This is a genomic window from Blattabacterium cuenoti, from assembly GCF_014252335.1.
Taxonomy (GTDB): Bacteria; Bacteroidota; Bacteroidia; order Flavobacteriales; family Blattabacteriaceae; genus Blattabacterium; species Blattabacterium cuenoti_AL.
Map to the genome: position 1 here is coordinate 1 of NZ_CP059218.1, position 57671 is coordinate 57671.

Genomic DNA, 57671 nt, shown 5'->3' on the forward strand with positions numbered 1-57671 from the left:
ATGAATAATGAAGCTTTAATAGACTCTTTTTCAAATTTTAAGTACGAAAAAAAAATAGATCAAGTAAGTTTAATTGCAATTATAGAAGAATCTATAAGAAGTGTTTTGAAAAAAAAATATGATTCATCTAAAAATTATGATATTATAGTTAATCCAGAACAAGGTGATTTAGAAATATGGAGAAATAGAAAAGTAGTGAAAGATGGAGAATTAAAAAATATTAATAAAGAAATAGAGTTGTCTAAAGCTAGAAAAATAGAAACAGATTTTGAAGTTGGAGAAGAAGTATCAGAAAAAGTGGAACTACAATCTTTAGGACGACGATCCATTCTTACATTAAAACAAAATTTATTATCAAAAATTAATGAATATGATAACACTAATACTTATAATAAATTCCAAAAAAAAATAGGCGAAATTATCAATGCCGAAGTTTATCATGTTTTACCTAAACAAATTATCATGAAAGATGAAGAACAAAACGAATTAGTTCTTCCTAAACAGGAACAAATTCCAACAGATTTTTTTAGAAAAGGAGATCCTATTCGAGGATTATTGAAAAAAGTAGAATGGAAAGATAGTAAACCATTTGCTATTATGACTAGAAAAGATGAAAAATTTTTAGAAGAACTTTTCAAGTTGGAAATACCTGAAGTATCTGATGGATTAATTACAATAAAAAAAATCGCACGTATTCCTGGAGAAAAAGCCAAAATAGCTGTAGAATCTTACGATCATCGTGTAGATCCCGTAGGTGCTTGTGTAGGGATGAAAGGTTCTAGAATTCATCCAATTGTTAGAGAATTAAAAAATGAAAACATAGATGTAATTAATTATACATCTAATATTCAATTATATATAACAAGATCATTAAATCCTGCTAAAGTATCTATGATGGATATTAATGAAGATAAAAAATATGTTAATGTATATGTAAAATTAGAAGAAATATCTAAAGCTATTGGTAAAGGTGGGCAAAATATTAGATTAGCCAGTCAATTGACTGGATATAAAATTAATATATTCAGAGAATCATCTTATGATGATGATGTAGAATTAACAGAATTTTCTGATGAAATAGAACCACAAATTATCAATAAATTTTCTTTAGCAGGATTAAATACAGCAAAAGCCATATTACATAGTAATAAACATGATCTTATGATACAAACTAAATTAAAAGAAGAAATTATTACTAATGTAGTTAATATATTGAAAAAAGAATTTGAAGAAGAAAATAACAAAAATATATATAAATAAATTTTAACTCACTGATTAATTTTTTTTTTACTATGACTGATAAAATACGATTAAAAACAGTATTAACTAAATTAAATGTCTCTTTACAAAGAGTTATTGATTTTTTACAAAAAAAAGGAATTAAAATAGAAAATAATCCTAATTCCAAAATAGAAGATAAAATATACAGAATTTTAGTCAACAAATTTAAATCTCAAAAACATCTTCGAGATAACTATGAAAAACTTTTTTTTAAAAAAAAACTAGCAAATACAAAAATTAAAAAAACATTATCAAAATCTCAGCCTAAAATTATTCGTGCTAAAATAAATCATTTTATAAAATTTAAAAGATTAGGTAAAATAGATATTAATCAATATGACAAAGTAAAAAAAGAAAAACATAACAATAAAGATATTCCTCAAATAGAAATACATACAAATAATACTAAAAATAAACACTTAAAACATCATATTATAGAAAAAAAACAGAAAAAAAAACCAGAACATATAGACACAGTTTATCAAAAATTAGATGGTGTTATGTTAACTGGAGATAGAATTGATTTATCTCAATTTGAAAAGAAAAAAACTACAACAAAAATCAAACGAAAAAGAATAAAAAAAGGAATTTTACTTGAAAATATTAAACAATTAAATAATAAAAAAAATTATTCATCCAAATTAGATAAAAATAGAATAAAAAATCATAAAATAAAAATTGAAATTACTGATAAAGTAGTCAAAAGACAAATTAAAGAAACCTTAGAAAAATTATCATCAAGAAATATTAAATCAAAATCATCAAAAATAAAAAAAGAAAAAAGATTACAAAAAAAAGAAAAAGAAACTAATTTATTAAAAGATAATAATACAGTAAAATCTATAAAATTAGCTGAATTTACGACGGTTAATGAATTAGCATCTATGATGAATATTAATCCTGCCGATGTAATTGTTGTTTGTATGTCTTTAGGTATTATGGTAACCATGAATCAAAGATTAGATGCTGAAATTATTACTTTAGTTGCAGATGAATTTGGATATAATGTAAAATTTGTAGGAATAGATTTAGAAGAATCTATACCAGAAGATAAAGACACAGAAAAAGATTTAATAACAAGACCTCCTATTATTACTGTCATGGGTCACGTAGATCATGGAAAAACATCGTTATTAGATTATATAAGAAAAACTAATGTAATTGCAGGAGAATATGGAGGTATTACTCAACATATATCAGCTTATAATGTAAAATACAAAAATGATTATAGTATTACTTTTTTAGATACACCTGGGCATGAAGCATTTACTGCCATGAGAGCAAGAGGAGCACAAATTACAGATATTGCAATTATTATGATTGCATCTGATGATCAAGTTATGTTACAAACAAAAGAAGCAATTAGTCATGCTCAAGCTGCAAATGTACCTATTATATTTGCATTCAATAAAATTGATAAATCAGAATCTAATCCAAATAAAATACGAGAACAATTAGCTAATCTAAATTTTTTAGTAGAAGAATGGGGTGGTAAATATCCTACACAAGAAATATCTGCGAAATTAGGCGATGGAATTGATCAATTATTAGAAAAAGTATTATTAATAGCTGAACTTTTAGAATTAAAAGCTAATCCTAACAGAATGGCAACAGGTACAATTATAGAAGCTTCTTTAGATAAAGGTAGAGGTTATGTAACAACTATTTTAGTGCAAAATGGAACTTTAAAAATAGGAGATTATGTATTAGCTGGATTTCATCATGGAAAAGTCAAAAATATTTTAGATGAACGTGGAAAAAGTATTTTATCTGCAGGACCATCTCAACCAGTTACTATATTAGGATTAAACGGTACTCCTTCATCTGGAGATAAATTTAAAGTATTTATAGATGAAAAATTTGTAAAACAATTAGCTTCTAGAAGAGAACAATTACAAAGAGAACAAAATATAAGAGCTCAAAAACATTTAACATTAGATGATATAGGTAGAAGAATTGCATTAGGAAATTTTAAAGAATTAAAAATTTTACTTAAAGGAGATGTCGATGGATCTGTAGAAGCACTTTCTGATTCATTAGAAAAATTGTCGACTAAAAATATAATGATTAATATCATTCATAAAGGTGTAGGTTCAATTACAGAATCTGATGTATTGTTAGCAAGTGCCTCAGATGCAATACTAATTGGGTTTAATGTACGTCCTAATCATGGAATACATAATATAATAAAAAAAGAAAATATAGAAATACGAATTTATTCTATTATATATGATGTAATTAATGATTTTCAAGAAGCTATAAAAGGTATGTTATCCACGGAAGTAAAAGAAACAATTTTAGGCAATGCAGAAGTTAGAGATATGTTTAATATACCTAAAATAGGAATGATCGCAGGATGTATCGTGACAGAAGGAAAATTAATACGTACATCAACAATTAGATTAATTAGAAATGGTATTGTTATTCATACTGGAGAATTAATTTCATTAAAACGATTTAAAAAAGATGTTAAAGAGGTATCAAAAGGATATGAATGTGGTGTTATAATTAAAGATTATCATGATATACAACATGGAGATATTATTGAAGTATATCAAAAATACTCTAAATAGTTAATTATTTATGATTTATAGAACACATAACTGTGAAGAATTGAGAATCAAGGATATAGGTAAAATAGTTATTTTATCTGGATGGATACAAAAATTACGAAATTTAGGATCATTAATATTTATAGATTTGAGAGATTATTATGGTATAATCCAATTAAATTTATTAAAAAATAAATTCAAACATATAATTTCTAATCTAGAAAAAGAATTTTTAATAAGGGTGCATGGAGAAGTAAAACAAAGAAAATCTATCAATTATAATTTATCTACTGGAAAAATAGAAATTGTAATATATAAATTAGAAATATTAAATCCTTCTGCTCAACTACCTTTTACAATAGAAAATAAAACGGATGGAAATGAAGAAAATAGAATGAAATATAGATATTTAGATATTAGAAGAGCACCTATTAAGAATAATTTAATATTTAGACATCAAATTGCTTTAGAAATAAGAAATTTTCTATCTAAAAACAATTTTTTGGAAATAGAAACCCCAATTTTGATGAATTCAACATCTGAAGGTGCAAGAAATTTTGTAGTTCCTTCTAGAATATTACCTAAAAAATTTTATCATCTTCCTCAATCTCCTCAATTATTTAAACAATTATTAATGATTGGTGGAATCGATAAATATTTTCAAATTGTAAAATGTTTTCGTGATGAAGATCCACGTTCAGATAGACAGATAGAATTTACTCAAATAGATTGTGAAATGTCTTTTATCGAATTTAATGATATTTTATTTTTCTTTGAAAATTTTATCAAACATTTATTTAAAAAAATGAAAAATATTGAATTAAATACATTTCAAAAAATGACATATTATGATGTTTTGAAAATATATGGGACAAATAATCCCGATCTTAGAATAACTACTAAATTATTACAACCGCATATTAATTGTTTAAAAAAAGAATTTATAATAGGAATTCATATACCAAATTTGCTTAATATTAATAATAGTCAAATTAAAAATATTATACAATATATTAAAAATTATAATAATGTTTTTTGGATAAAATATATTAAAAATCAAACTTTTTTATTTTCAGAAAAAAAATGGAGTATAATATTGCATAAAAACATTTTAATACAACTTATTAAATATTTTGGATTAAAAACTGGAGATTTATTGTTTATTATTTGTGGTAAAGAATGTAAAATAATGCAAATATTACCATTAATTAAAAAAAAAATATATCATATTATAGATATTAATAAATTTAATATTTTTCAACCATTATGGATTATAGATTATCCACTTTTTACATGGAATCACAAAGAAAATAAGTATAAATCATTTCATCATCCTTTTACAAGCCCAAAAATAGAAGATATTGCTGTATTATTAAATAATAATAAAAAAAATCATTTAAAAAATTTTCGCTCTCAATCTTATGATTTAGTGATTAATGGAATTGAAGTTGGTAGTGGATCTATTAGAATTCATAATCAAAAATTACAACAAAAAATTTTTCAATATTTAGGTTTATCAAATACAGATATTGAATCGGAATTTGGATTTTTTATTAAATCATTTCAATATGGAACTCCACCACATGGTGGAATTGCATTTGGATTAGATAGATTGATAGCGGTTATGTTAGGTCAAATAGATAATATTAAAAATGTTATACCATTTCCAAAAAATAATTATGGACAAGATATAATGACTAATTCTCCTTCTTTTTTAAAAGCAGAACAAATACAAGAATTACATTTATTATAATCATGTATTTTTATTATATCTAATAATAGCTTCTTTATAAATTTTAATAGCAATTTCTTTAGATTTCCAATCACCTATTATTACTTTTTTATATTCTAAATCTTTATAAACTGAAAAAAAATGTTCAATTTCCTTTTTATCATGACTAGATATATCATCAATATCTTGAATTGTATTATAATGTGGATCTGAAATAGGAACACAAATAATTTTTTCATCATCTCCCTTTTCATCTTTCATGAAAAAAATTCCTATTGGTTTAACTTTAATTAAACATCCTGGAATAGTAGGCTCAGTTAAAAAGACTAATACATCTAATGGATCTCCATCTTTTGCAAGAGTATTTGGAATAAAGCCATAATCTCTAGGATAAAATATAGAAGAATGTAATATTCTATCTAATCGAATTTTATTATTGATTTTATCAAATTCATATTTATTTCTACTACCTTTAGGTATTTCTATTAATACATCAAAATCTATCATATTATTTTAGTATAACAATTAAATTTTTCTAAATAAATAGCTACTGTTTTAAGAAATCCACCACCTAATACTCCATCTATAACACGATGATCATAAGAATGAGATAAATAAAGTTTATGTCTTATTCCAATAAAATCGCCATTAGGAGTTTCTATTATGGATAATTTTTTTTGTATCAATCCAATTGCTATAATAGCAACTTGAGGTTGATGAATAATAGGGGTACCAAATAAATTTCCAAAACTACCAATATTACTTATTGTATATGTACCTCCTTGTATTTCTTCTGGTTTCAATTGATGAGATCTTGCTCGTCTTATTAAATCATTAATAATTTTGATTAACCCCCCTAAATTATAAGAATCTGCATATTTAATGACAGGAACAATAAGTGTTCCATTTGGCAATGCCGTAGCTAATCCTATATGGATATGTTTTTTTTTTATTATTTTACTTCCATTCACAGAAATATTAATCATTGGATAGTCTTTAATAGCTTTAATTACACATTCTACAAAAATTGACATTAAAGTGAATTTTTCTCCAGTTTCTTTTTGAAAAGAATCTTTAATTTTATTTCTCCAGTGAACTATATTAGTGACGTCAGCTTCTATAAAAGAAGTAACATGAGCAGATATTTTTTTACTTTCAATCATATTGATTGAAGTAAGTTTACGAATTCTATCCATTTCAATAATTGTTTCATTTCTTTCTTGATTATCTTCTATCATAGAATTCAAATTTGATATTGAATAAGAAATTAAATTATGTTTTTTTGATTGAATATATTGTATTATATCCCTTTTAGTTAAACGATTATTTTCTCCTGTTCCAGGAATAGAATTTAATTCAGAAATGCTTATTCCTGTTTTATGAGCAATAAACCTAACAAATGGTGAATAAAAACGATTCATATATAATATACTATTCTTATTGTGTGTAGATTCTTTATCTTCAAATAATTTTAATTTATTTTTAAGTTCAATTTCTAAAATTGCTATAGAAGATCCAACTTTTGCTACTTTATTAGAAGTAATTAATATTTTTTTTAATTTTCCATTAATAGGAGAATATATTTCTGAATCTATTTTATCTGTAGCGATTTCTACTAACAAATCTTCTTTTTTAATAATATCTCCTTCATTTTTTAACCAACGAATGATAGTAGCCTCAGCTATACTTTCACCCATAGCTGGAAGGGTCAAATTATACTCGGCCATCTAAATTTGTTATTTTACTTTATTTTTTTCATCTTGTGTAAGATAAAAATAATAAATTCATTATAAAAACATGAAAATTCTTTCTTCATATCAAATTAAAAAATTAGAGCAAGATTGTATTGATCACGAACATATTTCTTCTATTGATTTAATAGAAAAAGCCGCAACATCATGTTTTAATTGGATTATTCATCATAAATACTTATTAACAAAAACACTAAAAAATATTATACTATTAGTAGGTACAGGTAAAAATGGTGGAGATGGGATTACTTTAGCTAAAAAATTATATTTGTATGGATATAATATTACTACTATATACATCGTGAATATTGCTAATCATGAATCTAATGAATTTGTAATTCAAAAAAATAATATTATAAAATATGGTATAAATATAGAATATATATATGAAAATCAAACATTTCCATTATTTAACAATCCATATAATACTTTATTAATTGATGCAATTTTTGGTATTGGATTTAATAGACCAATAACAAGTATATATTGGATATCTTTTTTTAATTATATTAATAATCAAAACTTTTCAAATGTCATTTCTATTGATATTCCATCTGGATTGTTAATGGAAGAAGAAAAGAGTAATATGGCTATTATTAAAGCTACTTATACATTAAGTTTTCATTTTCCAAAAATATCATTTTTTTTACCTGACTATGCAGATTATATTGGAAAATGGTATTTATTAAATATAGGATGGAAAGAAAATTATGTAAATAATATAATTACAAAATATTTTTTTATTGATAAATACATGATTTCTAAAATATATATTAAAAAAAAACGACACAAATTTACACACAAAGGTACTTATGGACATGGACTACTGATTGGAGGATCATATGGCATGATCGGATCTATTGCACTTGCATCAAAGGCCAGTTTAAAAACTGGAATTGGAAAATTAAGTGTATATATTCCACGTTGTGGATATACAATTTTACAACAATTTATTCCAGAAGCAATAGTACAAACAGATAATCATGATTTTTTTATCCAAAAAATTCCATTATCTTTCAAAGTAAATTCAATAGGAATAGGAATGGGTATGGGTGATAAAAATGAAAAAACATCTAATGCAGTTAAAACTTTTTTATTATATCAAAAAAAATATGAAAATATTCCTATAGTTATTGATGCTGATGCTATTAATATATTATCTAAAACATTAAATTTTGTAAATTATCTTCCATATAATACAATTCTTACTCCACATCCAAAAGAATTTTATAAATTATGTGGATCATGGAAAAATGATTATCATAAATTAGAAAAATTAAAAACTTTTTCTCAAAAAAATAACATTTTTTGTGTTTTAAAAGGAGCATATTCTATAATATCTACTCCTGATGGATATTTATATTTTAATAGTACTGGAAATCCAGGGATGGCTACAGCAGGATCTGGAGATGTTTTAAGTGGTATTATTACGTCATTATTATCTCAAGGATATTCTCAAAAAGAAGCATGTATATTTGGAGTCTATATTCATGGATTATCAGGTGATATAGCAGCAGAACAAAAAAGTGAAGAATCTATAATAGCAGAAGATATTATTAATTATATGGATCAATCTTATCAAAAGATAAATAACTATTAATAATTATTAAATATATTTTATTATAAAATATTTAAAAATAATAGAATAAACTATAATCATAATAAACGTAAGTAAACTTATTGTAGCAATAAAATCACCATGTTTTATATAAAAAGTTTTTTGATTATTAATTTTAATTTTATTTAATAATGCACCTTGTTTACCATATGGTAAACAATCAATAATATCTCCTCTCTCATTAATTAAACAAGACACTCCAGTATTTGCAGATCTTGCTATAAATTTTCTATTTTCAATGGCTCTAAGTCTTGCATAAGATAAATGTTGTTTATATCCTTGTGAATATCCCCACCATCCATCGTTAGTAATAATCACCATGAAATTTGCATTTTGTGTTTTAAAAAATTTAGATACATATTCACCAAAAACAGATTCATAACAAATAATAGATGCTATTTTTATTCCACATTGTTTATCAACAAAAATAATTGGATTCTTTTCTACACTATGTTCTAAAACAGTTCCACCAAAATTGAGTAATATTTTTCCTAATATTGGAAATAAAAATTTTTTATACGGAAATGTTTCTACAGCAGGAACTAATTTGGATTTATGATGAATTTGAATTTTATTTAAATTTGAAGGTATATAAATGGCAGAATTAAAAATATCTATCCATTTTATTTTATTATGGTTGTTAGCCAATATAATTGGATTAGAAGTATTATAATGTTTATTAGCAGATATGGAATATAATTCAATTCCTGTAATAAATGATGCATATGAATATTTATGTAATAATTGTCGTAAAGAATAAAGAATTTTATTATTTTCTATATTTTCAATAGAAATTTTCGTTTCATGTCCAGGAAATGTGGTTTCAGGTGCAATAATATAAATATTTTTTGTACAATTATTATTTGTATTATGATAATTAATTAATTGTTGATTAATTAATTTTTTTAAGTTATAAATTAATGTTTTTGTTGAAATATTATATTTTTGATGATATGGATCAATATTCGGCTGTAATATTAATACATTAGTAAATTTATTTTGTGGTTTATGTATTTTATAATAATTATAATACATAAAATTTGATATTATAATAACAAATATAATTATAGATATATTATAACATATTTTTTTGTAAAAACATAATTTATTTCGATAACATAAAAATTCTATAATAGAATTGAATAATCCTATATTTACAATCCATATCCATACTGTTCCGCCTAAAATACCAGTATATTCATACCATTGAATACATTTTATATAATTAGCAAATCCATTGCCTAAATTTAACCATGGCCAAGATACATCCCATTCTAAATGCATTTTTTCAAACAGTATCCATAAACAAACTAATAATACTTGACATATTCTTTCATTATTAAAATATTTTTTTATATATGAATACAATAATAACACAGAAGACATCAATATAGAATTCAAAATAATTGGAATTAAATATGTCATTATCCATGCTGATTCTCCATTAGGTTTTTGTGTATTAGATAACCAACTAGTAGAAATAGCATTCCAAATGAAAAAAGTAATAAAATAAAAAACAAAAACTTGACTATAATAATAATTAGAATAATGAAATAAATAGTGTTCTACATATAATATAGGTATCAATCCTATAAATAAATAAAATGGATTTCCATCGGTAGGCCAACCTAATCCTAATAAAATTCCTGATAAACAACTGCAAAAAACAATTTGATAATTATATAAAAAATATGGATTTATATTCAAATACTATTTACAATCATTTAATTAGTTAATTAGTAGTAGTGGAACTGGCGGGATTCGAACCCGCGTCCAAAAAGAATTAAAAAAAGAGTTCTACATATTTATCCAAAATAAAATTTTTCATAATTAATATTGATTTTTGGATATCAAAATTAATATTAGATTCCTAAATAGAAAGAATAATATAAGAATCATTTATTATCTTTCTCCTTATTATATTACTGTATCTTATTTATAGAAATATAAGGAATAATCTATTAAAGATATTTTGCTTCTGTTAAATTTAACAGATATTGCTATAATATTATATCAAATATCAAGCAGCAAAAGCGTATTGTTTTTCGCCATTTATATATTGTAACGTTGTTTTTACGTGTCAAACCTTACGTCACACGATATGCTTTTCTTTAATTAACCATCTTTATGTCTAATCCAAAAAAATCAGTCCCATGTTATTTTTTTATAATTATAATTTACAACAAAAATTAAAATAAATAAAACATTTAAATTAAATATGTTTTATCACTAGCATCTAAACGTATAAAAATAAACAATAAAATAGTAAATGACCAAAATGAAGATCCTCCATAACTAAAAAATGGTAGTACAATTCCTATTGTTGGAAATATTCCCATTACCATAGCAATATTAATGACAAAATGTATAAGAAAAATATTTCCCATAGAATATCCAAGAATTCTTATAAATACAGATTTTTGTATTTCTGATAAAAAATATATTCTACTAATGAATAATAAATACAATAATATTAATATTACACTTCCTACAAATCCCCATTCTTCTCCAACAGTACAAAAAATATAATCTGTATCTTGTTCTGGTACAAATTTTCCTTTTGTAATTATTCCTTTTTTATATCCTTTTCCAAATAATTTTCCTGAACCTATAGAAGTTTTTGAATAAAGTAAATTATATCCTACATTTTCTCTATATTGTTTATCAAATTCATTTTGAAACAAAATATTAATTCGATCTTTATGATGTTGTTTTAAAATATTTTTATAAAAAAATGGAAATATGAAGATACAAATAGAAAAAGTAATAATACAAAAAATATAAATTAATAAATTTTTTAATACATATTTTTTCATTATTAATAATATAATAATAAATATTAATAATAAAAATAGAAGGATTATATAAGAAGAAACATTGAATGATAACGCAAATATAATAATCATTAATATTAATAAATATATTATAAATAATATAGATAAACCCTCTCTATATAAAGTCAGAATAAAAGAAATAAAAACTATAGCAGTACCTGGATCAGGTTGAATAAAAATTAATATAGTAGGAATTAATATTATTAATGATATATATATCCATATTTTTTTATTATTATGTACTTGAATATTATATTTACACAATAAATAAGCTATTATTAATGATGTAGATATTTTAGCAAATTCTGCAGGTTGAACATTAATATAACCTATAACATACCAAGATTTAGATCCGTTTATATTTTTTCCAAAAAATAATACTCCAATCAATAAAATTATTGTAAATAAAAAAAAATATGGAGAAAAAGTTTGATAATATATTGGTTTAATAAAAAAAATTATTAGTATACATATAAAACTAATACAAATCCATATTAATTGTTTTTCAGCTTTTTCAATAGAGACAGAATAAAGATTGATATATCCAAAAGATATTATAATAAAATAAATTAAAATAATGAATGTATCTACATTACCAAAAAATTTTTTATTTCTTATTATCAATTGGATTATTAGTAATGTTTTTAAGTGTTGCTATATTATCATATATTTTTTGTAATCCAGAATGTAACATTTTATTTTCCAGTCTTTTTCTAGTTACATATTTATTAATATATTTTTCTGCCACTAAACTAGCTATTGGGCCAGCCCATTTAGCTCCATAACCACCATTTTCTATAATTACAGAAATGGCAATTTTTGGATTATTTATTGGTGCAAATAAAATAAATATAGAATGATCAGGCATAGAAATAATTTTATTATTATTTTTAATAAAATTTTGTGTAGTTCCAGTTTTTCCTGCCATTTTAATATTCATAGATTGAAAATGTTTTCCAGTGCCAATAGAAAAAACTTTTTCCATACCATTAATTATCAATTGAAAATATTTTTTATTTACTTTAGTATACTTAGCAGTAGTATAATTATTAATTATTGGTTTATGATTAATATATTTTATTATATGTGGTGTATAAAAAAATCCTTTATTTGCTATTGCACAAACCATATTTGCTAATTGAATAGGAGTTACATTAATTTCTCCTTGACCAATTCCGTTGGAAATGATTGTAAGTGCATTCCATTTATAATTTCCATACTTATTATTATAATAATTACCATCTGGTATTATTCCTTTTTCTCCAGTTGCTAAATCATTATTTAAATAATTTCCAAATCCAAAACTTTTAATAATATCTGACCATTCATTGACTCCTTTTGTTAAATTATTAGGATATTTTTCAATTATACGTTTATAAACTTGTGCAAAATAATTATTACAAGAAATTGCTATAGCAGTTTCCATTCCAATTGGTATACCATGAAATCCAGAATGACAATGAATTATTTTATTTTTTAATCTAAAACCTTTATAACATACAAAATTTGTTGTTTTATTTATCACTCCCATTTGAAGACCTGCTAATTCTGTTAATAATTTAAAAGTAGATGCAGGAGAATAACAAGCTTGTGTAGTTCTATCAAATAATGGATAATCTATAGTATTATGCATTAATTTTTGTAATTCTTTTCCTCTATTAAGATCTAAAAATAAGTTGGGATCATTAATTGGACTAGAAACTATAGATAAAATTTCTCCATTTTTTGGATCAATTGCTACTATACCACCTTTTTTTTGAAACATTAATTTTTCAGCATAATTTTGTAATTTCCAATCAATAGTTAAAGAAATATCATTTCCACGAATTGCTTTAATATTATTTTTTTTATGATTATAACTACCAATAATACATCCATTCTTATCTTTAATCCAATATTTTACCCCTTTTTTGCCTCTTAAAATATTTTCATAAGATTTTTCTACTCCAGACCATCCAATAAAATCACCTATTTGATAATAATTATCTTTTTTATTTTTCATTTTTATAATAGTTTCTGGACTAATTTCTCCTATATATCCTAAAACATTAGCAGAACTAACTACATTATACTCTCTAAGTGATCGTTTTGTCCAATCAAATCCTTTATATTTATATAATTTTTCTTGTATAGCAGCAAATTTTTCTTTTGAAATATAAGGTATAAAAACAGAAGGTAAATATTTTGAATATTCTTTTGCTTTATTAAAATTTTCATAAAAAGTATGTTGTTCTATTTCTAATAGATTACATAATTCAATAACATTTAAATTATTATCTACTAACATAGGAATTACTAATAATTCATAAATTGATTTATTAAACACTAGTAATTTATTATTTCTATCAAAAATAGAACCTCTTTCAGGTATAATAATTTCTTGTTTTATAGAAGTATTAAAAGCATTTAAAATATATTTTTCAGTATATAATTGTAAATAAAATAATCTAAAAATAAAAATAACACCTATAAAAATTAATAAAAAATAAAAGATTTGTATTTTTTTCAAATTTTTTTTTTGAAAAATAAAATAAGACATAAAATTAATGTAAAAATACTGCTAAATATTATTTTAAATATAAAAACTTTATTAAAAACGATTCCATGAATAGTTTGCAATATAAATAAAATTCCATGGTGAATAATAATTAAAGTATATATAAAAAATATTTTTTTTATAACAGATAATTTTTCAATAGAAAAATTTTTATTCATAATCAAAGTATTACCAGCAAAAAATTTTAAAATTTGTAATCTAAAAAAAGCAAAAAAAGTAGAAGAAAATGCATGCATACCACCGGTATTCAAATATTGATCAATTATCCATCCAATTATAAAAGATAATAATAAAACTATTAATTTATTTTCATGAACAGGAATATTAATAATAAATACAATATAAATATATGAATATAATCCTAAAAATATAGGATTAAACATGGATAATTGTATCAATAATATATATATAATTGATATAAAATAAGATAAAATTTTGAAAAAATAATTCATTATTTATGTTGAACAGTTAGTATAAAATTACTGTTTTAGTTGAAGATTAATACGTTCTTGTTTAAATAAATTTTTTACAACATATGCATTTTCTAATAATGAAAAATCTTCTATTAATTTAACTTTAATTATATAACTTGCATGTTCTTTATCAAAAAAATATGATGATACATTTCCTATAGGAATACCTTCAGGAAAAGTTGTAGATTTTCCATCTGACTCTACCAAATCACCTTTAGCAAAAATAGAATATTTAGGAATATCGTATAATATAACATATTTATGACTATTACCATCCCAACTAATTGTTCCAAAACATTTATTTTTTTTTAATCTTGCATTAATATGAATTTTAGTATTTAATAATGAAATAGCTACACTAAAATGATGAGATGTTTTAATAATAATTCCAGCAATTCCATTAGATAATATTACTCCCATATCTATTTTTATACCATCTATGCTACCTTTATTGATAGTAATAAAATTTTCTTGATTATTAATACTATTATTAATAATTTTTACAGGTGTATAAATATATTGTTGTAAATAATTAATGTTGTTTTTTTTAAAATCTTTAGAAATTTTTTCTATTTTAGATAAATAATTATCTTGTCTTAATTTAATATTTTCTTGTATTAATTTTTGATTTTCTATTTCTAATAAAAAAAAATTTCTCAAATGATTAATAGATTCAGAAATATGTCCAATAATATAATGAGAAGATCCAATATTATAATATCTTGAAAAAGATAATAATAAAGATATTAATTCTAAAGAAATAAATAATATAATAAATCTCCATTGTATAATCAAATGAAAAATATTACGACGCATAAAATATAAATTCTATTTCATTAAAAATGTAAATTTATCAATATTTTTTAATGCCACACCAGTACCTTTTACTACAGCTCTTAAAGGATCTTCTACTAAAGCAACAGATAACCCAGTTTTTTTAGATATTCTTATATCTAATCCTCTTAACAGTGATCCTCCACCAGCCATATAAATTCCTGTTTTATAAATATCCGCAGCTAATTCTGGTGGTGTACTAGATAACGTTTCCATCACTGCATCTTCAATTCTTAAAATTGATTTATCTAATGCAGGAATTATTTCTTGATAAGATAAATTAATTTCTTTAGGTTTACCAGTTGGTAAATCTATTCCTTGTATATGAATATCATCAGGTGGATCATGAATGTCTTTTATAGCCGCACCAATAGCAATTTTGATTTTTTCTGCTGTTCGTTCTCCAATATATAAATTATATTTACTTCTCAAAAAATAAGCAATATCATTAGTAAAGACATCACCAGCAATTTTAATAGATTTTTTACAAACAATACCACCTAAAGCAATAACTCCACATTCTGTAGTACCTCCACCTATATCAATAATCATATTTCCTTCTGCTTTTGTCACAGATATACCAGAACCTATAGCAGCGGCCATAGGTTCTTCAATTAAATAAACTTCTTTTGCATTAAGATGTTGAGCAGAATCTTTCACTGCACGTTTTTCTACTTCTGTAATACCGGATGGAATACATATTACCATAATTAGAGATGGTGTAAAAATTTTATTATTTATGCCTGGTATTTTATTAATAAATTCTCTAATCATTAATTCAGCTACTTGATAATCTGCGATTACTCCATCTTTTAATGGTTTAAATATTTTAATATTTTCATGTGTTTTTCCTTGCATTTGTTTAGCTTCTTCACCTACTGCTAATACTTTATTAGTTCGAATATCTATTGCTATTATAGATGGTAAATCAACAATAATTTTATTTCGATGCATAATAAGGGTATTAGCTGTTCCTAAATCAATAGCTATTTCCTGAGTAAAAATATTTTTAGCAAGATTAACTAAACCCATTCCATTATTAATTTATATAAATATTGAATTTAAATAGATTTTTCTAAATCTAAATCTTAATAATTCAAAAGATTAAAAATATATGTTATTTATTTATAGTATTATAAAAAATTTTACATTATGAATCATCATTCTCTTTTTTTATCATTAGCTTATTATAAATATGATAAACAAAAATATATAAAACAATCAAATAATTTAATATCTAAATTAATAGGACAAATTATTATACAATCTTCTATATTTAAAAGTAAAAGATATACAATGTATAATACATATAATTTTGATTATATTATTTTACAAATAACAACTAAATTATCTCCTGGTCAAATTTTAGAAAAAATTGTATATATAGAATCCATTTTAGGTGTAAGTAATCATTCAGAAAAAAGGAATATACAACAACAAAATATCCAATGCTTATATAAAAATAAAATTATTGATATTGATATTTTATTTTATGATAATATTATTGTAAATAGTAAAAAATTACAAATTCCTCATCCTTTATTACATCTTAGAAAATTTATTTTAATACCTATGTGTGAAATAAAACCATATCAATATCATCCAATATTTAATATGTACTTATTAGAATTATTAGGAATATATATAGATAATTAAAATATGATATTTGAATGTGTTAATACAATGTATTTTTGATTTGATAAATAGTATTAAATTATATGCACATTCAAGTTAAAATTTATTATCATCATTATTAAAAATAATACTATATAACAACAAACATAATACAACATACTATACTAACAAATATGAGTAAAATTGTAAAAAAAAATCAAATCATTTGTGATATAAATATTACTATAATAGTATAAAATTAAATATGATGTTAATAAACAAGAATTTAGTTTTTGGTCCATATCAAACTTATATATTAATTAATAATTTTTTATTTGTTTCTGGACAAATTGCTATCAATATAGATACAAATCAATTTATTTTTGATAATATAGAAAAAGAAACAGATCAAATTATGAAAAATTTAGAGATGATTCTATCCAATGTTAATATGAATTTTAATAATGTTGTTAAAACTTCTTTATTTATAAAAAACATGAATAATTTACCAAAAATTAACGTAATATATTCTAAATATTTTATTAATTATAATTATCCTGCTAGAGAAACTATAGAAGTATCTCAATTACCTAAAAATGCTAATATAGAAATATCATTAATAGCTTGTAAATATAAAAAATAAATTAATTATAAATATTACATTATAATATATTATATATTGAGATTTTTTATAGAAGTATCTTATGATGGAAAAAATTTTTATGGATGGCAAATTCAAAAAAATAAAAATAAATCTATAGAAGGTATATTAGAGTATTGTTTATCTAAATTATTAAAAAAACCTATAAATATCATAGGTGCTGGTCGTACTGATACTGGGGTACATGCTAAACAAATGTTTGCTCATTTTGATTATGATAATAGAATGAGAAAATATTATTTAATTAAAAGATTAAATATTTTTTTACCAAATTCTATTTATGTACATGATATTGTCCCAGTAAAAAATCATATACATGCACGATTTTCTGCCATTAGTAGAACATATCAATATTATTTAACATATGAAAAAAATCCTTTTTTTCATCATATTTTATGGCATTGTTTTTATAAACTTGATTTAAAAATCATGAATCAAGCATCAAAAATTTTAATAGATTATAATGATTTTAGTTCATTTTCTAAAAAAAGATTATATAATATAACCAATAATAAATGTCATATATATCGGGCATTTTGGAAAAAACAACAGAATTTTTTGTGTTTTACTATTGAAGCTAATCGATTTCTTAGATCCATGGTAAGATCAATTATTGGAACAATTCTTGATGTTGGAAGACAACAAATAAGTATTACAGAATTCATTAACATTATTGAATTAAAAAATAATAGATTTTCTAGCCCGAAAGTCCCTGCACATGGATTATTTTTATCTAAAATCCTTTATCCAAAAGATATTTATATTGATCCATTTCATGACGGAAAAAATACATAAATCTTATTTAATTCAGTTTTTGAAACTTAGTTTAGATAATAAATTAACTTTGATGTTCACTATATTTTTATCTTTTTTAACATCATTGATTTCTGCTTATCGTCCTAAATTAATACAAAAAGCAATAGATATACATATTGTATGTAAAGATTTTTTAGGTTTAAAACATTTATTAATATGGATTTTAATATTTTTCTTTTTAGAAAGTATATTTCATTTTTTATTATTATATTTTTCCAATATTATTGCACAAAATATTATTAAAAAAATTAGAAGTTTATTATTTAATAAATTATTATCTTTAAAAAACACTTTTTTTATTCATAATTCAATAGGAAAATTAATATCTTATTGTGTTTCTGATATAGAAACAATTACAGTTATATTTAATGATGGAATACTTTTAATTTTTGGAGATCTATTAAGAATTATTATGATAGCTATTATGATGTATACCGTACATAACAAGTTATCTTTTATTGTTTTTTTAACTATTCCAATTATGTATTATATTACTAAATTTTTTCAAAAAATGTTAAAAAAAACATTTCATAAAGAAAGAAAAGAAATTTCACGTCTTAATAGTTTTTTACAAGAAAATCTTATCGGTATGTCAATTATTCAATTATTTAATAAAGAACAAGAAAAATTGATAAAATTTAAATCTATCAATAATAGTTTAAAATATGTACATATTAAAATAATTTTTTATTTTTCAATTTATTTTCCAATAGTTGAAATTATTCCATCATTGTCAATAAGTTTAGTAATATTATATGGTGGATTCTATGCTATAGAATATCAAAATATTAAACCAGGACAGATTATTGCTTTTGTATTTTTTATTTATCTTTTATTTCGTCCTATTCGTCAAATAGCAGATAGATTTAATGTTATACAAAAAGGAATAGCTGGAATAGAAAGAATTTTTTCTATACTTTATAATGATATGTTTATTAATAAACAAGGATACATTAAAATTAATAGATTTATAGGACATATTATTTTTGATAAAGTATATTGTTCTTCTTTACATGGAAAAAAAGTATTAAATAATATATCTTTTGAAATTCACCCTGGAGAAAAAGTAGCAATTGTAGGAAAAACTGGATCTGGAAAATCGACTATTATAAATCTAATTTCTAGATATTCTGAAATAGAAAAAGGTAATATTATTATTGATGGATATAATATTCAAGATATTGAATTAGATAATTTAAGATTTCATATTAAAACCGTAACACAAGATCCATTTTTATTTAATGATTCCATTGCTAATAATATTTCATTAGGAGATTCATCGATTACTATAAAAAAAATGAAAAAAATGGCAAAATACATAGGAATACATAACATTATATCTTCTTTACCTAATGGATATCATTCTGTAGTTAAAGAAAAAGGGAATATCTTATCTATGGGAGAAAAACAGTTAATTTCTTTGTTAAGAGTACAAATGCATCCATATTCTATGTTAATATTAGATGATTCAACTACTTTTTTAGATACAAAATTAGAAAATATTATGTTATATGCTATAAATTTATTATCTATAAATAAAACTGTAATGATTATTACTCATCGTTTATCAATATTAAAAAAAATTGATAAAATATTAGTTCTTCATCAAGGTAATATTGTTGAAATAGGATCTCATAATGATTTAATTTCTTTAAATGGTTATTATAATCAATTATATTATAATAAATAAATATTATTTATTCATCATTTTAATATAAGTTTTTTTATAATAATTTAATATCCAATTATATATTTTAATTTTTTGTTTAAAAAATATGGTTAATGCTTTTAATTGTTCATAATCTTTATCAAAAGAATAAGATACAGCTGGAAATATATCTATTTTTTTTACAAAAAAAAATCTTTTTTTACCATTAATTGTATAATTATCTAACTGTGATATTTCTCCATTATGTAATTTAAGTAATTGATTCTTTATATTTTGTAATAAATCACTTTCATCAACCCAAATATTAGTTTCAATATGAAGATTATATATAAATTTTTTTAAATTTGTATTCCGTTTTATTTTATTTATTTTATCAAAATTTGATAAATATTTTATTTTATCTATTAAATAATTATTAATTAATACATAAAATACTTTAATATGTTTTTTTTCTAATTTTAGAAAATAAAAATTAGAATTACATTGAAAAATATTAGATATTTTATGTTTATCTAAATGATTAAGAGCATTTATAAATTTTTTAGGTAAGTTATGCTTTTTATTTATATTAATTAATATTGAATGTACACATGAATAATTATGAAATTTATGTTTTTTAATAATATTTTTTTTAATATTTTTTAAAATTGTTAACATATTATGTATGATAATATTTTTAATATTAAAATCTATATAAGAAATACAGATTTTTTTAGGAAAAAAATTTAACAATTTTTCTATGTGTTGAGAAACATATTTGACTTCTTTAGGAGTAACATTAATATTATTTATTTGTTTATCATAAAAAGCATTTACTATATAATCAGATTTAATTTGTTTTTCGTAAAATTCTAATATATCTGGAGTAAATTTTTTTTGATTTTGTATTGTTAAAAATTGTTTTAAAAAATTTTTATTATAATAATTTTTTAAAATTTTATCTTGTTTTGCATAATATAAAATTAATTTATTTTTTAATAAATCATTGAATAGTTGATAACTTAATCTTTTAAATTTTAAATCATTTTTATTATACAAATATAATGGCCTTTCAGAATCTAATACAATTTCATTACCTATCACTGCATATATTCCGTCTATTTTATCTAAAGAAAAAGAATAAATAAATGATAAAAAAATAATTATGAAAATAAGTTTTTTAATCATATAATTATAAAAATAAACATTTTTTTTATACTTTATGATACATCATAGATATATAGGTCCTGAAATAAATATATTTTTAAATGGTAATCCTCCACATTTAAGTAATAAAGAAATTAATGTATTTAATACAAAAATAAATTATGTTGTTGATGGTGCTTATAATTATGTAAAAAATAATAACATCAAAATTGATTATATTATTGGGGATTTTGATTCGATTAATAATAAAATCAATATTGTCGCAGATATAAATAATAAATATCAATTAATTAAAACATTAAATCAAAATTATACTGATTTTGATAAAACATTAAATATTATTTATAGAAAAGGATTTTTGAATATTAATGTTTGGGGTGCAAGTGGAAAAGAACCCGATCATTTTTTAGGTAATTTATCTACTGCTTTGAAGTATAAACAAAAATTATCTATTATATTTTATGATAATCATTCTTTATATTTTTTCTCGAAAAAACAAGAAACGTTATTTATTCAACAAAATAAAACAATATCTTTATTCCCATTTACAAAAGTAACAAATTTATTTGCATATGGATTAAAATATCCTATAAAAAAAAAACATTACAAATTGGGAAACAAATAGGTATTAGAAATATATCTATTAACAATAAAATAATCATTAAATATACAACAGGAGAATTATTAATATTTATAGAAAAATAAAAACATTTTATTAAATTAACACCATTTTTGAATTTTAGATATTATCTGATCAGTATGTTTTTTTAAAAACATAAATTTATCATGATATGATAATGATTGCATAGAAATATGTATATATCCATGATATATCATTTTAAATATATAAGCAGTTTGTTGTATTGGACGAAGAAATTCATCAATAGTAAAATTATTTTTTTCTCCAGCATGAAATGATGTTGCATCTGCACCAGTAGTAATAGATATAAATAAATGTTTTCCAAATAAAAAATTGTTAGTTTTATATAATTCAGTAAATACTTGATCTTTCCATTCTTTTAAAAGTGATGGAGAACTGTACCAATAAAAAGGAAATTGAAAAACAATACAATTAACAGAAAGAATAATTTTAATCTCTTCTATTACATTAATTTTAAAATCTGGATATAATTCATATAATTGTCTTATTAAAATATTTTTATTCATTTTAATATGATCAACAATATATTTATTTAAAATTGACTGTGTTATATTCGGATGAGCTACGATAAATAAAATTTTAGAATTCATGATTGAATAATTCTAATTTAGAAATCATTTGTTTGACTTGATTTGCAGATTTTATTAATAAACATTTTTCTTCTTTATTAAGATCTAATTCTAATATTTTTTCTATTCCATTTTTTCCTACCATAATAGGAACTCCTAAACATATATTATTTAAATTATATTCTCCATTTAATAATACTGAACAAGATAAAATTTTTTTAGAATTTTCAATAATCGATTCCACTATTTGTACAATTGATGCACCAGGTGCTAACCAAGAAGATGTGCCTAATAAATGAACTATTTCTTCTCCTCCTTTTTTTGTTTTTTCAATTAAAAAATTATTTTTTTCTTTTGAAATAAATTCATGTATAGGAATACCTGATACTGATGTATATCTGTATAAAGGAATCATATAATCTCCATGAGATCCTAATAAAACCGTATTTATATCTATTGGTGAACAATTTAATTCTTTAGATAAAAAATAACGATATCTTACTGAATCTAATATTCCACCCATACCAATAATTCGAGATGCATCTATCTTCGTAACAAGATAACTTATATATGTCATTACATCTAATGGATTAGATACAATAATAAATATTGTTTTTGGTGATAATAAAATAGATTGTTTGGTAACAGATAAAATAATTTTGGCATTCATATTAATTAAATCATCTCTACTCATTCCTGGCGTTCTGGGATATCCACAAGTAATAATAGTGATATCAGAATCTTTAGTTTGTTCAAAATCATTATTAGATATTCCAATAATTTTAGTACTAGANNAGATCTACACTTTTTCCTTGAGATATATTTTTTTTTATATCTAATAATATAATTATTTGTGCTAATTTTTTTTGAGATAATAAAGTAGCACATGATAATCCAACGTTACCAGATCCAATAATAGTAATTTTCATTTTGACATACTTTAAATAAATATATTATATATAAATGTATATTTTTTTTATACGATGATAATATATATATAACTTGAAAATATTAAATTATTTTTTATGCAACAAGAAATTATTAATCAATTTTCTTTTAGACATATTGGCCCCAGTTGTCATGAAATTAAACAAATGTTACAAACATTAAAATGTCAATCTATTCAAAATTTAATCAATAAAACTATTCCAAAAAAATTACTTTTTAAAAAAAAATTAATTATTCCAAATTCAATTTCTGAATACGAATATTTAAATCATATTAATAATATTGGTAAAAAAAATCAAATATATAAATCTTATATAGGCCTGGGATATAAAAATACTATTTTACCAGCAGTTATTAAAAGAAATATTTTAGAAAATCCTAATTGGTATACACCTTATACACCTTATCAATCTGAAATATCTCAAGGACGTTTAGAAGCATTAATGAATTTTCAAACTATGGTATCAGATATAACTCGTATGGAAATTAGTAATGCATCTATGTTAGATGAAGCAACTGCATCAGCAGATGCTATGTTTATGTTGTATCAAAATAAATTAAGAAAAGAAGTAGTAATTAAATCATCTTATTATTTTTTTATATCAATAGATATTTTTCCTCAAACTTTTGCTGTTGTAAAAACAAGATGTACTGGATTAGGAATTAAAATTATTCATGATTCTTATCAATGTTTAACACAATATAAAAATAAAAATATATTTGGAATGTTATTATCATATCCATCTGCTTCAGGACAACTTGATAATTATACTGATATTATGAAATATGCATATAAAAATAATATTTCAACTATTATTACTTCTGATTTATTAGCATTAACATTACTATTACCACCTGGTGAATGGAAATATAAACCAGATGTAGTGGTTGGCAGTACACAATCATTTGGATTACCTATGGGATATGGTGGTCCACATGCAGCATTTTTTTCAACTTATAAAAAATATCAACGTTTTATTCCAGGAAGAATTATTGGAGAATCTATAGATAATAGAAATAAAAAATCATTTCGAATGGCTTTACAAATGAGAGAACAGCATATTAAAAGAGAAAAAGCAACATCCAATATTTGTACATCACAAGTACTGACTGCTATAATTGCATCTATGTATGCTATTTATCATGGATCTAATGGTCTTAAAATCATCGCAAACAAAATTCATAATTATGCTAAAAAATTAGAAATTTTACTATTAAATAATATTCATAATATTAGTCAAAAAAATTTATTTTACTTTGATACTATTAGAATTAAAATACATAATAATAATCAATTTACTTTAAAAGACATCAAAACAATTGCAGAACAAAAAAAAACTAATTTTAGATATATTCCAAAAAAAAATCAATTAACAATTACATTAGATGAAACTACATCACAACAAGATATATCTAGAATTTTATCAATATTTTATAAAGCATCTACTACACAAACAATTAATTTCAAATACATTAAAAGTAATAATAATATAATAATACCGCATAAAATTCCTTCTTATTTAAAAAGAACTTCTGGTTTTTTAGACTATAAAATTTTTAAAAAATATCATAAAGAAAATGAATTGATTCGTTATATTAAAAGATTAGAAAATAAAGATTTATCTTTAACTCATTCTATGATTCCATTAGGTTCATGCACAATGAAATTAAATGCTTCAGCAGAATTATATTCAATAAGTCAAAATGAATGGCAAAATATACATCCTTTTTCTCCATTTAATCAAACTAAAGGATATAATGTTATAATTAATAATTTAGGTAAATATTTAAAAAATATTACTGGATTGAAAGGTATTTCTTTACAACCTAATTCAGGTGCACAAGGAGAATACGCTGGATTAATGGTAATTAAATCATTTCATAACTCTATGAATGAATCTCATAGAAATGTTGCATTAATTCCATCTTCATCACATGGAACTAATCCAGCATCTGCTAAAATGGCTGGTATGAAAATAGTTATAATCAATACAACACATAATGGATCTATTGATAAAAATGATTTTTTTGAAAAAATTAAAAAATATAAAAATGTTTTATCTGTATTAATGATAACTTATCCATCTACTCATGGTGTTTACGAAACAAATATAATAGAAATATTAAATACTATTCATGAAAATGGTGGACAAGTTTATATGGATGGAGCAAATTTAAATGCACAAGTAGGTTTAATTAAACCATCAGATCTAGGTGTAGATATTTGTCACATAAATTTACATAAAACTTTTGCTATTCCTCATGGTGGTGGTGGTCCAGGAATGGGACCTATTTGTGTAGCGTCACATTTAATACCTTTTCTTCCTAATCATCCTTTAGATCCTATACCTAAACAATTAGAAAATAATGATCATAGATTAACTATTTCTGCAGCTCCATATGGATCACCTTTAATTTTAACTATATCTTATGCTTATATTAGATTATTAGGACCAAATGGCCTCAAAGAGGCTACAGAAATAGCTATTTTAAATGCTAATTATATTAAAGAAAAAATTAAAAAATTTTATAATATATTATATGTAGGAGATAATAATACAGTTGCTCACGAATTAATTTTAGATTGTAGACCATTTAAAAATATAAATATAGAAGTAATTGATATAGCCAAAAGAATGATGGATTATGGATATCATGCTCCTACAATTTCTTTTCCAGTACATGGATGTATTATGATTGAACCTACTGAAAGTGAATCTAAAGAAGAATTAGATCGTTTTATAGAAACTTTAATTTCTATACGAAAAGAAATTGATGAAATTAAATTTGGAATATTTTCACAAAAAAATAATGTTTTAAAAAATGCACCTCATCCGATAGATGTTTTTATAAATGAAAAATGGGAATATCCTTATTCAAAACAAAAGGCAGCTTATCCATTAAATTGGATACAAAAAAGAAAATTTTGGCCATCATTATCTAGAATTAATGATGCATATGGAGATAGAAATTTAATTTGTCATTGTACTTAAAACCAAGGAGTAAATTTTGAAAATGGTTGATTGATATTAAATAATTTTTTTTTAAGTTTAAACAATCCAACAATAGCTATCATAGCTCCATTATCAGTAGTATATTGTTTTTTAGGAATAAATATCTCTATATTATGTTTTTTTAATAATAAAAATTGTTTTGTTATTTCACTATTAGCAGAGACACCACCAGCTAATACAATTCTAAAAATATTAGTTTGTTGAATTGCTAATATTATTTTTTCTATTAAAATTTCTGAAATTATTTTTTGTATTGATGCACATAAATTGTGAAGATTATTTTTAATAAAATTAGTATTGATTTTTAATTGATTTTTAATAAATCTATCAATCTGAGTTTTAAGACCACTAAAACTAAAATTTAATCCTTTAACATTAGGTTTAGAAAAATGAAATTTTTTATTATTTCCTAATTTAGAATTTTTATCTAACCACATAGCACCAGGATAAGAAAATCCTAATAATCTTGCTATTTTATCTAAAGATTCACCAATAGAATCATCTAAAGTAGTTCCTAATATATTCATATCAAAAAAATCATTGACTTGAATAATTTGAGTATGTGCCCCACTAATCATTAAACACAAAAATGGAAACTTTGGAAATGAATTATTTAAATTAGCATTGTTTATAAAATGCGATAATATATGTGCATGTATATGATTAACTCCAATAATAGGGATATTTAACCCCATTGAAAATGATTTTGCAAAAGAATAACCAACTAATAAAGATCCTATTAATCCTGGACCTATTGTTACAGATACAGCATGAATTTGAGATCGATGAATATTCGCAATATTAATAGCCTTATTTACCGTAGAAAATAAATATTTATCATGTTCTCTAGCGGCTAATTCTGGAACAATACCTCCATATTGTTTATGAATTGTTTGATGAATAATAATATTAGATATTACTTCTTGATTTATCATAATAGATACAGCAGTATCATCACATGATGATTCTATACCTAAAATAATAATTGATTTTGTACATTTCATTAATAAAATATATTATCCATTAAAATTAAATATTTATTATATTAATTATATTATATAATGATTTTTTATATTTATACCATATACTATACTAAAATAAAAAAATAAATAAGTCAATAAATTATATTATTTGAAAATCATTAATGTATTCTATAGTAGTAATAAGTACATTGATAATATCAAGTATAAATTTTTATAACTAAGAAATTAGAATTAGTATATTATCAAAGTATGCGAAAATATTTAAAATAAATTTATAATATTGTTTATTTATATATATGGTATATTTTATAGGTAAAAATTAGTAAATATTAATAATATGTATTATATATCTTCTATACATGCATGGGAGAATTGCCGGAGTGGTTAACGGAACAGTTTGCTAAACTGTCGGTATATATACATACTGCGTGGGTTCGAATCCCACATTCTCCGCATTAACGGGGTATAGCGTAGTCTGGTTATCGCGCCTGGTTTGGGACCAGGAAATCGTAGGTTCAAATCCTGCTACCCCGATATTAAATAAACATGGTCACGTAGCTCAAATGGATAGAGCAACTGCCTTCTAAGCAGTAGGTAACAGGTTCGAATCCTGTCGTGATCACTATTTATTTTTTTTAATTAAAATTTCATCAATCATGCCATATTCTTTAGCTTCTTTAGAAGTCATCCAATAATCTCTATCAGAATCTTTTTCTATTTTATCTATATCCATTCCAGAATGGATAGAAATAATATTATATAATTCTTTTTTTAATTTTAAAATTTCACGTACTGTAATTTCTATATCTGAAGCTTGTCCATGTGTTCCTCCAATTGGTTGATGTATCATAATTCTGGAATGTTGTAATCCAGATCGTTTATTTTTCACTCCAGAACAAAGTAAAATTGCTGCCATAGATGCTGCGACTCCAGTACAAATAGTTGCAATATCTGGTTCAATAATTTGCATAGTATCATAAATACCTAATCCAGCATGTACTTCACCTCCAGGAGAATTAATATAAATTTGGATATCTTTAGAAGAATCTAATGACTGTAAAAATAATAATTGAGCCTGAATGATATTAGCTATTTGATCACTAATATGAGTTCCAAGAAAAATCACACGATCCATCATTAATCTAGAAAATACATCCATTTGTGCTATATTTAATTTTCTTTCTTCAACAATATAAGGAGTCATTAATTTTATATATTGTTCTAATAACAGACTATTAATTTTATGATGTTTAATAGCATATTTAAGAAATTCTTCTGAATTTTGTTGATATTCATTCATGTTAATAAATTACTCAATTTGTTATAAAAAATTTTCTATAAAAATATAGAAATTATATTTTATATAATAATTATTATAGTGTATAAAAAATTAGCCATTCAAACTATAATTTATTCATTTGGATGTCTTTTTCCAAGAATTGTAAATTATATTTTTATCAAATTTTTTACTAAATATTTACAACTTGCAGAATTTTCTATTTATACAGATATGTATTCAATATCTTTTATAGCTATTTCATTTTTATCTTTTGGATTAGAAAATACATATTTTAGATTTTTATCTAAAAAACATTATACATCTCAAATAGTATTTTCAACAGCAGTAATCATTCAATTTATAATATCTTTATTTTATTTAATATTATCTATTTTTTTATTAAAATACTTAGTGTATTGGCTTGGTTATAAAAATCATGTAGATTACTTAATAATGTTTATTTTAATAATTTTTTTTGATACTATTTGTATTTTGCCAATGGCTTGGTTAAGAATTAAAGAAATGGCTTTAAAATATACAATAATCAATATGATTAATATTTTAATACAATCTTTTATAATCATATATATGTTTTTTTGTTATACTAATAATAATTTAAATAACTCGTATAACTCGTATTATAATTTATATTTTTTATTATTTAATATTGTTAATGCTTTTACAGATAAAACAGGATATATATTTTTTTCAAATTTAATTGCTTCTATCAGTAATTTTTTATTAATATTTACAATTATTATCGAACAAGTAAACATTAAAAATTTTAATTTCAAATTATCTAAAAAAATGTTAAATTATGGAATTCCAATTATGCTAAGTAGCATCGCTTTTTCTATTAATGAAAATTTAGATAAAATATTAATTAAAAGATGGGGTACCGATATAATCAATGGTGCATATTCAGCATGTTATAAAATTGCTTCTTTTATGAGTTTATATTTAAAATCTTTTAGATTAGGAATTGAACCATTTTTTTTTAAAAAATCAAAAGATTATAATGTAGAATATTTGTATGAAAAATTAATATATACATTTATTATATTTGGACTAATTTTTTATGTTGTAATATGTGGTAATATTTCTGATATTATTAAATTTTTAATTGATAAAAGATATCATTTAGCTATTTCAATTATTCCAATAGTAATGATGGGAAATTTATTATTAGGTATTTATACAAATTTATCTATTTTTTATAAAATCATAGATAAACCTATTATTGGAACATATATATCTATTATTGGTGTACTTATTACGTGTATATTCAATTTTATATTCATTATTTTTCCAAATTATAAAAATAGTTTTATAATTCCTGCTTGGGGAACATTATTTTCTTATGGATGTATGCTAATAATTGTATATTGTTTATTTTTTAAACATTTTAGAAAAACATATAATATTATTATACATTTATTTTGTGCTGTTTTTATAGTATATTGTGGATTTTATCAAAATTTAAAATATAGATTAATTTTACAATTATTATATTTAATTTTACTTGTTTTTTTAGAAAAAAATCATTTTTTTAATACAAAAAAGCATTTACAATAAATGCAACAAAAAATTATAAATTATAGTTTATTATATGCAAATATACATAAACCAATAATTATTAATATTTTAGAAAGAAAATTAATACCTACGAATTTATACTTAAAATTGTCTATAAAAAAACAAATTATTTTCTTAATAAGAAAACAATTAATTAATTTTGGAATTATTTGCATTCTTCATATTTCAAAAAAAATTTATAAACCATCATATTGTTACCAAATAGTTAAAATTCTTATGATTAATATGATTTCAAAAAATATTATTATTTATCCTAATGAAAAACTTGTAATAATAGATTTATATAAACAACCTAAAATTAAATGGATATTTTGTTCTCAACTTAATAAAAGTATTAGACAAAATAACGGATTTGGTAGTACTGGTATTTAAAAATAGTATGAAAATTATAATTCCAATAGCAGGAAAAGGGACAAGATTACGACCACAAACTATTACAACCCCTAAACCATTATTTAATATAGTAGGACAAACATTATTAAATAGATTAATAAAATGTGTATTACAAATAGTTGACCAATATTGTATAAATGAACTTATTTTTATTATTAATTATTCAGATAAAAATAAAATAGAACATCAAATAATATATCTAACAAAAAATTTTGGTATATGCATTAAATTTTATTATCAACATAAACCATTAGGAACAGCTGATGCTATATTTCAAGCATATAAATCTTTAACTGGACCTATTATTATAGCATTTTCTGATACACTTTTTTATCATAAAAAAAAATATTTAATTCAAAATATTGATGCAGATAATATTATTTTTACTAAAAAAATAACAAATCCTTATGATTTTGGTATTGTAAAATGTGATTCATCAGGATATATTACAAACTTTGTAGAAAAACCAACAACAAAAAATTATAATATAGCTATTATTGGAATTTATTATTTTAAAAATAGTTCTATTTTAAAAAATGAATTACAATATATTTTAAATCAAAAATTAAATGAATTAAATAAAGAATATCAATTTACCGATGTATTAGAAAATATGAAAAAAAAAGGAATATCATTTGTTAGTCAAGAAGTAGACAAATGGATGGATTTTGGAAATATAAAAAATACAATTTTTTCCAATTCTGCAATACTTGATATTGAATCTCAAAAAACAAAATTAATTCATAAAAAATCAATAATAAAAAATAGTATCATTATATCTCCATGTTATATTGAAAATAATGTTTTCATTGAAAATAGTATTATTGGAGCTTATACATCAATAGGAAAATTTACAACTATAAAAAATAGTTGTATAAAACAATCTATAATACAAAATTATACCATTCTTCAACATATTAATATTCATCATTCTATAATTGGAAATCATGTGTTTTTTTCAGAAATATCTAAAACAGTAAATTTAGGAGATTATTCAACTATACATATATAAAATATTATATAAATAAATTTTATATATTTATTTAAAATATTTATATTTATATTTTAAATATCATTATTCCTGATAATAAATATGTATTTTTCATTAATTTATTGTACTTTATTTGGCACATTTGGAACAGCAGAAATTGTTGTTATAGTTATTCTTGCTTTATTACTTTTTGGTGGGAAAAAAATACCAGAATTAATGAGAGGATTAGGAATAGGATTAAAAGAATTTAAAAAAGCTTCTAATGATAATTATGAAAATAATAATAATGATAAATTAAAATCTGAATCAGAAACAACATTACATAATAATGATAAATTAAAATCTGAATCAGAAACAACATTAAATAATAATGATAAATTAAAATCTGAATCAGAAACAACATTACATAATAATGATAAATTAAAATCTGAATAAAATAATAATATTAATTTATATTTTATAATTCAAAAAATATACTACATATTAATATTTATTAATATTATTAATGATATATAAATAATAATAAATAATAGTATTATAATACTACCCAACTAGTCAAATTTATATATTATAGTCGATTATACTACTAACTACATTTACTACATTATTTTTTACTTTCTGTTTATTTCTTTAGAAGAGTATTACGTTTTACTATATCTAATAACTAATAATGAAAAAAAAAATAATAATTATTATATTCTTTATACTTGTAGTATTAACACATATTACGTTATATTCAGCATCATTATCATTAAAAAAATTGTATTATAAACAAAAACATAATATTATAATCTCTATCAAAAATAAAAAATATTCACATTTTTATCACAATCAATATATAGATAAATTATGGGGGGGGATGTTTGATATAATGTATTCCAAAAATAAAAAAATAATTATTACTAATATAGAAGAAAAATATTTAAAAATTAGAATTCATAATTTAAATCAAAAATCTAAAATGAAAATATTTAAATATAATACAATGGTACATGCCTCAATAGAGAGTTATTTAAGAATGAGTAAATATATAGGTAAAATGATTTATTTATCAAATGTTTATTTTCCTATGATAGACAAAAAATTAAAAAATTATCATCTTCCAAAAGAATTAAAATATCTAGCAATTATAGAATCTAGTTTGAATCCATATGCGACTTCTATAATGGGAGCTAAAGGCTTATGGCAATTTATGTATGATACTGGTAAAATATATGGATTAAAAATTAATTATATTCATGATGATAGAATAGATCCTTTTAAATCAACTGAAGCAGCTTGTAGATATTTTAGATATTTATATGAACACATTAAAAATTGGGAATTAGTTTTATATGCATATAATTTAGGACCTAAAAAGATTAATAAAATATTAGTAGGTATAAGTCATTATAAAAAAAATAATTATAAAATGTTAGATTTTTTACCAAAAGAAACAAAAAATTATATTACCAGATTTATAGCAATGAATTACGTCATGAATTATTATAAAGAACATCATATTCCATATGAATGAATAATGTAAAACAATTATGTTATTAAATAAAGTGTAATTTTTAAAATTAAATTATATTTTTCTACATTTCTACATATTAATTTCTATATTTTTTGCGATAACAAATTATGAATAAAAATTTTGAACAAAAAAAACAATCCTTAAAATTAGTATTAGACAAATTTGATCAAACTTATGGAAAAGGAACTGTTATGAAAATGGGCGATTTTCATATGGAAAATTTAGAAATTGTATCTTCTGGATCTTTAAGTTTAGATATTGCGTTAGGAATTAAAGGATTTCCAAAAGGTAGAATTATAGAAATATTTGGTCCCGAATCATCTGGAAAAACTACATTAGCGTTACATGCAATTACTCAATCCCAAAAAATTGGTGGATTTGCAGGATTTATTGATGTTGAACATGCTTTTGATTCTATTTATGCAAAAAAAATAGGTGTTAATATTAAAGAATTAATTATTTCTCAACCAGATCATGGAGAACAAGCGTTAGAAATTGTTGATAATTTAATTAGATCTGGAATAATTGATATCATTGTAGTAGATTCAGTTGCGGCTTTAACTCCTAAAAGTGAAATAGAAGGTGAAATGGGTGAATCTAAAATTGGATTACAAGCTAGACTTATGTCACAAGCTTTAAGAAAATTAACATCAAGTATAGGTAAATCAAAAAGTATTTTGATTTTTATTAATCAATTAAGAGAAAAAATTGGAGTATATGGTAATCCAGAAGTTACAACTGGTGGTAATGCATTAAAATTTTATTCATCAATAAGATTAGATATTAGAAAAGGAGTTCACATTAAAAATGGAGACAATATTTTAGGAAATAGAACTAAAGTAAAAGTAGTAAAAAATAAATTATCTCCACCGTTTAAAACTGCAGAATTTGATATAATCTATGGAGAAGGAATTTCAAAAATTGGTGAAATTTTAGATATTGGTGTAAATGCAGGAATTATCAAAAAAAATGGATCTTGGTTTAGTTATGGAACTATTAATTTAGGACAAGGAAGAGATTCAGTAAAAGAATTTTTAACATGTGAAAACAATATTAGAAATAAAATAAAAACAAATATTATACAACAATATTTTATAAACTAATATGTAATATGAAAATTACTTTTTTAGGAACTGGTAATTCACAAGGCATCCCAATTATAGGATCAACACATCCTGTCTGTTTATCAAAATCTTTCAAAGATAAAAGACTTAGAAGTTCTATTATTATAGAAAAAAACAATCAAATATTTTTAATAGATTGTAGTCCAGACTTTCGTTATCAAATGTTAAGAACCAATTATAACAAATTGGATGCTATTTTTATAACACATGAACACCAAGATCATATAGGTGGATTAGATGATATACGTCCTTTAAATTTAAAAAATAATCCAATTCCAATTTATGGATTACGTCGTGTTTTACAACATATTAAACATAGATTTTATTATATTTTTACAAATCAAAAAACATCAAATATATCTAATCTTTCTATTAATGAAATAAATGATACACCTATATGTATAAATAATATTGAAATTATTCCTTTATATATATGGCATGGCAAATTGCTCATTTTAGGATTTCGTATAGATAATTTTGCATATATAACAGATGCAAGTAGTATTCCTATTAATACAAAAAACAAATTACAAGGATTAGATATTTTAGTATTAAATATTTTAAGAAAATATTCGAATAACATTAATATTATTCATACTAATTTATTATATGATTCATTAAACATGATACAATATTTTAATCCAAAAAAAGCTTATATTACACATATAAGTCATTTTTTAGGATTTCATGAAACAATTCAAGCAAATTTACCTAAAAATATATATTTAGCTTATGATGGATTAGAAATATAATATTATTTGTATATTTTTTAAGTAGTATGATATGATTGAAATTATAAAAAATGTTTTCAAAAAAAACTTTTTTTCTACTAAAATAACTGCTTTATTATTTATTTTAATAGCAATAATAATGGCCATTGGTACATTAGTAGAAAAAAAATATTCTACAGATATAGCTAAAATATATATTTATAAATCACATTGGTTTGAAATCATTATATTTTTATTTATAATTAATTTAATAATCAATATATGGAAATATAAATTATGGAAATATGACAAAATTCCAATATTTATTTTTCATTTATCATTTATTTTTATATTTATTGGTGGTATTTTTTCTAGATATTTAAGTTTTGAAGGAATAATGTTCCTTAAAGAAGGAAATGTAAATAGACAAGTAATTTCAGAAACAAGTTATATCAAATTAAAAATAAAAAATCAAGTTAATGATTTGATAACAGAATATAAAGTTCCTTATATATTATCTACTTTTCATCATACATATAATGGAAATTTTCTGTATAACAATAACAATATTTTTAATCTTAAAATTATAAATTATATTCCTTATGCTAAAGAAACTTTTTATGAAAATAATTTAGGAGAAAAAATAATTAAAATTATTTCATATAAAAAAGGTAAAAAAACAGATTTTTTTTTAAAAAATGGAAAATCAATTAATATTAATGGAATTTTATTTTCTTTAAATAAACATAATCCTTATGGAATACAAATTTTTGAAAAAAACAATAAATTATTTGTTAAATCATCATTTTTAGCAATTAATATTAATATGATGCACAAAAAATTAAATTTTATATTAAAAAATAAAATAACTCCTTTACAATTAAAATCATTATATCAAATTTATGATAAAAAAAATCATTTTAACAATATTCAATGGATGATCCCTGACAAAATTAAAAAGGGAAAAATCATGTATGTCACTGCTATTGAAAATCCAACAGATTATTTAGACGCAATTACAGCTAAAATTACTTTTGTAAATACATCTAAAATTGTTACTTTTTTAGGTGGTAAACAAACTCATCAAATGAGTTCAGCAATCAAATTCAATGGAAAATATATTTATATAGGTTATGGATCTATATTTATTACACTTCCTTTTATATTAAAATTAAATAAATTTAAAATAGAAAATTATCCTGGATCTGATTTTCCTTCTACTTTTATTAGTAATATTACATTATTAGATCATCAACATAAACAACATTATGATATTTATATGAATCATATTTTAAATTACAAAGGATATAAATTTTTTCAGTCTGGTTATGATTCAGATAAAAAAGGTACTCATCTTTATGTCAATCATGATTATTTAGGTACTTTATTTTCATATATTGGATATTTTATCATGAGTATTGGAATGATAATCACATTATTTTGGAAGGGGTCGAGATTTAATTTTTTAATACGAAAATTACAAACATTATCTAAAATTTAATATTAATTTTTTTAATTCTTTTGAATTCATAATGATCATCAATATTACAAAAGTTATTTTAAATAATTTATATAAAATTATATTAATTGTTTTTATAACTAATCATTTGTTACTTTCTAATAATAATCACCAATATTATAATTCTTTAAATAATATATCACAACAAATTAATATTTCTAAAACACATGGAGAAAATTTTAGTAAATTATTAGTACAAGATGAACAAGGAAGAATAAAGCCAATAAATAGTTTAGCATTAGATTTATTAAGAAAAATACATAAAAAAAGTTATATTGGAAATATTAACGCTAATCAATGGATAATATCTATTCATCAAAATAGTTTGTTTTGGGCTAGTGTTCCATTTATCAAAGTAGATAAAACTGGTGGAAAAACTTTTTTACATAAAGTAAAATCAAATAAAGATGGATATGTTTCTATGATTGATTTATATTATTTTAATAAAACTCAATCAAAATTCATGTTTTTATTTCAAAAAGATTATGAATTAGCTTTTTCAAAAGATCCTGCAAAAAGAAATAATTATGATAAAGCAGTTATCAATTTAAGTGAAAAACTTGGAATATTGCATGGTATTTTACAAGGTAAATATCTTCGTATTTTTCCAATAAAAAATGATAATAATCATACATGGTCAAGTTGGATTATTACAAATAATAATAATTATTATGATAATAAGATTAATACTATTGGATTTATAATGTTTAATCATTATTTAAGATCTTTATTTAAATCACAATATGCAAATAATTGGAATTATGCTGATAATGAAGTAAAAAAAATAAAATTATATCAAATAAAATATGCACAATCTATTTTACCATCGAATAGAAAAATTGATATGGAAATTTTATATAATAAATTAAATATATTTTATTTATTACCATTTATTTACTTATGTACTGGCATATTATTAATTATTTATTCTTTTTATAATATTTTTTATGAAAATAAATACATAAATTATTTTTATAATTTTTTATCATTAATTATATTTTTATCATTTCTTTTAGAATTATTTGGTTTAATTTTACGATGGTATATTGCTGAACATCCTCCTTGGAGTAATGGATATGAATCAGCTATTTTTATTAGTTGGTGTTTAATAGTTATTGGATTATTATTTTATAAAAATAAATTTGTTTTAGGAATTACTTCTTTATGTTCTTTTATTTTATTAATTATAGCAAGTGGAGATATTATGGATCCAGAAATCACTCATTTAGTCCCAGTATTAAAATCACATTGGTTAATTATACATGTTGCTATTATTACATCTAGTTATGGATTTTTTTTTACAGGATCTGTTATCGGTTTATTTGTATTAATTTTACATATATTATATAATTATAATGAAAATTATAGACAAATAATAGATCTTAAAATTCGTCAATTGACAATAATTAATGAAATTAGTATCACTATAGGATTATTTTTATTAACTATAGGTACGTTTTTAGGTTCTATTTGGGCAAATATAAGTTGGGGAAGATATTGGAGTTGGGATCCAAAAGAAACTTGGGCGTTAATTACCATTATGATTTATGCTTGTATTTTACATTTAAGATTAATCCCATCTATAAGCAAAAATATACTAATTTTTAATTGTTCTAGTATGTTTGCAATATTATCTATTATAATGACTTATTTTGGAGTCAATTATTATTTATCTGGATTACATTCTTATGCAAAAGGAGATCCAATATTTATTCCATATTGGATATATTTATATTTATGTATTTTAGGTGGTATTTCAATATTTTCATTTTATTCCAATAAATATAATAATAAGATTAATCATAATAAAAACATTGTTATTAATAACATGAAATGATTATCGATTGTATTGAAATATAATAATAGTACTTTATTTAGAGATGCATTTGGACATTTAAATTTTATTAAACGTTTTTTAATATTTACTTTAGGTTGTATTTCTTATAATAGATATAATGGATTCAATAAATTGCGTTTAACAGGAACAGAATATATACAGAATCTTCCAACTAACAAAGTGCTTTTTGTGTCTAATCATCAAACTTATTTTGCTGATGTTTTTGCTATGTTTCATGTTTTTTCTAGTGTCAAAAATGGATTTATAAATACTATCAAAAATCCAATATATCTATTTAATCCAATCATAAATTTATATTATGTTGCAGCAAGAGAAACTATGAATCAAGGTATTTTAACTAAATTATTTAGTTATTCAGGAGGAATTATAGTGAATAGACCATGGATTCATAGTAATAATAACAAATCATATATTATAGATTTATCAGAAATTACTCGTATGGGGATAGCATTAAATAATGGATGGTTAATTACTTTTCCACAAGGAACTACTAAAGCATTTGCTCCTGGTAGAAGAGGAATAGTACATGTAATCAAAAAATATAATCCTATAGTAGTTCCTATTGTAATAGATGGATTTAAACAAGCTTATGATAAAAAAGGAATAAAAATTAAACAAAAAGGTGTTTTACAAACAATGATTTTTAAAAAACCTATGCAATTAGATTTAAAAAATGATACAACAAAACATATTATGGAAAAAATTATGGATGCAATTGAACAATCTCCTAAATATAAATCAATCTAAATTCTAAATTAAATAGAATAAAAATTATTAATAATGCAATATCAAAAAGTTAAAAATACTTTTTTAAATTTTTTTCAAAAAAAGGATCATAAAATATTACCATCTTTTCCTATTTATTTAGATGATGATCCAAGTTTATTATTTATTAATTCTGGTATGAATCCATTTAAAGATATTTTTTTAGGAAAACAAATTCCTAAGTATCATAGAATTGCTAATATTCAAAAATGTCTTAGAATTTCTGGTAAACATAATGATTTAGAAAATGTAGGATATGATAATTATCATCATACTATGTTTGAAATGTTAGGAAATTGGTCTTTTGGAGATTATTCTAGACAAGAAACAATAGAATGGGCAATAGAATTATTAACAAAAGAATATCACATTTCTAAAGAAAATATTTTTGTTACTATTTTTCTTGGAAATGATCAAGATCAATTATCAATGGATAAAGAATCTCTAAAAATTTGGAAACATTTGATTAATCATGATCATATTTTATTTTTTGGAAAAAATGAAAATTTTTGGGAAATGGGGGAAGTAGGACCTTGTGGTCCATCATCTGAAATACATATAGATCTTAGAAGTAATAATGAAAAAAATAAATTATCTGGAAAATATTTAATTAATAAAGGTCATCCTAAAGTAATCGAAATTTGGAATCTTGTTTTTATCGAATTTTTTAGACAAACAAATGGAAAATTAAAATATTTATCTAAAAAACATGTAGATACTGGAATGGGATTAGAAAGATTATGTATGGTATTACAAGGAGTTAATTCTAGTTATGAAACGGATATTTTTATTACAATCATTCACAAAATTAAAAATTATTTAGGTAATAAATATACAAATAAATATCAACAAAATATTTCAATAAATATTATAGCAGATCATTTAAGATCTATAATATTTACTATATCAGATGGACAACGTCCATCTAATAATCATGCTGGATATATACTTAGAAAAATCTTAAGAAGATCTATAATTTATGCTTTTCGTTTTTTTAATAACAAACAGCCATTTCTTTATAAACTAGTAGATATTTTTATAGAAGAAATGAATAAATTTTTTCCTGAATTAAAAAAAAAAAAAGAATATATTCAATCTATTGTAGAAGAAGAAGAAATTTCTTTTTTTAAAGTAATTAACAAAGGATATGATAGAATTAAACATATTATATCAATCACCAAAAAACAAAATCAACAAATTATTGATGGTAATAGAATATTTCAATTATATGATACTTATGGATTTCCATTTGAATTATCAAAAATAATTGCAAAAAAAAATAATCTGTTAATAGATAAATTTGTTTTTAATAAAAAATTATTACAACAACAACAACAATCTAATACAACTACAATATCAATATTCAAACATGAATGGATTTATAATCCAAAATTTATAGAAAAAAATAATAATAAAATAAATTTTATAGGATATGATAATTTATCATGTAAAATTATTATTATTAAATATAGAAAAATATATCAAACATTACAAAATACATTTTATTATGAACTTGTATTTTCTCAAACCCCTTTTTATCCTGAAAGTGGAGGACAAATTGGAGATATTGGATATATTAAAAATAATAACGAACAAATTAAAATTGAAAATACAACAAAAGAAAATCTTGATATTATACATATTGTGAAACAATTACCTAATAATATATATGATCCTTTTGTAGTAGTAGTAGATAAAATCAGAAGAACAAAAATTGAAATTAATCATACATCTACACATTTATTATATTTTGCGTTGAAAACAATTTTAGGAAAAAATATTGAACAAAAGGGTTCTTATATAGGAGAGAATTATTTACGTTTTGATTTTTCTTATCATAAAAAAATTTCTTTACAACAATTAAATGAAATAGTCAATTTAGTTCAAGAATATATTGAAAAAAATTTTTATTTATTAGAAAAACGATTTTCTTCTTATGAAGAAGCAAAAAAATTTGGATATATTGGTAAGTTTAATACAAAATATACTAATGAAATTAGAATCATTACATTTGGAGATTCATCGGAATTATGTATTGGTACACATGTAAAATATACAAAAGATATTAAAATATTTGAAATTATATCTGAATCTTCTATCGCTTATGGAATAAGACGAATCACTGCTATGACTTCAAATAATGCTATTCAATATCTTAAAAAAATTCATTTACAATATCAATCTTTAAAAGAATTAATGAATGGAATTGAACCCACAGTTAATACTTTCCGTGATTTAATTACAAAAAATAAACAATTAATAAAAAAAATAAATACTATCAATTTTCATAGAATGGAATCTTTAAAAAAAGAATTTCTTATCAAAGCTAAAGTTACATCGAATATGACTTATATATTTGATATTGACTGTAATAATATAAATCATATAGATTTACAATTATTGAAAAAAATAGGTTTAAGTTTACGATTACAAATTCATAATTTATTTATGATTGTAGGTTTTATAAAAGATAATCAACCAATTTTATTTATTTCTATATCAGATTTAATAATAAAAAAAAATAATATTAATGCATATAATATGATGAAACATTTTTCCAATTATATTATTGGAAAATATTGGGGTAAATCTTTTTTTTCTATAGCAATTGGAAAAAAAATAAATGGATTAACTATAATTGCAAAAGAAATCAATGATTATATTAAGAAACAATTTTAATAGATTTTTAAATTGTTTAAATTTGATAAATATTTCTTAATAAACTCAAATAGTTTTATGAATGATAGATATTCTTTCTTAAATGCAATTCATATTAAAGATTTGGAATTACTCTATCAAAAATACAAAGAGAATCCGGATTCAATAGAACCTAGTTGGTCAGCTTTTTTTTATGGATTTGATTTTGGCAATGAAGAAAACTTTGGAAAAACCATTTTTAATCATAAAGAATTCTTAGTTTATAATTTAATTCAAGCGTATAAAATAACAGGTCATTTATTTAGTAATATTAATCCTATAATAAAAAAGAGAAATCTTTCAGAAGATATATCTTTAAATTTAAATCATTTTGGATTATCAGATAATGAATTAGATTCCAATTTTGAATCTGGAATATTTATAGGACTTGGAAAAACATCATTAAGAAATATAATTCATTTTTTAGAAAACAAATATTGTAATTCTATTGGAATTGAATATATGTATATTCATGATATAAAAAAAATAAAATGGATAGAGAAATGGTTAGATAACAATATTGATATCGAATTTAAATCATATAAAAAAATCTTTTTTTTAAAAAAATTAAACGAAGCTATTGCATTTGAACATTTTATACATAATAAATTTATTGGACAAAAACGATTTTCTATAGAAGGAAATGAATCTACATTACCTGCATTAGAAGAAATGATTGAATATGCTTCTACTGAATATAATACAGAAGAATTTATTATTGGAATGTCTCACAGAGGTAGATTAAATTTTCTTGCTAATTGTTTAAAAAAAAATTATTCATATATATTTAATGAATTTTATGGAAAAGAGTATCAAGATGCATTATTATCTGGTGATGTGAAATATCATTTAGGATTTACTAAAATAAAAACCAATTCTATTGGAAAAAACATTAAAATTAGTTTATTACCCAATCCATCTCATTTAGAATCTATTGATGCTATAGTAGAAGGTTTAACAAGATCAAAAATTGATAATATTTATACAAAAAATAAAAATAAAATTATTCCAATATTAATTCATGGAGATGCAGCAATATCAGGTCAAGGAATAGTATATGAAGTAATTCAATTTTCCAAATTAAACGGATATCATACTGGAGGAACTATTCATATAATTATTAATAATCAAATTGGATTTACAACAAATGAAATGGAAGGAAGATCTAGTATTTATTGTACAGATATTGCAAAAATTGTTATGTCACCAGTTTTACATATTAATGCAGATGATATTGAATCTGTTATAAAATCTATTTATTTTGCTATAGATTTTAGAATGCGTTATCATGAGGATGTTTTTATAGATTTAATAGGGTATAGAAAATATGGACATAATGAAGGAGATGATCCACGTTATACTCAACCTATATTGTATAAATTAATTTATCAACATAAAAATGTATATGAATTATATAAAGAACAATTAGAAAACGAAAACATTATTAATAACAATAATATCCAAATTATAGAAAAAAAATATCAAACAATTCTTCATAATGAATATGAAAAATCGAAAGACATTAAGTGGAATATTTTAACTTCTTTTTTAGAACAAGAATGGAAAGAATTTCCATTAATTGTTGATACACAAAAAATTTTTCAAAAAATCAATACTACATATTCTTTAAATAAATTAATTCATATTGCTAAATCTATTTTTACTCTTCCAAAGGATAAACATTTTTTTAAAAAAACAATTTCTATTTTTAAAAATAGATTAAATTTAATTTTAACTAAAAAATTAGTTGACTGGAGTAGTGCAGAATTACTTGCATATGGAACTTTATTAGATGAAGGATATTCTATTAGATTATCTGGGGAAGATGTAGCGAGAGGAACATTTTCTCAACGACATATTATTATTAAAACAGAAACTGAAGAAGAAATTATTCTTTTAAATCAAATTAAACAAGGACAAAAATTAATTGAAGTTTATAATTCACCACTTTCAGAATATGGTGTTTTAGGATTTGATTATGGATATGCTTTATTCTCTCCTTATATTTTAACTATATGGGAAGCTCAATTTGGAGATTTTGGTAATGGAGCACAAATAATAATAGATCAATATATTGCTTCTGGAGAAAGTAAATGGAAAATTTGTAATGGTATAGTTTTATTATTACCTCATGGATATGAAGGTCAAGGACCAGAACATTCTTCGGCTCGTATTGAAAGATATTTACAATTATGTGCAAATAATAATTTATTTTTAGCAAATTGTACTACTCCAGCAAATTATTATCATTTATTAAGAAGACAAATGAAATTCAATTTTAGAAAACCACTATTAATTTTTACACCAAAAAGTTTATTACGTCATCCACAATGTTTTTCAACATTAGAAGATTTATCTAATGGTACATTTCATGAAATTATCGAAGATTCTTCATGTATTAATGAAAATAAAATAAAAAAATTAATATTTTGTTCTGGAAAAATATATTATGATTTATTAAAAAGAAAAGAATATATTCAAAATACAGAAACTATTTTAATACGTATAGAACAGATTTATCCATTAAAAGAAAAAACAATTCAAAATTTGCTGGACAAATATAAAAATAGAAAAGATACTATATGGGTTCAAGAAGAACCGGCAAACATGGGAATATGGAGTTTTTTAATTAGACAATTTGGAAAAGATATCCCATTTACATTAGTTGCTCCATCAGAAAGTTCTAGTCCATCTACTGGTTCTTTAAAAACTTTTTTAAAAATTCAAAATAATATATTAGAAAAGGCTTTTTTATAAACTCATCATAATATGAATATGATACTAAAAGTCAAAGTTCCTTCTCCTGGAGAATCCATCAATGAAGTAGAAATTTCTTCATGGACAGTAAAAAATGGTGAATTTGTATCTAAAAATCAAATAATAGCTGAATTAGATTCTGATAAAGCTACTTTAGAAATTACTGCGGAACAAAGTGGAATAATTACTATTTTAGTTGAACAAGGTGTAAAAATACCTGTTGGTAAAATTATTTGTACAATAGATACTTCAAAAATAAAATCAGATAGTGAAATATTACATCAACATAATATACAAAAAGAAGAAGTAGTACAACAACATAATGTATGCAAATATAATATTACAAACTGGCCTTCTCCATCTGCGAAAAAAATAATTAATGAAAATCGTCTAATTATTAATAATATTAAAGGATCTGGTAAAGATGGAAGAATTACAAAAAAAGATTGCATTGATTTTATGAAAAAACAATCATGTAACAGATCATCCATAAAAAGACCTCTTTCTTCTCTTAGAAAAAAAATATCTGATCGTTTAGTGTCTGTTAAAAATCAAACTGCAATGTTAACGACTTTTAATGAAGTAGATATGACGGAAATTATATTAATAAGAAATCAATATAATCCTAGTTTTCAGGAAAAACATGAAATAAAATTAGGATTTATGTCATTTTTTACACTTGCCTCTATTAGAGGATTACGTTTATTTCCTGATGTCAATGCAATGATTAGTAGTAATAGAGAAAATAAAATCAATTTTAATTATTTTGATATCAGTATTGCTATATCTGGACCTAAAGGACTTATGGTCCCAGTTATTAGAAATGCAGAAACTTTATCATTTTTAGGAATAGAACAAGAAATTATGAAATTATCTACACGTGTAAAAAATGGTAAAATCTCAATAGATGAAATGATAGGAGGTAATTTTACTATTACTAATGGAGGGATTTTTGGTTCAATGTTATCTACTCCAATTATTAATCCTCCACAAAGTGCTATTTTAGGAATGCATAAAATTATGAATAGACCTATTGTGATTCAAAAATCTATAAAAATACGTCCTATGATGTATTTAGCATTATCCTATGATCATAGAATTATTGATGGAAGAGAATCAGTAGGATTTCTTTGTTCTATTAAAGAAACTTTAGAAAATCCTATACAATTTTTAATGAAAGGAAATATATCCAATATTCCAAAAATATTGGAATTATAATAATAAATTTTATTTTCTAAAATAAGGATTAGTTTTATTAATATTGTGTGATTGTGATTGTTTAATTTTGGTTTTTATAATTTTAATTTGATTATGTAATATACCATATATATCTATTTTTTCTGCTTCCAATAATAATAAGTTTGCTTTTTTATTATTTCCTTTATAAATAGATGCAATAGCTAAATTTAATTTAGCAATCGCTATATTATGTTTTAATCTGAGTCCCATATCTAATGATTTTTGCATATATTTTTCAGATTTATATATATCTGATTCAGAATATAATATTCCATAAAGAAAATAATAATAAGGAATTTGATATTTAGTTAATTGTTTGTGTGGATTTTGTATACATGTTAAATATTTTTTCATTCCTGGTATATCTTTATTTTGAATTTTAAAAAAAGCCATTAATAAAAATTCATTTTTAAAAATGAAAAAAATAATTAATAAACTTATTAACAAGAAAATTATTCCATACCATTTTTTTTGTATATAAAAAAAATACATAGATATTAAAAAGAATATTAAAAAATAAATTATTTTTGTATATTTATTCATTCATTAATTTATTTAAATGATTTTGTTTAATCCAATAAATCAAATCATTATGATTAGACTGACTAATCCAATGTCCAGATTCATATTCTTTATATGAAAAAGAATTTATTAAATATTCTTTTTGAAGAATATATAATCCTTTTTTTACCCATTTAATAGGAATAATATCGTCATATTTACCATGAGAAATAAACATAGATAATTTACTATATAATTTTTGATTGTTTTGTTTTTTAAATGAATAAATTGTTTCGTCAAAATATCCACTAAGTGCCATGACCCTTTTCACTTTATAAGGATTTTTAAGAGCAATGGCATAACTAATAATAGCACCTTGACTAAATCCACATATCCATACTTGATTATTATTTAATTTATATTCATTAATTGCTTCATCTATAAAAATATTTATTTTATTAATTGCTTGTGATGCTTGAAGCAAAGAATAATTTTTTATTTGTATTTTGTGTGTTGTTAAATTTTTATGAAAATTAATATTATACCAAGAATATTGATTATGACCTATAGTATAAATTCCTTGTATACTGACAATAAAAAAATAATTTGGTAATTGTTGAATAATAGAATTTAAAATATCATTTTCATTACTACCATATCCATGTATTATTAAAAATAATGGAGGATCAAGTTGATTATTAATTGGTTTTCTAATAATATGTTTTATCGAAAGTTGATTGAAAAGCATTGTTTATTAATTAAAAATTTAATAAGACATTGATTATAAAATATACTGTATCAGACACTAAAAAATATAAATTATGTATTACACTAAATTCATATTTGTAAATAAAAAAGAAATATATGTGTATGTAACAATGTTTATAAAAAAGTGTATATAAAAAACTACCTCATATTATATGATATGTTATTTAATAAAGTAATTTATGTTATGTAATAAAGTAATTGTACTAGACTATATTATCATGATAACTAATTACTGTGAAAAATAATTAGTTATTTTGTTACATACAAAAACAATGATATTTATTTTTTACTAAAATCATTTATAAAAAAAAACAAGTAAATTTAACTTCAATTTACTTTAAAAAAATTTATTTTTAATGAATTTATATGAATTCCAAGGACGAGATATTTTAACATCATTTTCAATTTCTGTTCCTTATGGGGTCATTGTACAAACAACAGAACAAGCTATCAATGCTGCACAAATTATTTTCAAAAACACAAAAACACAATCTATTGTAATAAAAGCTCAAATATTAGCTGGAGGTAGAGGTAAAAGTGGAGGAATATTAGTAGCAAAATCATTGGAAGATGTATATACAAAGTCTCAGTTTTTATTAAACAAATATTTAATTACCTCTCAAACTGCAAAACAAGGTGAATTAGTAACAAAACTTCTTATTACTGAAAATATATACAATCATAATGATAATATATATAGACCTAAAGAATACTACATAGCAATATCTTTCAATAGAGAAATTGAAAAAAATATAATATTATATTCTCAACAAGGTGGAATAAATATTGAAACAAATTATGATCATCACATATTTCAAGAAGTAATAGATCCAGGATTAGGCATATTAGAATTTCAATATAGAAAAATTGGATACCACTTAGGTATAGACATAAAAAAATTTAAATTTTTTTTATATAATCTTTATAAAGCATATGTATTATATAATGCTATATTATTAGAAATTAATCCATTAATTTATAATAATCATAATATTATTGCATTAGATTCAAAAATTACATTAGATAATAATGCTTTATTTCGCATTAAAAAAATTTTTAAAACATATCAAGAAACATATTTGGACAAAAATCATAATATTAATTTTATTAAACTTGAAGGAAATGTAGGATGTATGGTAAATGGTGCTGGTTTAGCAATGGCAACTATGGATTTGATTAAATCTTGTGGAGGCAGTCCATCCAATTTTTTAGATATTGGTGGAGATGCGAATCAAGAAAAAGTTCAAAAAGCATTTGATTTAATTTTAAAAGATACTTCAGTACAAGTAATTTTAATAAATATATTCGGAGGAATTGTTAGATGTGATGATGTTGTACACGGAATCATAAATGCATATAATGAATATATTAAAACAAATAATAAATATCCAAAAATAGTATTTCGTTTACAAGGAACAAATGCTAAAATAGCAAAAGAAATACTATATAAAAATAAACAATTTCCTATTTTTTATACTTCTACTTTAAAAGAAGCATCTAATAAAATACAAAAATTATTATCAAGTTAATTTAACTAATTCATTCATATGATGATTCAAAAAGTTTGTTCTTATATTAGACTAACTAAAAAATATGAACCTACTACATGGGAAAACATTATTGGACAAAAAGACATTGTATATATTTTAAAACATGCTGTAAAAAAATGTGTTTTGTCAAAAATTTTATTATTTATTGGAATAAAAGGAATTGGTAAAAATACATGTGCCAAAATTTTAATTAACGAATTATCATCATCAAATATTGTTCATAAATTTGAATTAAATGGTACCATAAAATATTCTATTAATTATTTAAATTCAATTATTAATAAAATATATAATAATGTAACAGAAAACAAATGTTTGATAATACAAAATATTAATGATGTTTCTACAAATTTTATAGATATTATATTTCCAATGTTTTATAATATTCCATTAAATATGTTATTAATTATTTGCGCAAATAAAATTAATAAAATTGTAGAATATATTATGTCATCATTATATTGTCAAACATATGAATTTAATCCAATTTCTATAAAAGACAATTTTAATCATTTAAAAAATATTTCTAATAAAGAATGTATAGAAATAGATAATGAAACTTTATTGTCTATTTCTAAATATGGAAATGGATCTTTAATGAATTCTATGAACCAACTAGATAAATTATATTTTCATACTATTTTAAAGCACAAAATCTCTAAAAAATTAATTTTAAATAGATTAGGAATATTAGATACTATTTATTATTTTAAAATAATTGATTATTTGTTAAAAAATAAAATTTATGAGTTTATAATGTTATTAGATAACATAATCAAAATTAATATTAGTAGTATACTATTTATAAAAGGATTTATTAAACATTTTAGAATGTTATTAATTTCTAAATATTCTCATTTGAATTCTCTTTTAAAAGACAAAAATAATCTTAAATTTTATATTCAACAATCCAAAATGCTATCTTCATTATTTATAATAGATAGTTTAAAAATGTTTTGTCAAATAGAACATAAATTATATGATTTAAGAATACAAAATGTATTATATGATAATAAACATTATTATAAATTAATTGAAACCAAGATTTTATCATTTTTTTTGAAAAAAAAAAACAACTATTATAGTAATCATGAATCTAAAAATAAAAATTATAAATATTTTAAATATTTTTTAGAACAAAATTGGAAAAGTTTTATAGATAAAAATTCAAACAAAATTAATCCTTATTATTTGAATATATTAAAAAATGAAATCCAATTTTATATATTAAATAATAAAATTGTTTTAATAAAACCTTCTATTATAAAAGAGAAAGATTTTTTAGTAATACAAAAATATTTTACAGAAAAATTACAAAAAAAATGTAATAACCAATATTTTGAATTTGAAATTTTAACTAAAAAATTAGAAAATTTTTCAGTTGAAGAATATAATATGTTATCAAAAAAAAATGATAATATTAATCAATTAATAGATAGGTTAAAGTTAAAAATTAAATCACCTTGTTCTCTTCCTCCACCAATTACTTATAATTCTATCAAACCTAAAATTAAAGATAATTATTAATATTTTAATTATGTACTATATTATATAATGATGAAGATATGAATGATGACAATACCATATTTGGAATAGAAAAAGATAGACTATCAGGATTGAATTATTATATAAATATCAATTCCATGAAAAATAAAACTCCAATATTAGATAATTTTGGAAAAAATCTAAATATAATTGCATTTGAAGGAAAATTAGATCCTATCATTGGCAGAGAACATGAATTAGAAAGAATTGCGCAAATTTTAAGTAGAAGAAAAAAAAATAATCCATTACTAATAGGTGAACCAGGTGTTGGAAAAACAGCAATAGCTGAAGGATTAGCATTAAAAATTGTTCAAAAAAAAATTTCCAGAGTTTTATATAATAAAAGAATTGTAGTACTTGATATAGCAAGTATAGTAGCTGGAACTAAATATAGAGGCCAATTTGAAGAAAGAATGAAAACCATAATTTCTGAAGTAGAAAAAAATACTAATTTAATTCTTTTTATAGATGAAATACATACTATCATAGGTGCAGGAGGAACAACTGGATCTTTAGATGCCTCAAATATATTAAAACCAGCTTTAGCTACAGGTAATATACAATGTATAGGAACTACAACATTAAATGAATATAGACAATATATAGAAAAAGATGGTGCATTAGAAAGAAGATTTCAAAAAATTATAATTCAACCATCGACAGAAAAAGAAACTATTGAAATATTAAAAAAAATTAAAATTAAATATGAGGTATATCATAATGTAATTTATACAGAATCAGCAATTAATGCTTGTGTAAATTTAACATCTAGATATATTATTGATCGTTATTTACCAGATAAAGCCATTGATGCATTAGATGAAGCTGGTGCTTACGTACATATGAAAAATATAAAAGTACCACAAAAAATCCTTAATTTAGAAAAATTACTTGATAATATACAAAAAGAAAAATATCAAGCAGTAAAAAATCAACACTATGAAAAAGCAGCTAATATAAGAGATAAAGAAAAAGAAATTAAAGAATACTTACTTAAAGATCAAATATTATGGAGTGAACTTATTAAAAAAAATAAAGATATAGTGTCTGAAACACATGTAAAAAAAGTAGTATCTATGATGAGTGGTATTCCAGTTAATAAAATAGATCAATCTGAATTTACACAATTAAATAATTTAATTTCTTTATTAAAAACTAAAGTAATAGGACAAGATCATGCAATAGAAAAAATTGTTAACTCTATACGAATCAATAAATCTGGATTAAAAGATCCTAATTCTCCAATAGGATCTTTTATTTTTTTAGGACCTACTGGAGTTGGCAAAACTCATTTAGCCAAAGAATTTACAAAAGAAATATTTGGATCAGAAGATTGTCTAATACGTATTGATATGAGTGAATATATGGAAAAATTTTCTATGTCTAAATTAATTGGATCACCTCCAGGATATATTGGTTATGAAGAAGGTGGTCAATTAACAGAAATACTACGTCGTAGACCATATTGTGTAATTTTATTTGATGAAATTGAAAAAGCTCATCATGATATTTTGAATATTTTATTACAAATTTTAGATTATGGATATATCACAGATAGTTTAGGAAGAAAAATAAATTTTAGAAATACTATGATTATTTTTACGTCTAATCAAAATACAAATCAATTTAATAGAACCGAAATTGGATTTTCCAATATAACAAAACAATTAAATGAATCTAAATTTGCATTACACAATATGTTATCTCCAGAATTTATAAATAGAATAGATGATATTATTATTTTTAATCATTTAACATATAAAAATATTGTTAAAATTACATCGATAGAATTAGAAAAAATAAAATATACTTTACTTGAACTAGGATATCATTTAAATATTTCTTCAGAAACACAAAAGTTTATTCAAATTCAAGGATTTGATAAAAAATTTGGTGCAAGACCACTAAAAAGAGCTATCAATAGCTTAATTAAAAATCCAATTTCAGAATATATTATGAAAGGAACTATACAATATGGAAATATTATTCAATTAGTAATGAATAAAAGTAAAAATATTATTAAAATTAAAATTAAATAATATAATGATCACATTAAAAAGGTAAATCATCAAAATCATCAGATGATAAAGATGGTGATAACATTTTTTTAGAATTGACTATAGTAGAAGAATTAATATTTTCAATTTTCCATCCTTGAATAGAATTAAAATATTTAATCATTCCTTCTGAATTTTTCCATTCTCTTCCTTTAATATTAATAAATACTTTAATTTTATCTTTCAGTTTGATAGACTCTAATAAATCTATTTTAGATTGAATAAATTCTATTAATATATTTTGTGGATATGGTTCTTCTGTTGTAATAACAAGTTCTCTTTTTCTAAATCCATTGCCAAATTTTTGGATTTCAAATAATTTTTTTACTATTCCTATTATTTCCATAGAAAATCTATCATTTTTTATTGATTATTATGTGTATTATTTTATTCACAATAATTTTTATTTAATTTCTTGATCTTTATCTTTAATTTTATTAGATATATTAAAAGCGGTAATCATATTAGTTAACATTTCGCTAGCAGATCCAGGAGAATTTGGAAATAAAATTAAATTTGATTTGGAATATTCACCTATAGATTGAAGTGTATCATAATGTTGCGTTACTACAATTAATGCCGATGCTTCTTGAGAATTAATTCCTACATTATTTAATACTTCTACTGATTCTAATATACCTTTTGCTATTTCTCTTCTTTGATCAGCTGTTCCTATTCCTTGTAATTTTTTACTTTCTGCTTCTGCTTTAGCCTTAGCTATAATTTTAATTTTTTCTGCTTCTGCCTTATATTCTGCAGCTACTTTTTCTCTTTCTGCAGTATTAATTCTATTCATTGCTTGTTTTACATTTTCATCAGGTTCTAAATCAGTTACTAATGCTTTAATCAGAGAATATCCATAAGTTGACATAGATTCTTTTAATTCTCTTTTTAATGCATCCGCAATATCATCTTTTCTTTCAAAAACATCATCTAAACGCATTTTAGGAACTTCAGCTCTTACTACATCAAAAATATAAGAAGTTATTTGAGCATTAGAATTATCTAATTTATAAAAAGCTTCATATACTTTATTTTTAATAACTTTAAATTGTACTGATATTTTTACCTTGATAAAAACATTATCTTTAGTTTTTGTATCTACTAAAATATCTAATTGTTGAATTTTTAATGTTAATTTACCTGCTATATTATCTATCATAGGCATTTTTAAATGAAATCCTGCATATCGTATTGCATAAAATTTACCCAATCTTTCAATAATAAATGCTGTTTCTTGATGAACAATAAAAATTAAATTAGAAAATGCAGATAAAATTATAAGAATTAATAATCCATAAAATAATATTACATAAATACTCATACTTTATTTAAATTTTTATTTATAATTATAACATCCCTAATTCTAAACGTGCTTCTTCACTCATAAATTCTCTACACCATGGTGGATCAAATGTTAAAATTACATTTACTATTTGAATAGGATGTATTAATGCTATTTGATTTTTTACTTTAAGTGGTAAAGTATCTGCAACTGGACAATTTGTTGTAGTAAGGGTCATAATAATTTTAACTTCTTTACAATCATTATCAATTTGAATATCATAAATAAGACCTAATTCATAAATATCAACAGGAATTTCTGGATCATAAATTGTTTTCAATGAATAAATGATTTTTTCTTCCAGTAAACTCTTATCTTCTATCTTATTCATTTTCATTTTGATTTATTTCCAAATTTATCAAAAAAATAAATATTATAACCTATTTTTTTAATTTTATCAAAAATTTTTTTAGAATTTCCAATAATTATAATTTTACCTATTGTTGTAGAAAAAAACTTATTACATGTTTTATAAACATCAGATAGATTAACATTTTTAATATTATTTAAATAATTATTGTAAAATCCGACTTGTAAATTATCCTTTAATTCACTAATAAATAAATCATTTACTTTTAATGGATTTTCTAAATTTAGAATAAACTGACCACATATTTCTTCTTTTTTAATCTTTAATTCTTCATAAGATATATAAGATTTGATGTTTTTTATTATTTTTACAATATCTTGAATTACTTTATCAGTAACATCATTTCTAACTTGCGTATAAATTGAAAAATATCCTATATATTTATCTGGTTTTAAAATTGAATAAATACCATAAGTATATGCACTTTTTTCTCTAATATTTAAAAATAACCTACTTTGTGCTCCAACACCTAAAATTCCATTTGCTAATAAAGAAGAAAAATATATAGAATCACTTTTTTTAAGAGTAATTGTATTACCAAAACAAATAAATGATTGAGTAAGTGTTGGTAAATCTATAATATTAACTTCTAATTTTTTAGATATTAATTGGTGATTAATGATATTTTCATCAATATTTTTTTTACTCCATTGTAACAAATATTTAGTACATAATGAAATAACTTCTTTCATAGAAATAGATCCAATAAAAGATATATAAGATATATTAGGACAATAATATTTATTATATAATTTTTTTAAATCTTGTAATGTAATACATTTTATAGTTTTATGTGTTTCATATTCTCCATATGGATGATTTTTACTAAAATATAAAACATTTTTTACACGTTCTAAAATAGCATTAGGATCTTTTTCTGAAATATCAATATCTATTATTTTTTGTTTAATAATTTTATTAAATTCTATTATATTATTAAATTGACTATTCATCAGAATATCACTAAAAATTTCAAAAGATTCTTCAAAATATTTTTTTAATGAAAATAAAGAAATATTTGAAAATGAAGTAAATAGTTTACTTCCCATATAATCCAGTTTTTTATCTATTTTTTCTTTAGAAAATTGTTTTGTTCCAGAACGAAGCATTTTTCCAAATACTTTTTTAATTCCAGCCTTTTCTTTTTCCAAAAAAATAGGATAATTTAACACAAAATTGACCCTAATTACAGGAAATTTATAATTTTCTATTAATAAAACTGTTAATCCATTATTCATTTTAAATAATGATGGTTTTTGCAAATTAGGAACCACTTGATTAGTTAAAGGCTTAGGGGGAATTTCACGATTTATCATAATAATAAAAATAAAAATCAATTATTAATTAGATGTAATATTATATAAACAAACTCTATTATTTTTATTTAAATATTGATTAGATACTCTTTTAATATCTTCAAATGATATTTTTTTATATTTATCAAGATAAGTATTAATTAAATGAATATTTTTATAATATAAATAATAATGAGATAAATTTGAACCTATTCCTTCTAAAAACGAATTATCAATAAAAAATTTACTTTCAAAATAATTTTTTTGTTTTTTTAATTCTTCTTCTGTAATTAATTGATTTTTAAATGTTTCGATTTCATCATCTATTATATCTAATAAATCATTTAATATTATATCTCTATTGATTAATCCATATATAGTATATATTCCATAATGTTCCATTGTTTCTATATATGAACCTGCATATGATGCAGTTTGCTTTTTATTAACAATATTGTTTACAATTCTAGAACTTTCTCCTGAACAAAGAATATTATCTATTACTTTTAAAATTAAAATATCTTCATTATTAATTTCTGGTAATCTATATGATAAAAATATTCCTGGTACTTGTATATTATTATCTTTACATGTAGAAACAATCTCTTTGTTAATAGATTTTTCTTTAATTTTAATTTTATCAATATTATAAATTCCACTAGGAATAATAGAAAAATATTTATTAATTAAATCTTTTGTAGTTTGAATATTAAAATCTCCAGCTATTAATAAAATAGCATTATTAGGAACATAATATGTATTATAAAATTTTTGAAAATCGTAAATATTTGCCGAATTTAAATCTTTATCAAATCCAATTATTGGATTTTTATAAGGATGTTCTTTAAATAATAAAGATGGAATTATTTCTGCTATTGCTTTAGCATATGGCATATTATCTATATGCATTTTTCTTTCTTCTTTTATAACTTCTCTTTGAATATTAATGCTTTTTGCATCTATTTTTAGATGTAACATTCGTTCTGATTCTAACCACAAAGCTAAAGGTAATTTATTAGAAGGAAGAATATCATAATAATAAGTTTCATCTTGATTAGTATATGCATTATTATATCCTCCATTAGAAGCTATATATTTAAAATATTCTCCTTTTTTTATATATTTAGTTTCTTCAAACATTAAATGTTCAAAAAAATGAGCAAATCCATATTTCCCAGGAATTTCATTTTTACTGCCAACATGATATAAAACAGAAATATAGACTATAGGATGTGTTTTATCTTGATGTAAGATAACATGTAATCCATTTGATAATTGATATTCACTAAAATTAATTCTATAATTATACATGTTTGAATTAAATTTTAATCCATAAAATTCAAATGTAGTTATAAATATTGAAAACTAAATCCATGATGTTTTACTACCTTTATTTTATTTTTATACTTAAAAATATCACATGATCAAAAAAATTATACTAATATTTTTAATATTTTTTCGATTTTATTATGTTTTAAAAGCTGAAGAAAATAATATTAAAATATCAGGTAATGCAGAAAATGGATATACTCTTTTTAATAAAAATTGTGCTTCTTGTCATGCATTAGATAAAAATATTATAGGTCCAGCATTATCTGGAATTACTAAAAAAAGAAACGCACAATGGTTACATAAATGGATTTCAGATAATAAATCTTTTAGAAAAAGTGGGAATAAAGAGGCAATTGCTATATATAAAAAATATGGTAATATAGAAATGAATTCTTTTCCTAATTTATCAGAAAAACAAATAGATGATATTTTATTTTTCATTGAACATCCAATTAACAATAAAAAAAAAAAAATTACAAAACTAGCACAAAATACAAATTCTATTCAATTAGAACAAACAAATTACTTGTTTAAAAAAATTATAATTTTTGGACTGAGTATTTTCTCTATTATCATTATTATAATTTTATATAGAATTAAAATATTATTTGATTTATTACAAGATGATAATGATATTATGTTTTTAGAAAACAAAAATAGTTTATCATATATTAATAGATATTTAATAATTTTTTTAGGAAAAAGTATAAAAAATTGGTATTTTATTTCATCTACGCTGATCTTATTATTT

Annotated in this window: 47 protein-coding genes, 3 tRNA genes, 1 other RNA gene and 1 pseudogene (1 of these 52 running past the window's edge); 30 read left to right on the top strand and 22 right to left on the bottom strand. The window is 21.6% G+C overall.

The window, feature by feature from the left end; genetic code table 11:
* The 3 genes from nusA to aspS are packed head-to-tail and all read left to right on the top strand — an operon-like array spanning window position 1 to window position 5586.
* Window positions 1–1260, top strand: coding sequence for a transcription termination factor NusA (gene nusA, locus H0H37_RS00005; RefSeq protein WP_185882422.1), 1260 nt, complete (start codon window positions 1–3; stop codon window positions 1258–1260).
* Between the two features lie 32 nt (window positions 1261–1292).
* Window positions 1293–3854: a translation initiation factor IF-2 gene (gene infB, locus H0H37_RS00010; RefSeq protein ID WP_185882423.1), complete on the top strand. Its 2562-nt coding sequence runs from the start codon at window positions 1293–1295 to the stop codon at window positions 3852–3854.
* Between the two features lie 10 nt (window positions 3855–3864).
* Entirely contained in the window at window positions 3865–5586 is a 1722-nt protein-coding gene (gene aspS / locus H0H37_RS00015; protein WP_185882424.1) for an aspartate--tRNA ligase, read from the top strand.
* On the opposite strand, the gene H0H37_RS00020 is transcribed toward aspS, so the two are convergent.
* Together H0H37_RS00020 and H0H37_RS00025 are read right to left on the bottom strand one after the other, a co-directional pair.
* The gene (locus tag H0H37_RS00020; RefSeq protein ID WP_185882425.1) at window positions 5587–6072 is read right to left on the bottom strand and encodes an inorganic diphosphatase; all 486 of its coding nucleotides are present in this window, start codon (window positions 6070–6072) and stop codon (window positions 5587–5589) included.
* On the bottom strand, window positions 6069–7292 hold the full coding sequence (locus H0H37_RS00025) for a dihydrolipoamide acetyltransferase family protein (RefSeq protein ID WP_185882426.1): 1224 nt from the start codon (window positions 7290–7292) through the stop codon (window positions 6069–6071). Before H0H37_RS00025 ends, H0H37_RS00020 begins: the two co-directional genes overlap by 4 nt.
* 70 nt (window positions 7293–7362) lie before the next feature.
* Here H0H37_RS00025 and H0H37_RS00030 point away from each other — a divergent pair, with 70 nt between their 5' ends.
* On the top strand, window positions 7363–8916 hold the full coding sequence (locus H0H37_RS00030) for an NAD(P)H-hydrate dehydratase (RefSeq protein ID WP_185882427.1): 1554 nt from the start codon (window positions 7363–7365) through the stop codon (window positions 8914–8916).
* Between the two features lie 6 nt (window positions 8917–8922).
* Here the strand turns inward: H0H37_RS00030 and lnt are convergent, their stop codons facing one another.
* The 7 genes from lnt to H0H37_RS00065 all read right to left on the bottom strand — a co-directional run bounded on the left by lnt (window position 8923) and on the right by H0H37_RS00065 (window position 16664).
* Complete coding sequence (lnt, locus tag H0H37_RS00035; protein WP_238785490.1) at window positions 8923–10641, bottom strand: apolipoprotein N-acyltransferase; 1719 nt, start codon at window positions 10639–10641, stop codon at window positions 8923–8925.
* A 36-nt stretch (window positions 10642–10677) separates the two neighbouring features.
* Window positions 10678–11087, bottom strand: a transfer-messenger RNA (tmRNA) gene (gene ssrA, locus H0H37_RS00040).
* A 54-nt stretch (window positions 11088–11141) separates the two neighbouring features.
* Entirely contained in the window at window positions 11142–12392 is a 1251-nt protein-coding gene (gene rodA, locus H0H37_RS00045) for a rod shape-determining protein RodA (protein WP_185882428.1), read from the bottom strand.
* Entirely contained in the window at window positions 12376–14307 is a 1932-nt protein-coding gene (gene mrdA, locus H0H37_RS00050) for a penicillin-binding protein 2 (protein ID WP_238785491.1), read from the bottom strand. Before mrdA ends, rodA begins: the two co-directional genes overlap by 17 nt.
* Window positions 14274–14708 (bottom strand): hypothetical protein, encoded by a 435-nt coding sequence (locus tag H0H37_RS00055; protein WP_238785492.1) that lies wholly within the window; start codon window positions 14706–14708, stop codon window positions 14274–14276. The genes mrdA and H0H37_RS00055 overlap by 34 nt, the downstream gene beginning before the upstream one ends.
* Window positions 14709–14804: 96 nt before the next feature.
* Window positions 14805–15614 (bottom strand): rod shape-determining protein MreC, encoded by an 810-nt coding sequence (gene mreC, locus H0H37_RS00060; protein WP_185882430.1) that lies wholly within the window; start codon window positions 15612–15614, stop codon window positions 14805–14807.
* 12 nt (window positions 15615–15626) lie between these two features.
* Window positions 15627–16664, bottom strand: coding sequence for a rod shape-determining protein (locus H0H37_RS00065; RefSeq protein ID WP_185882431.1), 1038 nt, complete (start codon window positions 16662–16664; stop codon window positions 15627–15629).
* Window positions 16665–16784: 120 nt separating this feature from the next.
* Between H0H37_RS00065 and folK the strand changes: the two genes are divergently transcribed.
* The 4 genes from folK (at window position 16785) to H0H37_RS00085 (ending at window position 20413) form a co-directional block, all read left to right on the top strand.
* Complete coding sequence (folK, locus tag H0H37_RS00070; RefSeq protein WP_185882432.1) at window positions 16785–17288, top strand: 2-amino-4-hydroxy-6-hydroxymethyldihydropteridine diphosphokinase; 504 nt, start codon at window positions 16785–16787, stop codon at window positions 17286–17288.
* 223 nt (window positions 17289–17511) lie between these two features.
* Window positions 17512–17889: a Rid family detoxifying hydrolase gene (locus tag H0H37_RS00075; RefSeq protein WP_185882433.1), complete on the top strand. Its 378-nt coding sequence runs from the start codon at window positions 17512–17514 to the stop codon at window positions 17887–17889.
* Between the two features lie 36 nt (window positions 17890–17925).
* Window positions 17926–18702, top strand: a complete 777-nt coding sequence (gene truA, locus H0H37_RS00080) for a tRNA pseudouridine(38-40) synthase TruA (RefSeq protein ID WP_185882434.1) — start codon at window positions 17926–17928, stop codon at window positions 18700–18702.
* On the top strand, window positions 18683–20413 hold the full coding sequence (locus H0H37_RS00085) for an ABC transporter ATP-binding protein (RefSeq protein ID WP_185882435.1): 1731 nt from the start codon (window positions 18683–18685) through the stop codon (window positions 20411–20413). Before truA ends, H0H37_RS00085 begins: the two co-directional genes overlap by 20 nt.
* A 3-nt stretch (window positions 20414–20416) precedes the next feature.
* On the opposite strand, the gene H0H37_RS00090 is transcribed toward H0H37_RS00085, so the two are convergent.
* Window positions 20417–21559: a hypothetical protein gene (locus tag H0H37_RS00090; protein WP_185882436.1), complete on the bottom strand. Its 1143-nt coding sequence runs from the start codon at window positions 21557–21559 to the stop codon at window positions 20417–20419.
* 34 nt (window positions 21560–21593) lie between these two features.
* Here H0H37_RS00090 and H0H37_RS00095 point away from each other — a divergent pair, with 34 nt between their 5' ends.
* Window positions 21594–22163 carry a thiamine diphosphokinase gene (locus tag H0H37_RS00095; RefSeq protein ID WP_238785493.1) on the top strand — a complete coding sequence of 190 codons (570 nt, stop codon included), beginning with the start codon at window positions 21594–21596 and terminating at the stop codon, window positions 22161–22163.
* A gap of 95 nt (window positions 22164–22258) precedes the next feature.
* On the opposite strand, the gene H0H37_RS00100 is transcribed toward H0H37_RS00095, so the two are convergent.
* From H0H37_RS00100 to H0H37_RS02790, 3 genes are read right to left on the bottom strand one after another with little or no spacing between them, the layout of a single operon-like run.
* Window positions 22259–22789: an NAD(P)H-dependent oxidoreductase gene (locus H0H37_RS00100; protein WP_185882437.1), complete on the bottom strand. Its 531-nt coding sequence runs from the start codon at window positions 22787–22789 to the stop codon at window positions 22259–22261.
* Complete coding sequence (locus tag H0H37_RS00105) at window positions 22779–23567, bottom strand: malate dehydrogenase (protein WP_317168514.1); 789 nt, start codon at window positions 23565–23567, stop codon at window positions 22779–22781. Before H0H37_RS00105 ends, H0H37_RS00100 begins: the two co-directional genes overlap by 11 nt.
* Complete coding sequence (locus H0H37_RS02790; protein ID WP_262887201.1) at window positions 23557–23697, bottom strand: lactate/malate family dehydrogenase; 141 nt, start codon at window positions 23695–23697, stop codon at window positions 23557–23559. The genes H0H37_RS00105 and H0H37_RS02790 overlap by 11 nt, the downstream gene beginning before the upstream one ends.
* 96 nt (window positions 23698–23793) lie before the next feature.
* Between H0H37_RS02790 and gcvP the strand changes: the two genes are divergently transcribed.
* Window positions 23794–26709 carry an aminomethyl-transferring glycine dehydrogenase gene (gene gcvP, locus H0H37_RS00110; RefSeq protein ID WP_185882438.1) on the top strand — a complete coding sequence of 972 codons (2916 nt, stop codon included), beginning with the start codon at window positions 23794–23796 and terminating at the stop codon, window positions 26707–26709.
* Here the strand turns inward: gcvP and tsaD are convergent.
* Window positions 26706–27734, bottom strand: coding sequence for a tRNA (adenosine(37)-N6)-threonylcarbamoyltransferase complex transferase subunit TsaD (tsaD, locus tag H0H37_RS00115; protein WP_185882439.1), 1029 nt, complete (start codon window positions 27732–27734; stop codon window positions 26706–26708). The genes gcvP and tsaD overlap by 4 nt on opposite strands.
* A 345-nt stretch (window positions 27735–28079) precedes the next feature.
* On the opposite strand from tsaD, the gene H0H37_RS00120 reads away from it, so the two are divergent.
* The 3 genes from H0H37_RS00120 to H0H37_RS00130 all read left to right on the top strand — a co-directional run bounded on the left by H0H37_RS00120 (window position 28080) and on the right by H0H37_RS00130 (window position 28335).
* Window positions 28080–28166: transfer RNA gene (locus tag H0H37_RS00120), tRNA-Ser, on the top strand.
* Window positions 28167–28172: 6 nt separating this feature from the next.
* Window positions 28173–28247 (top strand) — tRNA-Pro (locus tag H0H37_RS00125).
* Window positions 28248–28261: 14 nt separating this feature from the next.
* Window positions 28262–28335: transfer RNA gene (locus H0H37_RS00130), tRNA-Arg, on the top strand.
* On the opposite strand, the gene H0H37_RS00135 is transcribed toward H0H37_RS00130, so the two are convergent.
* Window positions 28336–29013 carry an ATP-dependent Clp protease proteolytic subunit gene (locus tag H0H37_RS00135; protein WP_185882440.1) on the bottom strand — a complete coding sequence of 226 codons (678 nt, stop codon included), beginning with the start codon at window positions 29011–29013 and terminating at the stop codon, window positions 28336–28338.
* A gap of 78 nt (window positions 29014–29091) precedes the next feature.
* Here H0H37_RS00135 and H0H37_RS00140 point away from each other — a divergent pair, with 78 nt between their 5' ends.
* The 13 genes and pseudogenes from H0H37_RS00140 to sucB all read left to right on the top strand — a co-directional run bounded on the left by H0H37_RS00140 (window position 29092) and on the right by sucB (window position 46136).
* Window positions 29092–30567, top strand: a complete 1476-nt coding sequence (locus tag H0H37_RS00140) for a lipopolysaccharide biosynthesis protein (protein ID WP_317168506.1) — start codon at window positions 29092–29094, stop codon at window positions 30565–30567.
* Complete coding sequence (locus H0H37_RS00145) at window positions 30568–30960, top strand: dCTP deaminase/dUTPase family protein (RefSeq protein ID WP_185882441.1); 393 nt, start codon at window positions 30568–30570, stop codon at window positions 30958–30960.
* Between the two features lie 7 nt (window positions 30961–30967).
* Complete coding sequence (locus H0H37_RS00150; protein ID WP_185882442.1) at window positions 30968–31993, top strand: sugar phosphate nucleotidyltransferase; 1026 nt, start codon at window positions 30968–30970, stop codon at window positions 31991–31993.
* An 81-nt stretch (window positions 31994–32074) separates the two neighbouring features.
* A pseudogene (locus tag H0H37_RS00155) lies at window positions 32075–32248 on the top strand (Sec-independent protein translocase subunit TatA/TatB); the annotation flags it as partial.
* Window positions 32249–32642: 394 nt separating this feature from the next.
* A complete protein-coding gene (locus tag H0H37_RS00160) occupies window positions 32643–33488 on the top strand; it encodes a lytic transglycosylase domain-containing protein (protein WP_185882443.1) in 846 nt (281 codons plus the stop codon).
* A gap of 107 nt (window positions 33489–33595) precedes the next feature.
* Window positions 33596–34591, top strand: coding sequence for a recombinase RecA (gene recA, locus H0H37_RS00165; RefSeq protein ID WP_185882444.1), 996 nt, complete (start codon window positions 33596–33598; stop codon window positions 34589–34591).
* A gap of 8 nt (window positions 34592–34599) precedes the next feature.
* Window positions 34600–35364: an MBL fold metallo-hydrolase gene (locus H0H37_RS00170; RefSeq protein ID WP_185882445.1), complete on the top strand. Its 765-nt coding sequence runs from the start codon at window positions 34600–34602 to the stop codon at window positions 35362–35364.
* A 31-nt stretch (window positions 35365–35395) separates the two neighbouring features.
* Complete coding sequence (locus H0H37_RS02755) at window positions 35396–36823, top strand: cytochrome c biogenesis protein ResB (RefSeq protein WP_238785494.1); 1428 nt, start codon at window positions 35396–35398, stop codon at window positions 36821–36823.
* Between the two features lie 31 nt (window positions 36824–36854).
* On the top strand, window positions 36855–38678 hold the full coding sequence (locus tag H0H37_RS02760) for a cytochrome c biogenesis protein (RefSeq protein ID WP_238785495.1): 1824 nt from the start codon (window positions 36855–36857) through the stop codon (window positions 38676–38678).
* Window positions 38679–38690: 12 nt separating this feature from the next.
* Window positions 38691–39446, top strand: a complete 756-nt coding sequence (locus tag H0H37_RS00180; protein WP_185882446.1) for a lysophospholipid acyltransferase family protein — start codon at window positions 38691–38693, stop codon at window positions 39444–39446.
* Between the two features lie 33 nt (window positions 39447–39479).
* Entirely contained in the window at window positions 39480–42143 is a 2664-nt protein-coding gene (gene alaS / locus H0H37_RS00185; protein ID WP_185882447.1) for an alanine--tRNA ligase, read from the top strand.
* A 57-nt stretch (window positions 42144–42200) separates the two neighbouring features.
* A complete protein-coding gene (locus H0H37_RS00190; RefSeq protein WP_185882448.1) occupies window positions 42201–44918 on the top strand; it encodes a 2-oxoglutarate dehydrogenase E1 component in 2718 nt (905 codons plus the stop codon).
* Window positions 44919–44936: 18 nt separating this feature from the next.
* On the top strand, window positions 44937–46136 hold the full coding sequence (gene sucB, locus H0H37_RS00195; protein ID WP_185882639.1) for a dihydrolipoyllysine-residue succinyltransferase: 1200 nt from the start codon (window positions 44937–44939) through the stop codon (window positions 46134–46136).
* Window positions 46137–46145: 9 nt separating this feature from the next.
* Here the strand turns inward: sucB and H0H37_RS00200 are convergent, their stop codons facing one another.
* Together H0H37_RS00200 and H0H37_RS00205 are read right to left on the bottom strand one after the other, a co-directional pair.
* Window positions 46146–46700: a hypothetical protein gene (locus H0H37_RS00200; protein ID WP_185882449.1), complete on the bottom strand. Its 555-nt coding sequence runs from the start codon at window positions 46698–46700 to the stop codon at window positions 46146–46148.
* Window positions 46693–47406 (bottom strand): alpha/beta hydrolase, encoded by a 714-nt coding sequence (locus H0H37_RS00205; RefSeq protein WP_185882450.1) that lies wholly within the window; start codon window positions 47404–47406, stop codon window positions 46693–46695. The genes H0H37_RS00200 and H0H37_RS00205 overlap by 8 nt, the downstream gene beginning before the upstream one ends.
* 376 nt (window positions 47407–47782) lie before the next feature.
* Between H0H37_RS00205 and sucC the strand changes: the two genes are divergently transcribed.
* Genes sucC through H0H37_RS00220 form a run of 3 tightly spaced genes read left to right on the top strand, consistent with a single transcriptional unit; the run spans window position 47783 to window position 52560 of the window.
* Entirely contained in the window at window positions 47783–48955 is a 1173-nt protein-coding gene (gene sucC / locus H0H37_RS00210; protein ID WP_185882451.1) for an ADP-forming succinate--CoA ligase subunit beta, read from the top strand.
* 18 nt (window positions 48956–48973) lie between these two features.
* Window positions 48974–50503 (top strand): hypothetical protein, encoded by a 1530-nt coding sequence (locus tag H0H37_RS00215; protein WP_185882452.1) that lies wholly within the window; start codon window positions 48974–48976, stop codon window positions 50501–50503.
* A gap of 38 nt (window positions 50504–50541) precedes the next feature.
* Window positions 50542–52560, top strand: coding sequence for an ATP-dependent Clp protease ATP-binding subunit (locus H0H37_RS00220; protein WP_185882453.1), 2019 nt, complete (start codon window positions 50542–50544; stop codon window positions 52558–52560).
* 13 nt (window positions 52561–52573) lie between these two features.
* On the opposite strand, the gene H0H37_RS00225 is transcribed toward H0H37_RS00220, so the two are convergent.
* From H0H37_RS00225 to H0H37_RS00245, 5 genes are read right to left on the bottom strand one after another with little or no spacing between them, the layout of a single operon-like run.
* Entirely contained in the window at window positions 52574–52924 is a 351-nt protein-coding gene (locus H0H37_RS00225; RefSeq protein WP_185882454.1) for a DUF3127 domain-containing protein, read from the bottom strand.
* A 57-nt stretch (window positions 52925–52981) separates the two neighbouring features.
* A complete protein-coding gene (locus tag H0H37_RS00230; RefSeq protein WP_185882455.1) occupies window positions 52982–53902 on the bottom strand; it encodes an SPFH domain-containing protein in 921 nt (306 codons plus the stop codon).
* Window positions 53903–53927: 25 nt separating this feature from the next.
* On the bottom strand, window positions 53928–54254 hold the full coding sequence (locus H0H37_RS00235; RefSeq protein WP_185882640.1) for an iron-sulfur cluster assembly protein: 327 nt from the start codon (window positions 54252–54254) through the stop codon (window positions 53928–53930).
* A gap of 2 nt (window positions 54255–54256) precedes the next feature.
* A complete protein-coding gene (locus tag H0H37_RS00240; protein WP_185882456.1) occupies window positions 54257–55609 on the bottom strand; it encodes a M16 family metallopeptidase in 1353 nt (450 codons plus the stop codon).
* A gap of 24 nt (window positions 55610–55633) precedes the next feature.
* Complete coding sequence (locus tag H0H37_RS00245) at window positions 55634–56899, bottom strand: M16 family metallopeptidase (RefSeq protein ID WP_185882457.1); 1266 nt, start codon at window positions 56897–56899, stop codon at window positions 55634–55636.
* Between the two features lie 109 nt (window positions 56900–57008).
* Between H0H37_RS00245 and H0H37_RS00250 the strand changes: the two genes are divergently transcribed.
* Window positions 57009–57671 carry the 5' portion of a c-type cytochrome gene (locus H0H37_RS00250; RefSeq protein WP_185882458.1) on the top strand. It continues 660 nt past the right edge of the window, so 663 of the gene's 1323 nt are visible here — the first part of the coding sequence; the start codon lies at window positions 57009–57011; its stop codon lies off the right edge, out of view.

Excerpts from the sequence above, each read along its gene's own strand:
- H0H37_RS00205 (WP_185882450.1), bottom strand. The coding sequence starts at position 47,406 with ATGCTTTTCAATCAACTTTCGATAAAACATATTATTAGAAAACCAATT.
- folK (WP_185882432.1), top strand. The coding sequence starts at position 16,785 with ATGAATCATCATTCTCTTTTTTTATCATTAGCTTATTATAAATATGAT.
- H0H37_RS00055 (WP_238785492.1), bottom strand. The coding sequence starts at position 14,708 with ATGTTTAATCCTATATTTTTAGGATTATATTCATATATTTATATTGTA.
- H0H37_RS00100 (WP_185882437.1), bottom strand. The coding sequence starts at position 22,789 with ATGAATTCTAAAATTTTATTTATCGTAGCTCATCCGAATATAACACAG.
- H0H37_RS00075 (WP_185882433.1), top strand. The coding sequence starts at position 17,512 with ATGATGTTAATAAACAAGAATTTAGTTTTTGGTCCATATCAAACTTAT.
- H0H37_RS02760 (WP_238785495.1), top strand. The coding sequence starts at position 36,855 with ATGATCATCAATATTACAAAAGTTATTTTAAATAATTTATATAAAATT.
- H0H37_RS00200 (WP_185882449.1), bottom strand. The coding sequence starts at position 46,700 with ATGAATAAATATACAAAAATAATTTATTTTTTAATATTCTTTTTAATA.
- H0H37_RS00215 (WP_185882452.1), top strand. The coding sequence starts at position 48,974 with ATGATGATTCAAAAAGTTTGTTCTTATATTAGACTAACTAAAAAATAT.
- H0H37_RS00025 (WP_185882426.1), bottom strand. The coding sequence starts at position 7,292 with ATGGCCGAGTATAATTTGACCCTTCCAGCTATGGGTGAAAGTATAGCT.
- H0H37_RS00135 (WP_185882440.1), bottom strand. The coding sequence starts at position 29,013 with ATGAATGAATATCAACAAAATTCAGAAGAATTTCTTAAATATGCTATT.
- H0H37_RS00235 (WP_185882640.1), bottom strand. The coding sequence starts at position 54,254 with ATGAATAAGATAGAAGATAAGAGTTTACTGGAAGAAAAAATCATTTAT.
- mrdA (WP_238785491.1), bottom strand. The coding sequence starts at position 14,307 with ATGTCTTATTTTATTTTTCAAAAAAAAAATTTGAAAAAAATACAAATC.
- H0H37_RS00095 (WP_238785493.1), top strand. The coding sequence starts at position 21,594 with ATGATACATCATAGATATATAGGTCCTGAAATAAATATATTTTTAAAT.
- mreC (WP_185882430.1), bottom strand. The coding sequence starts at position 15,614 with ATGCGTCGTAATATTTTTCATTTGATTATACAATGGAGATTTATTATA.
- H0H37_RS00030 (WP_185882427.1), top strand. The coding sequence starts at position 7,363 with ATGAAAATTCTTTCTTCATATCAAATTAAAAAATTAGAGCAAGATTGT.
- H0H37_RS00090 (WP_185882436.1), bottom strand. The coding sequence starts at position 21,559 with ATGATTAAAAAACTTATTTTCATAATTATTTTTTTATCATTTATTTAT.
- H0H37_RS00230 (WP_185882455.1), bottom strand. The coding sequence starts at position 53,902 with ATGAGTATTTATGTAATATTATTTTATGGATTATTAATTCTTATAATT.
- H0H37_RS00160 (WP_185882443.1), top strand. The coding sequence starts at position 32,643 with ATGAAAAAAAAAATAATAATTATTATATTCTTTATACTTGTAGTATTA.
- gcvP (WP_185882438.1), top strand. The coding sequence starts at position 23,794 with ATGCAACAAGAAATTATTAATCAATTTTCTTTTAGACATATTGGCCCC.
- H0H37_RS00240 (WP_185882456.1), bottom strand. The coding sequence starts at position 55,609 with ATGATAAATCGTGAAATTCCCCCTAAGCCTTTAACTAATCAAGTGGTT.
- aspS (WP_185882424.1), top strand. The coding sequence starts at position 3,865 with ATGATTTATAGAACACATAACTGTGAAGAATTGAGAATCAAGGATATA.
- sucC (WP_185882451.1), top strand. The coding sequence starts at position 47,783 with ATGAATTTATATGAATTCCAAGGACGAGATATTTTAACATCATTTTCA.
- nusA (WP_185882422.1), top strand. The coding sequence starts at position 1 with ATGAATAATGAAGCTTTAATAGACTCTTTTTCAAATTTTAAGTACGAA.
- H0H37_RS00170 (WP_185882445.1), top strand. The coding sequence starts at position 34,600 with ATGAAAATTACTTTTTTAGGAACTGGTAATTCACAAGGCATCCCAATT.
- recA (WP_185882444.1), top strand. The coding sequence starts at position 33,596 with ATGAATAAAAATTTTGAACAAAAAAAACAATCCTTAAAATTAGTATTA.
- H0H37_RS00020 (WP_185882425.1), bottom strand. The coding sequence starts at position 6,072 with ATGATAGATTTTGATGTATTAATAGAAATACCTAAAGGTAGTAGAAAT.
- H0H37_RS00145 (WP_185882441.1), top strand. The coding sequence starts at position 30,568 with ATGCAACAAAAAATTATAAATTATAGTTTATTATATGCAAATATACAT.
- tsaD (WP_185882439.1), bottom strand. The coding sequence starts at position 27,734 with ATGAAATGTACAAAATCAATTATTATTTTAGGTATAGAATCATCATGT.
- H0H37_RS00245 (WP_185882457.1), bottom strand. The coding sequence starts at position 56,899 with ATGTATAATTATAGAATTAATTTTAGTGAATATCAATTATCAAATGGA.
- sucB (WP_185882639.1), top strand. The coding sequence starts at position 44,937 with ATGATACTAAAAGTCAAAGTTCCTTCTCCTGGAGAATCCATCAATGAA.
- H0H37_RS00150 (WP_185882442.1), top strand. The coding sequence starts at position 30,968 with ATGAAAATTATAATTCCAATAGCAGGAAAAGGGACAAGATTACGACCA.
- H0H37_RS00220 (WP_185882453.1), top strand. The coding sequence starts at position 50,542 with ATGAATGATGACAATACCATATTTGGAATAGAAAAAGATAGACTATCA.
- H0H37_RS00190 (WP_185882448.1), top strand. The coding sequence starts at position 42,201 with ATGAATGATAGATATTCTTTCTTAAATGCAATTCATATTAAAGATTTG.
- H0H37_RS02755 (WP_238785494.1), top strand. The coding sequence starts at position 35,396 with ATGATTGAAATTATAAAAAATGTTTTCAAAAAAAACTTTTTTTCTACT.
- infB (WP_185882423.1), top strand. The coding sequence starts at position 1,293 with ATGACTGATAAAATACGATTAAAAACAGTATTAACTAAATTAAATGTC.
- alaS (WP_185882447.1), top strand. The coding sequence starts at position 39,480 with ATGCAATATCAAAAAGTTAAAAATACTTTTTTAAATTTTTTTCAAAAA.
- H0H37_RS00085 (WP_185882435.1), top strand. The coding sequence starts at position 18,683 with ATGACGGAAAAAATACATAAATCTTATTTAATTCAGTTTTTGAAACTT.
- H0H37_RS00225 (WP_185882454.1), bottom strand. The coding sequence starts at position 52,924 with ATGGAAATAATAGGAATAGTAAAAAAATTATTTGAAATCCAAAAATTT.
- H0H37_RS00065 (WP_185882431.1), bottom strand. The coding sequence starts at position 16,664 with ATGGGTTTAGTTAATCTTGCTAAAAATATTTTTACTCAGGAAATAGCT.